This is a genomic window from Shewanella sp. 10N.7 (assembly GCF_020806285.1).
Classification (GTDB): Bacteria; Pseudomonadota; Gammaproteobacteria; order Enterobacterales; family Shewanellaceae; genus Shewanella; species Shewanella electrodiphila.
In genome coordinates, this window is the sequence record NZ_JAJGZS010000037.1 from 1 (window position 1) to 41,846 (window position 41,846).

The following is a 41,846-nucleotide window of genomic DNA, read 5'->3' on the forward strand; positions in this document are numbered from 1 at the left end:
CCCACGACAACCGGAATCACAATCCGGGGCTCTACCAACTGAGCTACAATCACCACTGATTTCAATCTTGCTAACGAACGTTACCGAATGGTGCGCCCAGAAGGATTCGAACCTTCGGCCTTACCCTCCGGAGGGGTACGCTCTATCCAGCTGAGCTATGGGCGCTCGCCTTGGTTAGCGACGCACATAATAGGGATAAATCACCTTCACGTCCACCTTTGTTTATAACTTTTTTGTTCGTTTGCTCAAGTTTTGAGTAAATTGTGATGTTTTTAAGCATTTTTCATTTTAAACTCTTGATAGTTCCCTTTATCGAGGAACTTTCATATACTCAAAGATGGTTATATTTCTCAAAAGGATTGAGGGAGCATCATGGAAAAGGGAAGACTCCCTTCTAATAGTTGTAAAAATATCGAGCACCTTCAAAAAAGGGTATCGAGGCTTAGGCGCTTAGCAACAAAGTATAAACGCGCTGAAATCATTCAAAATGCCTTATTAGAGATTTCTAACATTGCGACCCATGTGGTTTCACTTGATGCTTTTTATCAAGGTGTCCACAATCATCTGCAAAGTTTAATTCCTGCTGATAATTTTTTTATTGCTTCAATAGATCGTGAAACAGGTAACATCACTTTACCTTTTTTTGCCGATGAAAAAGACTCCCACCCTTCTGAACTGTATCCTGACGAAGAATTATCTTCTTTATTAGAGCGTGGGATCACCGGTTATGTCTTAAAAACAGGTGAGCCACTCTTTTGTGATGCCCAGCGATTTGATCAGCTGGTGTCACAAGGTTTCATTGATGACCTCGGCTCTGCTTGTTTGCAGTGGCTTGGGGTACCAATCAAACATAATAATATTGTCTCAGGTGTACTCGTAGTTCAAAGTTACAGTAACGATATTAGTTACGGCGAACTTGAGCTCGAATTGATGGGATTTATTTGTCACCATATTTCTGGGGTTATGGAACGCTTGCGCCATAACGAAGAGCTTGAAATCGCCATTGTTCAGCGCACCAAAGAACTGAGCAAAGCGTACGATAAAGTGAAGCTTGAAGTTCAAGAAAGAATGAAAGCAGAAAAGTTACAAAAGTCGTTATTCCAAATAGCCGATCTTTCAGCATCAGATGTCAGTGAAGCTGACTTTTACCCCAAAATCCATCAAGTCATTAGCCAATTACTTCCAGCAGAGAACTGCTTTATCTCACTCGTGCATAAAGCCTCACAAACCTTGTCTTTTCCTTTTTATGTCTCGCAAATGAGTAGTGAGCCGCCAAAGCCTAGGGCGATGCAAGATGGTTTAACCGAATTTATTTTAAAACACAAACAACCCAAACTTCTTAGCCAGCAAGATATTCAAGACATGGTCCATGCGGGTGAGATCTATGGCACCAACCCAGCGCTAAACCATACTCAAACCATGAAACAATGGATTGGTATTCCATTATTTATCCATGGCGAGGTTGCTGGCGGCTTAACTATTTATAGCCTGACAGATCAGAACTCTTATGCTGCAAGAGATTTAGAACTGCTGACATTTGTCTCTCAACATATTGCCAATGCCATTGAACGTAAATTCGCTGTTGAACAATTAAAACGTAGCCATGAATTATTAGAAGATAAAGTAGAAAAACGCACCAAGGCCATCGCTGAAATGAATGACAATTTACAACGTCAAATCATGCAGCGAAAAAAAATGGAAGCGCAACTGGTATATGATGCTAAACACGATAACTTAACTGGTTTACCTAATCGTAGCTTCTTTATGGAACGATTAACTCAAGCCATCAAACATATTCGCCGCCACCCAAAAGAACAGTTTGCCTTACTCTTTATTGATTTAGATGGGTTTAAGCAAATCAATGACACTCTAGGCCATTTAGAAGGTGACAGGTTCTTAATCGAAACCTCTACGCGCCTTAAGTTATGTATTCGCGAAAACGATACCTTAGCGCGCCTCGGTGGCGATGAATTTGTCATTCTATTAGATTCAATCCACCAGCATAAAGATGCTGAAGATGTCTGCGAGCGAATATTAGAGACCATTTCAGAACCATACACTTTAGCGCAGCAGCAAGTGATTTCAGGTGCCAGTATTGGGGTTGCATTCAGTTGTGTGGCTTCATCAGATACTAGCGAATCTATCTTAAGAAATGCAGATACGGCAATGTATCAAGCAAAATCAAAAGGCAAAGGTTGTTACGTGATATTTGATAGACAAACTGAATATCATTTCAATCAACGCATTGAATTAGAACAAGATTTTTTAAATGCCATAGAACAAAATGACATTGTGGTTGAATTAACCCCTGTGGTGTCTTTTGATGACAAAGAAATCATAGCTTATGAGCCTATTAGTTATTGGCAGCATCCTTCTCAAGGCTTAATCGATAACGAGCAACTCACTTCACTTGCTAACCAAACTCAGACCATGACGATGTTAGATGATTATATTTTTAAGTATATCGATGAACATTATCAGGCTCTCGCCAATGGTCTAGGTGAGAAAATACAAATACATATGCCGCTTTCAAGTCAGCATATTAAGCATAAATATGGACTGCGCAGCTTACGGAATACCATCAAGCGCAGCAAAATTTGTGCATCTAAATTGTGGGTGTTTTTTAACGAGAAAGCCTTTGTTCAAGACAGCACCAACCATATTAGCGCCTTCGAATCACTATCAGAACTTGGTATCAATATTGGCATTAATGGCTACGGCACCGGATATAGCTCATTAAGTAGTTTGAGCTTCTTACCAATTAAAGCCCTAAAACTCGATGCCGATATCAGCCAACACTTAGTCAACGATAAGCAATTGCAGCTAGCAAAAGCCTACCAGCTGATTGCAACAACATTGGGCTTTAAGATTTTTGCAGAAGGTGTAGACACTCAAAAGCAAAAGCAGATATTAGAAGAGTTAGGTTACATTCAAGGTCAAGGGCAGGTATTTTCACTGGTAAACTTAGTGTTAACTCAACATAGCGAAGAGGTCGATATCGCTGAGTTAACCCAAGCTTAATGCATTGCGTTGCTTGCTAAGCTGATTGAGCCAAGACTCATTTTTTAACCGATAGCACAACTCATAAGCCATAAGCCATAAGGCGAATATTGAAGAGATATTGCTATTTTTTAAACATATCTCGAATATTAGCAATATTGGTTTTAGCCGATTGCGCTTTTTCTTGCTCAGTTTGTTTTGGCTTACGGTTTTCCCAAATCAAATCATCTTGCGGTAATTCCAGCAAAAATCTGCTGGGTTCGCAGCGCATGGTTTCACCAAACTGGCGACGTTCGCGGCACATAGTAAACCATAACTCTTTTTGTGCACGTGTAATGCCCACATAAGCTAAACGGCGCTCTTCATCAACATTATCCTCATCGATGCTCGATTGATGCGGTAAAATACGCTCTTCAGTACCCACCATAAACACATATGGGTACTCCAAGCCTTTTGAAGCATGCAGTGTCATCAATTGAACTTGATCGCCACCTTCATCTTCTTGGTTGCGTTCCATCATGTCACGTAAAGTAAGGCGCGTTACCACTTCTGGTAATGTCATCGGCTCATCTAATTCATCACCTTCCAGCATTTCAGTCACCCAACGGTATAACTCTGAAATATTTTTCATTCGCATTTCAGCCGCTTTGGCACTGGTACTGGTTTCATATAGGTAATCTTCGTAATTTATCTTACGAATAAGCTGTTTAATTGCATCTACAGGTTCACCGCGAGTGGCAATTTCACCGGTATCAACAATAAACTTACCGAACTGATACAGGGAGGCCATTGCCGCAGGCGCTAAATGATGATTAAGCTCTGCCTGAAAAATCGCTTCAAACATCGAGATATGTTTTTGATTGGCGTAATTACCAAGACGCTCAAGCGTTGCAGGGCCAATACCACGCTTAGGCAAGTTCACCACACGTAAAAATGCATTGTCATCATCAGGGTTCACTACTAAACGTAAGTAAGCCATGATGTCTTTAATTTCTGCGCGGGCGAAAAACGACGTACCACCAGATAACTTGTAAGGGATCCGGTTGGTCATTAAGGCGCGCTCTAACAGCCTTGATTGATGGTTACCTCGATACAAGATCGCATAATCACCAAATTTAGTTTTGCCCATAAACTTATGACGAACTATCTCAGCGATAACACGTTCGGCCTCTTGCTCTTCATTGGCGGCAAACAACACTCTGAGCGGCTCACCGTAAGCGAGTTCACTGAACAGTTTTTTATCGTAAACATGGGGGTTGTTAGCAATCAGGATATTCGCTGCACGCAAAATTCTTTGGCTAGAGCGGTAATTTTGCTCTAGCTTGATTAAGCGTAATTGCGGGAAGTCTTTGCCCAATAACACCAAGTTTTGTGGTTTCGCACCACGCCACGAATAAATGGATTGGTCATCATCACCTACCACGGTAAAACGAGCTCGTTCACCCACTAATAGCTTCACCAATTCATATTGGCTGGTATTGGTATCTTGGTATTCATCCACCAGCAAGTACTGAAAACGAGTTTGCCAGCGAGTACGCACTTCTTCATTGTTACGTAATAATAATGTCGGCAGCAAAATAAGATCATCAAAATCTAGCGCATTGTAGGCTTTCATGTGCTGCGCATAGCGTTGATATAATTTAGCAAATAATTGCGTTTGTTCATCACCGCCACGTTTAAGCGCTTGATCAGGAATGACTAAGTCGCCTTTCCAATTAGAAATGGCACTGGCGAGGGCTTTAATAAGATCTTTATCTTCTTCAAGCTCATCTTCTGTAAGCTCTTTAAGCAGTGCAAAGGTATCTTGATCATCAAACAGCGAAAAGCCTGCTTTTAAACCGACCACTTTATGCTCACGCTTGATGATCTCTAACCCCAGCGTATGGAATGTAGAGATCCATAATCCACGAGCTTCTTTGCGTCCCATCGATTGTGAAACACGCTCTTTCATTTCACGCGCAGCTTTATTGGTAAAAGTCACAGCGGCAATATTGCGCGCCTTGTAGCCACACTTTTCGACTAAGTATTCAATTTTGTTAATAATTACCCGAGTTTTACCACTGCCTGCCCCTGCTAAGACTAAACAAGGTCCAGAAACATAGTGAACGGCATCATTTTGCCCAGGATTTAACTTCATGCTGTCGACTTTACCAATAACGAAAATAAACGGAGTGCGATCATACCAGAAAGCAGCGATCGACAATGATTAAATTCAACGATATCACTATTCGGTTAACCCTTAAGGCGATTCGATCGAAAGCGGCATAGCAAGCGTATTGATTATCAAGCTCTCCCCTGCAATGTTAGAACCATCACACAAGCTGAGCGATAACTTTGGACATGCAGACGGGCTCAGGTACAATTAACTCATAAACAAGAAACCTAATTGAAGATGGTATTGACGATGATTAATCCAAAAAAACTTGAAGAAGTTGCTAAGCAGCTGAGTGATAACCTTCCTAGTGGTGTAAAGCAATTTGCAGGCGAATTCGAAGAGCGTTCAAAGCAAGTTTTACAAAGCCAACTAATGAAATTAGATGTCGTTTCTCGTGAAGAGTTTGAAGTTCAGCAGCACGTGTTACTAAAAACCCGTGAAAAACTCGAAGCATTACAAGCTCAAGTTGAAGAATTAGAAAAAAAGCTTTCAGCTGACGCATAACTCCAGCTGGTAGTAGATTCAATTAACGATAAAACAAAAATGGCATCCTAGGACGCCATTTTTTTATGCTCACTTAACGAAGTTAGTCTCTAATTAAGTGCTAATTAAGTGCTAATTAAGCACTTCATCTAATGCGCGCAAACATAAAGCGACGTTTTCGCGGCGGGCAGCATACCCCATCAAACCGATACGCCAAGCTTTACCAGCCAGAGCACCCAATCCTGCACCGATTTCAAGATTATAATTTTCCAGTAATTGCTTTCTCACTAACGCATCATCTGCGCCCTGTGGAATGTATACTGCGTTCAGCTGTGGTAAACGACACGACTCATCAACAACAAAGTTCAATCCTAATTGTTCAAGGCCACTGCGTAATAATTGGTGCATATCAGCATGACGCTGCCAGGCATTTTCTAAGCCTTCAGTGGCGAGTAGTCGTAATGACTCATGTAACGCATATAAGGCATTCACTGGCGCAGTATGGTGGTAGCTTCGTTTAGCACCGCTGTCTTTATTACCCCAATAGCCCATCACTAAAGTTTGATCTAAAAACCAACTTTGCACAGGCGTAGTTCGACTTTTGATTTTCGCGACGGCTTTATCAGAAAATGACACAGGTGAAATACCTGGTACACATGAAAGACACTTCTGACTACCAGAATATATGGCGTCAATGCCCCATTCATCAACACGTAGCTCAACACCACCAAGCGAGGTCACAGCATCAACGATTGAAATACAATCATGTTGCTGCGCTAAAGCACATAAGCTTTTAGCGTCAGATAATGCGCCGGTTGAGGTTTCAGCATGCACAAATGCGAGAAACTTAGCATCAGGGTTCGCTTTCAGCGCTGCTTCTACGGCCTCGACAGAAACGGGTTCGCCCCACTCGTTATCGACGACAACAGCAGTGGCACCCACACGTTCAACGTTTTGGCGCATACGCTCGCCAAAGACACCATTGCGACAAACAATGACTTTTTCGCCAGCTTCAACCAAGTTAACAAAACACGTTTCCATTCCCGCACTGCCAGGTGCAGACACGGCTAAGGTCATTTCGTTTTCAGTTTGAAAGGCGTATTGAATAAGGGACTTTAACTCATCCATCATTGCGACAAATAATGGGTCTAAATGACCGATGGTTGGCTTAGCTTGTGCAGCAAGTACTTCTGGATACACATCTGAAGGGCCAGGCCCCATTAGCGTGCGACGTGGTGGATTAAAAGCATTAATACTTGGTGCTGAAATTGTTGGTACAGATAACATCAAAGTCTCCTTGGCTCGAGGTCAATTTGTAATAGCTCAATGAAACCTACATTTTTAATTTTATTTAACGCCACCGAATATTATCTCGTTTGCGGCTATTGCCTCTTTGGGCTGAAATGACAATAACACACAGATAGACCAAAAGGCGCTATCCACATGAAATTTATTAGCTAAAAAGCCTTTTTAGTACTTATCTAACCCCAAATAAAATAGCTTCCCGAAGAAGCTATTTTGATGAGTCAAGATGATAAAAAAGGTGAGGCTAATGCTGACCTGAACTTAAAAAGAGCTGATAAGCAGGGCTTTGAGTTTCTTCTTGATAAACAAAACCTAAATCAGTCAAAAACTGGGCGAATGCCGCCTCATCAGAAGCGGGTACTTCAAACCCCGCCAATACACGACCAAATGCTGCCCCATGATTACGGTAATGGAATAAGCTGATATTCCATTGGCTTTGAAGCGTGGTTAAAAACTTAAGTAACGCCCCTGGGTGCTCTGGAAACTCAAAGCTAAACAAGCGCTCATCTAACGGCTCTGGTGGGCGACCACCGACCATATAGCGCACATGAAGCTTGGCGGTTTCATCTTCAGATAAATCCTGAACCTGAAAACCTTCAGCTTCTAAGTTGGTAATAATCTCATCTAACTCAGCTTGACCTTGGCTAATGCGAATACCTGCAAACACCACTGCGCTGTCACGACTATTAAAACGATAGTTAAACTCTGTCATTGCCCGTTTATTGAGAATCTGGCAAAAACGTAAAAAGCTGCCCGGTTTTTCAGGCACTTTTACTGCTAACACGGCTTCTTTTTGTTCACCCAACTCACAGCGCTCAGACACATAACGTAAACTATGAAAATTGACATTGGCGCCACTTAATATCGCCGCAACCTTCTCACCTTTGCCCGCTTCTTTTGGATGCTGCTGTATGTATTTTTTAAGTCCAGCAACAGACAATGCACCTGCGGGTTCTGATATAGCGCGGGTATCTTCAAAAATATCTTTAACCGCTGCGCAGATTTCATCTGATGTTACCGTTATGACCTCATCGACATAATCTTTCGCGACTCTGAAAGGTTCCTCACCAATGCGTTTTACTGCTACGCCATCAGCAAATAAGCCAACTTGCGATAATGTCACTGGCTCGCCAGCTTCCATGGCCGCTTTTAAACAAGCGGCATCTTCAGGTTCAACACCGACAATTTTAACTTGAGGCATCACCGCTTTGTAATAAGCTGCAATACCTGCAATTAATCCACCACCACCTACTGGTACAAATACGGTATCAAGGTCGCGTTGTTGCTGTAGCATTTCTTGGGCAATTGTGCCTTGACCTGCTATTACAGCTTCGTCATCAAACGGGGCTATATATGTGCGATTTTCCGTTTCGGCTAATTGCTTAGCATGCTCGTTTGCTTGATCAAACGCTTCACCAAATAACACCACATTGCCACCGAGTCTTTTTACAGCATCGATTTTAATTTCTGGGGTCGTGCCAGGCATAACAATGACTGCATCAATGCCTCTACTGGCTGCTGACATTGCCACACCTTGAGCATGGTTGCCCGCAGAAGCGCACACCACACCGTCTTTACATTGCTGCGGCGTTAGCTGTGACATACGGTTATATGCACCACGCAATTTAAACGAATGCACTGGTTGCATATCTTCACGCTTAAGATAAACCTGACTACCTAAGCGAGCCGATAATTTATTTAAACTCGACAGCGGCGTAACTTTCGCTACGTCGTAAACTGATGACAGCAGCGTTTTTTGCAAATACTCTTGTGCTAAAGACATAGGCTTAATTCCATCAGTGTTGGTTATATTTCAAATGCACACATTCTTAATATCTTTACCTAAGAACATAGGGTTTAGGATAGTAAGAATGTGCTGATAATAAGCTTAATCTATTCGCTTAGCCTTCTAACTTACTGCGGTCGCGAATCGCGCCTTTATCGGCACTGGTTGCCAATAAAGCATACGCTTTAAGTGCTAATGACACATAACGCTCACGGCTAACAGGTTTCCACGCTAATGGACCTTTGGCATCCATTGCCGCTTTACGCTTAGCCAGCTCAGCATCCGAAACGGCTAATTTGATACTACGAGATGGAATATCAATCTCAATTTGATCGCCATTCTCAACTAACGCAATGGTGCCACCAGCCGCTGCTTCTGGTGAGATATGGCCAATTGATAATCCAGAAGTCCCACCTGAAAAACGACCATCGGTGATAAGTGCGCATGCTTTACCTAAACCACGGGATTTAAGATAAGTGGTTGGATACAACATTTCTTGCATTCCAGGGCCACCTTTAGGGCCTTCATAACGGATAACAACCACATCACCGGCAACCACTTCACCACCTAAAATGCCATCAACAGCATCATCTTGGCTTTCGTATATTCTTGCACTACCCGTAAAGGTGAGGTTTTCTTCATCTACACCCGCAGTTTTAACGATACAGCCATTTTCAGCCACGTTACCCGATAACACCGCTAAGCCACCTTCTTGGCTAAAAGCGTTTTCACGAGTACGAATACAGCCTTCTTGACGATCATCATCTACGCTATCCCAGTAACAGTCTTGACTGAATGCCGTTTGGGTAGGGATACCTGCAGGACCTGCACTGTAAAAGCGTCTGACATCCGCATCTTGAGTTTGAGCAATATCATATTTGGCTAACACTGACTTTAAGTTTCCACCGTTATCAGCAGCAACATGCGGTACGTCGGTATGTAATAAACCGGCTCTGTCTAATTCACCTAAAATGCCCATCACACCACCAGCACGATGCACATCTTCCATGTGGTATTTCGGTGTTGAAGGGGCGACTTTACATAAATGCGGCACCAAGCGAGACATTCTATCAATGTCATCCATGGTGAAATCGACTTCACCTTCTTGCGCTGCAGCAATCAAATGTAAAACGGTATTAGATGAACCACCCATAGCGATATCCAATGCCATCGCGTTTTCGAATGACTTAAATGAAGCGATATTACGTGGCAAAACACTGTCATCGTCATCACGATAATAACGGGTCGCAAGATCCATAACGCGGCGACCGGCTTCTAAAAATAGGTTACGACGAGCTGCGTGTGTGGCAAGAAGAGAACCATTACCAGGCAAAGACAGACCTAATGCTTCAGTTAAACAGTTCATTGAGTTCGCAGTGAACATACCTGAACAAGAACCACATGTTGGACAAGCGCTTCGTTCAATTTGCTTGCTGTCTTCATCACTGACATTAGTATCTGCACCTGCCACCATTGCATCGACTAAATCGAGTTTAATGATTTGATCTGAAAGCTTAGTTTTACCCGCTTCCATTGGGCCACCTGACACAAAAACGACGGGAATATTCAGTCTTAACGCCGCCATCAACATGCCAGGAGTAATTTTGTCACAGTTAGAAATACACACTAATGCATCAGCACAATGCGCATTCACCATGTATTCAACACTGTCGGCAATCAGCTCGCGAGAAGGTAGGCTGTAAAGCATGCCGCCGTGACCCATAGCAATACCATCATCGACTGCAATGGTATTGAACTCTTTAGCAATACCACCCGCTTCTTCAATTGCGCCTGCAACCAATTGGCCCATATCTTTTAAATGCACATGCCCCGGAACAAATTGAGTAAACGAGTTTGAAATGGCAATAATTGGTTTACCAAAATCCTTTTCTTTTACACCAGTTGCACGCCATAACGCGCGTGCTCCTGCCATGTTGCGACCTTCAGTACTGGTTGCTGAGCGTAGTTTAGGCATTGTTTTTTCCTTCCTTTGTCATTCCATTATTTTCGATGGAATTGGTCAAATATGGTCATGTTTTGGTAGTTAATAGACTACTCACAGGATTTTTCATTATTATTTGTAGCCAGTTTTATACTGACTTTTTAAGCGGTTCTAGCCAGCCCCATTTATCTTCGGTTTCACCATTAAAGAGGCCAAAAAAACTGCTCTGAACTTGTTTGGTCACTGGGCCGCGTTTGCCCGCGCCCACTTCGATGCGATCAACACTTCTAACAGGGACAATTTCAGCTGCTGTGCCTGTCATAAAAATCTCGTCTGCAACGTACAAAAACTCACGTGCCATTGCTTCTTCAATCACTTCATAGCCTAAGTCTTTAGCTAACACCATGATGGTATCTCGGGTGATCCCTTTCAAAATTGCCGCTGTTGCTGGCGGGGTATAAATCTTATTGTTTTTAACCACAAATAAGTTAGCCCCTGCGCCTTCACTGACTAAACCGTTGGTATCAAGTGCAATACCTTCATCAAAGCCATTACGTTTTGCTTCGGTCGAAATTTGCAGTGAAGATAAATAATTCCCCCCCGCTTTAGCGCCTGTAGGAATCGTATTTGGCGCCAACCGTTGCCATGAAGTGACCGCAACATCAACACCTGCATCCATGCTGTCTTCACCTAGGTATGCTCCCCATGCAAAAGCCGCTACGACCATATCACATTGGGCATCAATTGGCGGGGTGATCCCCATGCCTACATCCCCTAAAAATATTAACGGACGAATATACGCGCTCGGTAAGTTATTACTCATGACTGAGTCATTACAGGCTTGCATCACTTGATCAAAACTATAAGGCACATTCATCCGGTAAATTTTGGCTGAATCAAACAGACGCTGCACATGATCTGTTAACCGAAAACCCGCTGGGCCAAGGTGAGTATCATAAATACGAATGCCTTCAAATACTGAGGTGCCGTAATGCATTGCGTGAGTCATCACGTGTACTTTGGCGTTCTGCCAAGGCATGATTTCACCATTAAACCAAATGAGTTCTGATTGTGTCGCAGCCATAATGTTTTCCTTGTTGAATATTGATGAATGGTTAAGCGCTTACTGAAGCTGGTGTTTCAGCTCCAACTGGCACTGTTGAGCTTGTGAGCACTTGGCAATCAAGCACATCAAATAACTTAGTCAGTTGATGTGTTAACAATCCAATCACTCGCTCACTTTCGACATCAAAATTCACTTTTAATGTACTGTCTTCATTTACGGTCATGGTTAATTCTGTCACGGTAAAGCCGCGATGACGTGTCACACGTAAAACACGCTCTAGCACCTCAGGCTGCGGCTTTAATCTTAATTCAACTGCATGCATCATGTTTGCTTCTCCATTTGGTCCATCATGTCACTGTTACATGCCCCTGGTGGGACTAACGGCCATACATTAAACGCATCATCAATAGCGACATGCAGCATAAAAGGCCCTGGGGTTGCGAGCATTTCATCAAGCGCGGCTTCTACTTCTTCAGCGCGATGAATGGTGCGGCCTGGAATATCAAACGCTGATGCCATTAATACAAAATCAGGATTATCGGATAAATCAGTTTCGCTATAACGTTGCTCAAAAAACAATTGCTGCCATTGCTTTACCATGCCTAATTTTTGGTTATCAATAAGCAGTATTTTTACGGGTAATTTACGACGTTTGATGGTGGTAAGTTCTTGTACATTCATCATGAATGAGCCATCACCGGATACCGTTACAACGGTCGCATCAGGTCGAGCAACTTGAGCGCCAATTGCTGCTGGTAAGCCAAACCCCATAGTGCCTAAACCCGCACTAGATAAATGGTCCTCAGGACGGCGGAACCACATGTGCTGCGCCACCCACATTTGGTGCTGCCCAACATCACAACTCACGACACTGTCTTCTGGTAATTTATTAGCTAAGCGGCGTAACATTGCTGGAGCATAGATAAGATCGCCAGGGTGTTGATAATCCCATTGATGCTCACGGTATAAGTCTTCCACTTCTTGTTGCCATTGGGTCAATTCAGTTTGCATATCTAATGATGCTGCAAGGGCGGGTAACACTTGACGGAAATCTGCTGAAATCGCTACATCAGCCTGACGTAGCTTGTTAATTTCGGCAATATCGATATCAAGGTGCAATACTTTGGCGTTTCCAGCAAAAGTGGCTAAACGCCCAGTCACCCGATCATCAAAACGTGCACCGACAACAATCAATAGATCGCATGACTGCACCGCTAAATTTGCCGCTTTGCCACCATGCATGCCTAACATACCAAGGTAACCTTTAGTGCCATGAGCAATGGCGCCTAAGCCTTTCAATGTGGCAACAGATGGAATACCTGTTTTATCAATAAACTGACGCAAATGATCGACCGCGCCAGCCATGCCTACGCCACCACCAACATATAAAATGGGTTTCTTTGCTTGCTGTAATAATTCACGTGCAGCATCTATGGCTGTGACTTCAGGTACAGGCTCTTCAGTGACAGTCAGTAATGGTGTTTTATACTCAAGCTCAGCTATTTGGATGTCTTTAGGTATATCAACTAATACTGGACCTGGGCGGCCTGAAGCCGCGATTTCAAACGCTTTATATAAGGTTGGAATTAATTCATTAATATCGGTGACCATAAAGCTGTGTTTGGTGCATGATAATGACATCCCCAATACATCGATTTCTTGAAAGGCATCGGTACCAATTACGGCGGTAGAGACTTGGCCAGTTATCGCAACAACAGGCACTGAGTCCAATAGCGCATCAGACAAAGAGGTAATAAGGTTAGTGGCACCGGGTCCTGATGTCGCGAAACACACCCCTGTTTTACCACTTGCTCTAGCATAACCGACTGCGGCAAATGCAGCGCCTTGTTCATGGCGACTCAAAAGGTGTTCTACTGGGTGACCATAGAGTGCATCGTAAATCGGCATAATTGCGCCACCAGGATAACCAAATACCGTGGTCACACCGTGTGCGGCTAAAACTTTGATGACTGCGTCTGCACCACGCATTTTCTGCCCTGATTCCATATTGATACTCTCGTCATTGATCTGCGTTTAAAATTAAATATTTTTGATAAAGCGACATAGTCACAGTGATTGTTAAAGCCCATAAAACAAAAAACCCCCGGTCCTTTCGGAGCGGGGGTTTTTGCAAATTCTGACTATTAACTCAGTCTCGTTGCCAAACGCCACCCCCGCGGTGACTTAATAATCACGACGGTAATAATCACAATAATGAGCTGGGCAGCTTGGTTAAACATAAATAACTGAGTCCTAAAAAATATTTGTTAACTTTTCTGTTAAGTCAGGCTCAGTGCCAGACTTGTTTATAATTCATCCTCTATAGGAGTACCATAAAGTGATTTATAAACACAACAAAAAATCCTGTGTTGTAAAAAAAATTCAGCTTCCCTGCCGAGACAATGCAAACAACAACAAAAATCTAAAGCTATGAAGGTAAGTTTAAATTCATCGGTGAACTTAAATTACCCCCCTAATTTTCAATAGATTGTTTCTACTTATCATTCATTGAAAGTAGATTTGATGCCTGCTCGACAGCCTAGCTGAACAGGTACTTCACAACACAATCAACAAATATTAGCTAGCTTCAACAATACCTTTCATATCAGTCATGTAACCGCGTAACTCTGCACCAATAAACTCAACATCGGTATGACGAATCGCTTCATTCACTTCAATTAAACGCTTATTATCAACACTGTTTGAACCTTCTTTAAGGCCAGCGCCAAGTAACTCAGATGACATTGACTTAACGTAATCAGTTAATAATGGCACTGCTGCGTGGTTGAATAAGTAACAACCATATTCTGCAGTATCAGAGATCACGACGTTCATTTCGTATAAACGTTTACGTGCAATAGTGTTCGCAATAAGTGGCGTTTCATGCAAAGACTCATAATAAGCTGACTCTTCGATGATGCCGGCAGCAACCATTGTATCGAATGCTAATTCCACACCCGCTTTGATCATAGCAACTAAGAAAATGCCTTTATCAAAGTAAGTTTGTTCATCAATGTACTCGTCAGATACAGGTGAGTTTTCAAATGCCGTTTCGTTGGTTTCTGCTCTCCAACGCAATAAGTTTGCATCGTCATTAGCCCAGTCAGCCATCATGGTGCGAGAAAACTCACCGCTGATGATGTCATCCATGTGCTTTTCAAATAGTGGCTTAAGAATCACTTTTAATTCTTCAGCAACTTCAAATGCTTTCACTTTGCCTGGGTTTGATAAACGGTCCATCATGTTAGTGATGCCGCCATGTTTCAGCGCTTCAGTAACCGTTTCCCAACCTTGTTGGATTAACTTTCCTGCGTAGCCTGGCTCAACACCGTCTGCAACCATTTTCTCGTAACCAAGAATGGCACCAGTTTGTAACATGCCACAAAGAATCGTTTGCTCGCCCATCAAGTCAGACTTAACTTCAGCGACAAATGAAGACAGTAAAACACCTGCACGATCGCCACCTGTAGCACTTGCATAGGCTTTAGCAATGGCAAGACCATCACCTTTAGGGTCGTTTTCAGGGTGAACAGCGATTAGCGTTGGTACACCAAAACCACGCTTATATTCTTCACGTACTTCAGTACCAGGACACTTAGGTGCAACCATCACAACAGTGATGTCAGGGCGAACCTGCATGCCTTCTTCAACGATATTAAAACCGTGTGAATAAGATAATGTTGAACCTTGCTTCATTAATGGCATAACCGCATTGACAACGTTTGAATGTTGCTTATCTGGGGTTAAGTTCAACACTAAATCTGCATCAGGAATTAATTCTTCGAACGTACCTACTTTGAAACCGTTGTCGGTTGCTTGCTTCCAAGAAGCGCGCTTTTCAGCAATGGCTTGTGGACGTAGCGCAAAAGAAATATTTAAACCTGAGTCACGCATGTTCAGACCTTGGTTTAGGCCTTGTGCCCCACAACCTAAGATCACAATGTTCCAATCTTTGATAAAATTACAACCGTCACTAAACTCGGTACGGTCCATAAAGCGGCATTGTGCCAATTGAGCTAATTGTTGACGTAAATTCAGAGAGTTAAAATAGTTAGCCATCTGAGATACCACCTTTAATTCAGAAATTTGAGACGCAACATTCTGGCAGTCAAAGTGCTCAGAAGTTGTGATTGAAGTCACTATAGCGCATGCTTGTTATTGCTTAAAATGATATATTCGGAACATAACGTTTCATTTTATGCAATACTGGTAAAACCTTATATCGTTCAATAAATAACCAAGACTTATACAAGGCCATCTCATGGATATTCGTGCGTTAAAACTCTACTTACACCTATGTGATAGTCTGCATTTTGGCAAAACAGCAGAACAAACCCATGTCAGCCCTTCGACCTTAAGTCGTGCCTTGCAACGCTTAGAAGAAGAAGTTGGTTGCAAATTATTTGAACGGGATAATCGCAGTGTCAGCATCACCCACGCAGGTAATGAATTTAAGCGCTTCGCCGAGCAGACATTATCAGAATGGCTTAATCTAAAAGGTCGCATCGACCCCGACCAGCCCCTGCTTCACGGACGTATTAATCTGTATTGTTCTGTTACTGCAGCTTATAGCCATTTGCCTGCATTGTTAGATCGCTTCAGACGTGAGCATCCTTTAGTTGAAATCACTCTCATTACTGGTGATGCAGCCAATGCCGTGGATGAGATCCAGCACAATCGAGCCGACTTTGCGATTATTGCCTTGCCTGATTCGCTTCCAAACAGCCTACATTTTGAAGAAATTGATCAAGTACCTTTGCACGTCTACGCCCCAACAATACATTGCCAAGCCCAACAGATGATCAATCAAACGCCAATCAACTGGGCACAACTACCCTTTATCGTGCCTGATCATGGACCAGGTCGTCGTAGAGCCGATAATTGGTTTAAAGCGATGGGGTTTAAGCCCAATATTTATGCACAAGTGTCAGGCCAAGAAGCCATTACATCGATGGTGGCACTGGGATGTGGTGTGAGCATCAGCCCTGAAGTAGTTGTCGAAAATAGCCCTGTAAGGGAGCGCTTAGTGAAGCTTGAGTCACCGCAGCTTATTCCCCCTTTTAAACTCGGGTGTTGTTGTAAAGAAAAACGTATTCAAGAGCCCATTTTAAAAGCATTTTTAGATGTGATTTAGTTAGGGCTTGATTGGCAAACCTCAAACACCTCTTGTTGATACAGAGCCTGCCATTGTTACCCAAAAATGATCAGAAATTGCTGACTATCAATTGACAAGTGACGATGAAAATTTAGTTCAAGGCACGACTAAAAACGAGCCGCCGCCCACTGAGTTGACTTCACCTTTTTTAATAACGCATAAGAATATACAGACAGATTGATGGTTGAAACTTTAACGTCTTCATCTGGGTTTCTATCGGTTTCTTTTTATGCTTTAACTACCCCAGCAGGCATTTGTTCGAGTACTACATCTAAATGAAATGACTCCGACACAATTCTTTTTCAGCGTCAGGATTTGGAAATATGGCATTAAAACATTCACTCTTGCCAGTATTTACATTAGCTACTTATGCATCAAATGTTATTAACTGATTAAGTACATTGATTTATTTGTCATTTAACGCTCTAATATGCAGCTTAATTCCAACGGAAGGAAATATAAATGAGCAATCTAGACTCAGCACAAGGCACAAGTGCCACTTCAGTTAATGCAATAACCCCCTCAACTAAAACATCTTTTAAATTTCATGGCATTGGCGGTGAATTCTTTGGCATATGGATAGTGAATGTTTTGCTTACCATGGTCACATTTGGGATCTATTCAGCGTGGGCAAAAGTACGCACAAATAATTACTTCTATGGCAATACGGATTTGGGCGGTGACAGGTTTGAATATCTCGCTAAACCAATGCAGATTTTAATTGGCCGTATTATCGCAGTTGTACTACTAATCACTTGGTCAATTCTCAGTAACAGTATGCCGCTAATAGCCATTTCCATGGCAATTCTATTTATGCTTGCAGTCCCTTTTCTTGCAGTCAGAAATGCACGTTTTGATGCCCGAATGACACGATTTCGTAATGTAAGATTTGATTTTACAGGTACCTATAGCGGTGCGTATCTCAACCTTTTATTAAAGCCACTAGCGGCTTATGTCGCTGTCTTTGCTGGTGGCTTCGGTATCGGCATTGTCACTAAACTGTTCACCGACAATCCTATTGTCGTTGGTATTGCCATTACGACTGGTATCGTGTTCTTTTTTGCCGCTGCAATTTATTGTTACGCTTGGGTTAGCGCTGGTGTCGCGCAGTACTTAATTAATGGATATCGATATGGCGATAAAGCTTTTGCTGCAAAACTTGAAGTGCGCCAATACGTAAAAATTGCCCTAACAGCACTCGGGTTATTCTTCGCGGCTGGTTTTTTATTTACGCTGCTAAGTATGGTGTTCGGCTTGATGGGCACGATTATGGAACTGATTCAAAATGGCGCATCTGAAGCTGCATTAAAACAAAACACTGCGTTGATTGGCATGATGTTCGCTGGCTATTTCTTTATGTTCATTGTATCTATGCTGATCGCTGCGTACGTACAAGTTTGTGTGCGTAATTATGTCTTCAGTCAAACCCGTCTTGATGATGACTTGCAAATGGTCTCCTCAATGAAAACATCAAGTTTCCTTTATTTGGTCATCACCAACCTTTTATTGTTAATCGTCACAATGGGAATGGGTAAAGCTTGGGCAGATGTACGCATTGCAAAATACTTTGCAGAGACGACTGCGGTTGAAGGTGATTTAACAAGGTTAGCTGTGCATGACCACGATCAACAAAGCAGCACAGCAATCGCAGATGAAGTTGCAGATGCTTTCGATATTAATATCGGTATTGTGTAAAAGCAGATAGAGGCCTAAAAATGTTCGCTGATTTATATAAGTGATAGTAGCCGTGATAGAAAAAGTCGCAGGGCATATTCTTGCCCCTAAACAAGCCACAAAATACCCAGCCACATTAGTGCTGGGTCAAAATGGAATGCTGACGTTGTCCTCAGAGGTTCATGCAGGCCAATTTCAGCTTGATCAAACTTCTGTCACCGATGCCATTGGAAGTATGGCCCGCCATATAACTTTTGCCAGCGGACATGTTTTTATCTCATCAGATCCTGTCGTCTTAAACCAATGGCTTAAAAAGCACAGTCATAAAAGCCTTATTGACCAATTTGAAAAAAGCCTTGGACTCATTGTTATTGCCACGCTTGTATCATTAACAGCTCTATACTTTAGTGTTGCCCACGGCATACCTGCTGCGTCTAAAGCGATTGCTCAAGTCATTCCTGATACCGTGATTGAAGAAGTAGGCGAGCAAACTTTTAGTTTAATTGAAACAATGGGGTTTAGTGACAGTAAACTCACTCAACAAAGGCAGAATGAGCTACAACAATTGTTCAGCCTAACTCTGGAAAAACTGCAGCAACAGCAGATAACATTTACCATTACCCCCAGATTATTAATCTATCAAAGTGAAGATGGTGCTAATGCATTTGCACTTGCTGATGGCCATATCATCTTAACTGATGACATGATAAAGCTCGCCAACAATGATCAACAACTCGAAGCCGTCATTTTGCATGAACTGGGTCATGTGCATCACCGACATGTCCTCACCACCTTGATTCAATCATCCATTTTGTCTGTAGCAGCCGCCATGATTGTTGGAGATGCTAGCGGCATCTCTGACATGCTTGTGAGCGTGACAGTATTAGGCACCAGTTTAACTTACTCACGTGATCATGAACGAGAAGCGGATCAATTCGCCGCTAGCCTGCTTACAACTTGGTATCACCATACTGATTCAATCATCGACTTATATCGATTGTTACAAGCAGAGCACAACCTCGATATGCCCGATTGGGCTAGTACTCACCCAAATATTGAAGAGCGCATCGAAACCCTAAAACAATTACCAGTAATTCCAGCTCAATAATCACCGCCCCTTTTTACTATTGTTTTAGTTATTCCTCTTAATAGCAGCTATTTAATTAGCTGCTACACTTATTGCAACCAACTTAATACAGCAGATTAGCTGCAACAAACCAATTCACCTTTCTGTGGGTTAAGAGAGCTATAGATTAATTAACTGGCTCAGCACTGTATTTTAAAATGAAAAACAAAAGGATTTGTTTATGGCGATTGCCTGTGTCATCACCCGTGCCTGCTGCGGGGTTGAAGCCCCTAAAGTCACTGTAGAAGTGCATTTAAGTAATGGATTACCCGCATTTAACTTAGTTGGATTACCTGAAACCTCAGTTAAAGAAGCTCGCGAGCGTGTTCGTAGTGCATTGATTAATGCAGGCTTTGAATTTCCAATGCAGCGCATTACGGTTAACCTTGCCCCTGCAGATCTCCCCAAGCAAGGCGGTCGTTATGATCTCCCAATTGCAATAGGGATTTTAGCGGCTTCAGGTCAAGTGCCATCAGATAAGTTAGCCCATAGTGAATTCATTGGTGAGTTAGCCCTGTCAGGTGAAGTGCGTCCTTGTATTGGGATTTTGCCTGCCATTATTGCCGCTAAAAATCAGCAGCATCAGCTCTTTATCCCCATAGAAAACCGCAGAGAGGCTGAATTAGTCGGTTATCAACAAACTCACTTTGTCGCTCATTTACAACACCTTGCATCTTTTATGCATGGCCAAGCTAAACTGCCTTTAGTGGATCAGCAGCCGCAATGGTTTGAAGAGGTAAGCACTGGACCAGAATTGTGTTTAAGTGAAGTCATCGGCCAGTATCAAGCTAAACAAGGATTAGAAATCGCCGCTGCAGGTGGACACAACACCTTATTTTTAGGGCCGCCAGGAACTGGCAAGAGTATGCTTGCCAATCGTATTATTCCGTTACTACCTAAGCTCAGCTACGAAGAAGCGATTGATGTGGCAGCTATTCATTCCGTTGCAGGCCTGAATATCAAACCAAATGCATTTCTTGAACGCCCTTTTCGCGCACCGCATCATACCTGTTCATCGATTTCTCTCGTCGGTGGTGGCAGTATTCCTAAACCAGGTGAAATTTCACTAGCCCACAGAGGCGTATTATTTTTAGACGAAATAGCCGAGTTTCCACGTAAAGTACTCGATTGTCTGCGAGAACCTATGGAGTCTGGCGAAGTCGTTATTTCACGCGCGGCAGCCAAGGTTAAATTTTCGAGTCGATTTCAACTGATTGCAGCCATGAACCCAAGTCCTTGTGGTGATATTGAAAATGCACGTTCAACTCCCGATCAAATTCAACGTTATTTATCCCGTTTGTCAGGCCCGTTTTTAGATCGATTTGATTTAACCATTGAAGTTCCTAAACTCCCTGCAGGCACACTGACTCAACCGCAAAAAACAGCTGAGAGCAGTGAAAGCATTGCCAAGCGCGTTAATCTTGCTAGGCAACGACAGTTTGCCCGTGCAGGCATGCTTAACAGTGAGCTATCACCAACCTTGTTGAAGCAACATTTATCCATGAGTCAGGCTGATTTAGAGTTTCTCGACCAAAGTGTTCAACAACTGGGTTTATCTGTGCGGAGTTTTCATCGTATACAAAGAGTCGCTCGTACCATTGCCGATCTGCAACAATCAAACACCACAGAACGACGTCATATTGCTCAAGCACTGGGGTATCGCGCAATGGATCGACTGATGAATCGTTTAAGCCAGCAATAAAAAGCCCGTGCCGAGATAAAAATTATTAAAAAGCGGATAATTCAGCCCGATACCGATTATCTGACAGGTAATTTTTTAGTAAAAAATGCGATATTATTGTTCTGCTGATTGAGGATATGCTTATCACGGAGTAACATAAGCCTCCATTTACAGGAGAGCTAGATGCCGCTGTTCGCAAAAATTAAAGGATCTGTAGCATTTATTTGCTATGTCATAAACACTATCTTCTGGGTAACACCTATACTTATTTTCAGTATATTCAAGGTCTTGCCAATTATATTCATCCGTAAGGTTTGCAGCTATATTTTGGATAATTGCGCCAGCGCTTGGATCAGTGTGAATGGGATTATAGAAGCCATTTTTCATCCAACGAAGATTAAGTTGACTGGTGATAACCAATTCTCAGAAAAAGAATGGTACATGGTGATTGCCAATCACCAATCTTGGGTAGATATCTTAATTTTACAGCGAGTGTTTAATAGAAAAATTCCATTTTTAAAGTTTTTCTTAAAACAACAGCTTATTTATGTGCCTATATTGGGTTTAGCTTGGTGGGCATTAGACTTCCCATTTATGCGTCGCTATTCAACAGCGCAGTTAAAGAGAAACCCTAAACTGAAAGGCAAAGATACCGAAATCACCCGTAAGTCTTGTGAAAAATTTAAGCACAAGCCTGTGAGTGTGATGAATTTTGTTGAAGGGACGCGGTTCCATCCTGGTAAACATAAAAAGCAAAGCTCGCCGTTTGAGCATCTACTCAAACCGAAAGCGGGTGGAATGGCTTTTGCGCTTGATGCCATGGGCAGCCAAATTAATAAATTAGTTAATGTCACCATTTACTATCCAGGTAAAATACCTTCTTATTGGGAGTATATTTGCAACGACCTAGATGAAGTGCATGTTGATATTCAAGTGACAGATATCCCCGATGCTATGCGCGGTGATTACAGTAAAGACCGAGAGTTTAAAATTGAGTTTCAAAATCAATTGAATCAACTCTGGTTAGAAAAAGACAATAAAATCAGCTCAATGGCTGAAAACAATAAATAGAGGTATTTAGCTCCATGCTAAATTTTTTACCCGGTCCAATTATTTTTTTCATTAGTACCTGCTTATTGATTATTAATACTGTTCTATGGGCAGGCTTAATCAGTATTGGCGGCATCATTAAATTGTTCATCCCTTTTCAAGGACCTAGTAAAGCACTATTGAGCTTGATGAATCGTTTTATGTGGGCTTGGGCTACATGTAATGGCGGCATTTTGGCATTAATCGCTAAAGTCGAGTGGGACATTCAAGGTTTAGATGGGTTAGACCAAAATGGTTGGTATTTGCTTATCAGTAACCATGTCAGTGGTTTTGATATTGCTGCGCAAACTTATATCTTGCGAAACAATATTCCAATGCTGAAGTTTTTCTTAAAAAGAGAGCTTATTTTCGTGCCCTTTTTAGGCTTAGGTTGTTGGGCTCTTGGCATGCCATTTATGAACCGTACTAGTCCTGCGAAGCTTAAAAAGAATCCCAAATTAAAAGGCAAAGATTTAGAAACAACGCGTAAAGCCTGCGAAAAGTTTAAAAACACACCTACATCTATCATTAATTATGTAGAAGGCAGCCGTTTTACGCTTGATAAGCATCGTCGTCAACAATCACCTTATCGTCACCTTTTGCGCCCTAAAGCTGGTGGGATTGCTTTTACCTTATCGGCTATGGGCGAGCAATTTACTGGTCTACTCAATATGACATTGGCCTATCCAGATGCGGACGCCAAAGCAAAGGAAGGCGTGCTTTATCAAGTCATGTCTGGTCGAGTAAAAAGAATTGTAGTGCGAGTTGAGCAACTACCTGTCCCGGTAGTAGATTCAGAAGTGTATTTCTCGCAGGCTGAAACACGGGTTGAGTTTCAGCGCTGGCTCAATAATGTTTGGCTAGAAAAAGATCAGCAACTAGACGAGATATTCAAACAGTACATAGCTGATACAACAGACAAAAAGTAGTCATTAAGCTCATTTTAAAACACGCTAATTAGCGTGTTTTTTCGTTTTTACAGGCTCACTTCTTCTCATTGTTAATCACTACGCCATTTTACAACATTCACTAGAATCAAAAACTGAAATCTAATTTGAAATAAAACACATAGCTACGTAATATGGAGGTTATTGGCTGTAAATACCGTTAACGTGGTACTTACATTTGACTTGATAATGATCCATTTTGCGACTGCCTTACTATCATTGTTAAAAGAGTTTGCCAAAACTAACAAAATGCAGCCCAGCATGATGCTTTATCAATGCTCATACCCATAACAATAGGTGCAGATTGAATTTACCTTTATCCAAAACGTTGAGAGCATACTTGTTCATTTGGGTTTTATTTACCTCAATGTCGGCTTCCGTTTTTGCCTTCACTCCCCAGAACGATAACCACATACTGTCTTTTGAACAGTTTGAAGCCTCTAATGAGTTGAACCAAAATTCAGTCACAAAATTATTCATGGATAAAGCTGGCATGCTGTGGGTGGGTACCCAAGATGGTCTCCACAGTTACAACGGCATTCAATTTGATGTTTTTCTAAATGACAGCAACAACCCGAATAGTATCGTAGGAAATTACATCACAGATATACTGCAGTCCGCTGATGATAATTTATGGGTTGCTACCTACTCCCAAGGGCTAAGCCGTTTAGACCTTACAACAGGCCAATTTACCAATTATGGTGTCGAACAAGGCTTAGCGGATTTACGGGTGTCAAAAATCACCCTTATTGGTGACTATTTATGGATCGGTACTAAAACGGGTTTATACACTTTATCGCTCAAATCCAACAAAATAACCAGAATCAGCCTCAGTAATAATGTGGAACCGCACATTACCAGTGTCGCAAATGTTGATGATAAATACATTTTCGTTGGCACAGAAAAAAGCGGCACTTTTGCTATTGATAGCAACACCATTATTCGACTCGATATCCCGTCTGAATTAAGAGTAAACAGTATTCAGAATAACAAACTTGATGGCTCAGTTTGGTTAGCCATTGAGAACAAACTTATCCGATACGATTTAGAGACCCATGCTAAAACAACAATCTGGGTTAATGAACAGCCGACAATATTTAATGAAATAAAAGATTTCGTCATTAGTAGCAGTAGCCAAGTTTGGGCAATTGGGGCTAATTCTGGCTTAACTCAACTGGATTACATCGATAATCAATGGCGCAGTAGAGTCCATAAATATGACCCTAACAGCCGTAAATCCATTAGTGAGAATAACTTGCAGAGCATCATGCTCGCCCATGATGGTACTCTGTGGCTCGGCACGCGTTATTCAGGCATTAACAAGCTCAATCTGAATCAAATCTATTTCAATCATATATACGAAATGCATCCGTCAAAGCCGAAAATGGCCAATATGATCCGTGCTATTTTTCGTGATAAACAACAACGCTTATGGATAGGAACTGAAAGTGCTGGCCTTAAGAGCTTTGATGAACAACAAGGCCAATTTTATTACTACAATGATTTGTTTGCTAAAGCGCTCAACCTTAATGAAAATGAGCTAAGCCTAACTGTTCATGCTATCACCCAAACTCAAGATGGTAATTTATGGTTTGGCACTAGCCATGGCTTAGCAAGATTAAGCACTGACCAGCAATTAACCTTTCTCCCAGCATTTGACCATTTAATACCAAATACTCTACATATCCGTAGTTTAGCCTTAGATGACCAGCAACGCCTGTGGATAGGTAGTAACAACGGCTTGTATTTCGTTTTACCGGGTGAAGGTGTATTACATCAGTATCAGTTTGATTTCCAACCTGACTACTCTCCGAATAAACAAACGATTCTGTCACTGAAATATCATAATGACAGCTTATGGATAGGCACCATGGCGGGCTTAGTGCGCTTAAAGCCAGACCAACAGCAATTGACCTTAAAAATGCGTCAACCCGCAGATGACACCACCTTAAGTGATAACAGAATTAGAGATTTTATTGTCACCAGTGATGATCAATTTCTGATGGCGACTCATAGCGGTGTCGATAAAATTATTGAAACAGCAGATGGCTCTATCCATTTCCAAGCCCTAAATAAACAAATAAAACAGCATACGATTTATGCCATTCTTGAAGATGACAATCACGACTTATGGCTTAGTACAAATTCAGGACTGATCCGCCTAGCAGGCCATGACTTAACCACTTTTAATGAATTTGATGGCGTACAGGCCAATGAGTTTAACGGTGGTGTTAAATTTAAAGATCCTGATGGAGAATTATGGTTTGGCGGCATTAACGGCCTAAACCAGTTCATGCCAGAAAATGTGCCAGCCATTAGGCCAGATACCAAGTTAGCACTCACCAGTTATAGCTTTGGTGAAGAACGTCATCAATTATATGATCTCATGTCTCCCCCAGAGCTATTAATGCCGTATGAGGACAAAATCATTCGATTTGATGTCAGTGCATTAGAATTTAATTACCCTGGATTCCACCAGTTTAGCTATAAACTGCTTGGTCAAAATGATGACTGGGTCGATTTGCATCAAACCAATGAGATTGCCTTTTCCAATCTTTCACCTAAAGATTATGAGCTATTAGTTCGTTTTACGTTAACAGACAACAACTATCAACAAACCCCATTAAGTATTAAGTTTACTGTTGTTCCACCTTTATATCTCAGTAAAGGCGCCTACGTCATCTATGGTATTGCCATCATGTTGATATTGACCTTTATCGTTTACTTAAAACAACTCAAACGTGAAAAGCAACGTGAGTTTGAAATGAGTATTCGCGCCTCTGAAGAGCGACTTAAACTCGCACTTTGGGCTTCAGGCGATGGCATGTGGGATTGGAACATTCGCGAAAATAAAGTCTATCGCACCGATATGGTTCCGCCATTAATGCTAGGCGACGAAACCCAGGCATTAATTAATAACATCCATCCAGAAGATAAAGTCAGAGTCGCCAAAATTCTCAATCAGCATTTAGACGGCGAAATTGAGTTTTTTGAAGCAGAATACCGAGTCGAAAAACAACCTGGAAAATGGGTTTGGTTGATTGATCGCGGAAAAGTCGTTGAGTGGGACCAACAAGAACGTCCAGTCAGAATGGCCGGTACCCATAAAGATATCACGGTCAGAAAAGAAACCGAGAACGAGCTTAAACTGTCTACTCAAGTACTGCACAGTATGAATGAGGCGGTAGTCGTCGGTGAACTAGATTATCGAGTTCGTACAGTCAATCCTGCGTTTAGCCGTATCACAGGCTTTGATCATGACGCCATTGCAGGTAAACACTTTTTGTATTTGGCTCATGGCAAACGTTCTAGAGAATTTTACCATAATGTTGAATTACAACTGCTGCGCAAAAAGCACTGGGCCGGTGAAATTAACATCCGCACCAAAGATAAAAAAGGCATTCTCGCTTGGCTTGAAATCAACCAAGTCATCGATAATAAAGGGGAAACCAGTCACTTTGTAGCTGTGTTCACCGATATAACATCGCGTAAAAAAGCCGAAGAAGATCTACGGATTTTAGCTAACTTTGATCCGTTAACGGGTTTACCAAACCGAACCCTATTCCAGGACAGATTAAATCAAGCAATCACCAAAGCACATCGTTCTAAGTCGATTGTGGCGCTGCTATTCCTTGATTTAGACCGCTTTAAACATATCAATGACTCTATGGGTCATCACGTGGGTGATTTACTATTAAAAGCCGTGGCATCAAGACTACAGAACGCCATTCGCGATGGCGATACTGTAGCCCGTTTAGGTGGTGATGAATTTACCATTATTCTTGAAGGTGTCGCCAAACTCAAAGCTGCCACCATCATTGCAGAAAAAGTGCTAAATGCCTTTAAAGCACCCTTTTTATTGGATGGTAAAAACATGACGGTGTCTCCATCGATTGGGATTAGCCTGTTCCCCAATGATGCTGATGACAGCACCTCGTTAATTAAGTATGCCGATACAGCCATGTATCACGCTAAATCTTTGGGGCGTAATAACTTCCAATTCTACACCGAAGAGTTAAACCAATACGCAACGCGCCACGTTGAACTCGAAGCAGGACTTAAAGAAGCGATTCAAAATAACGAACTTTATTTAGTCTATCAACCTAAATACGATATCAAGACCAAGCGCATTTTAGGTGTCGAAGCTCTACTGCGCTGGAATAGTCCGACTCTAGGCTTTATCTCACCTGTTGAGTTTATTCCGCTTGCAGAAGAAACAGGGATGATTAATGCCATTGGTCACTGGGCAATTGATGAAGCATGTAACCAGCTAGCTAGTTGGCATCAACTTGGTTTTGACGATATTTCGGTTGCGGTGAACTTATCAGCAAGGCAGCTTAAAGCCGATATTATTTCAACCATTGAAGTGGCATTAGCGGTATCTGGCCTACCAGCAAGTGCCCTAGAGCTTGAGCTAACAGAGTCGATGATTATGGGTAATCCACAAGATTCTGTGAAAGTATTATCACAGTTAAAAGCCTTGGGGCTTACTATTGCCATTGATGATTTTGGTACTGGCTATTCGAGCTTAAGTTATTTAAAACGTTTCCCTATCGATACCCTTAAAGTCGATAGAGAATTCGTTCGTGATATTATTGAAGATCCCGATGATGCCGCAATTACCAGCGCAATCATTACCCTCGCCCACAGTTTAGAGCTTAATGTTGTCGCTGAAGGTGTTGAAACTCAAGAGCAGCTCGACTTCTTAAAATATGAAGGCTGCGATCAAGTGCAGGGTTTCCTATTAAGTAAGCCGCTTACAGCTGATGATTGCTTAGAGAAATTAAAGCAAGATAAGCTTGAAAAAAGTACGGATATTGTCAGCGAGCAATAAAAAACGACCTCCTAAATAACGTTATAAATATAACGTAAGGAGGTCGCATTTTTGTTATGCCAAGAGCTAGCTATTCGCGACTCAAGCTCTGCTAATAATGACCTTGTAACTAATTATGGTGCAACACGCTCAACGCGTTTAACCCAACCTTCAGGGCCTTCAAGTTGGCCATTTTGTAACTCAGTGAAAATTTGGTAAATACGTTTAATACTCGGGCCCACTTCGCCGTCACCAACAGTAACAACACGGCCATCTTCAAAGATATATGATCCTACAGGCGATACTACCGCTGCGGTGCCAAAGCCGCCAGCTTCAACAATTTCACCCGCTTCAATATCGGCGATGAACTTATCAAGCATGATCGTTTCTTGGCGAACTTCACAACCTAAGATATGCCCAAGCTCAAGCATTGATTGAGACGTAATAGACTTAAGGATGGTGTCGGTGAAGGTTGGAATAACAACCGTACCGTCTTTTAACACATGGAAATGGTTCATCGCGCCCACTTCTTCAATCTGCTGGTTGTTAGCGTCAAGGTATAACACCTGCGCTGCACCGTACTCGGCTGCCGCTTGGCCTGCACGTAGAGACGCTGCGTAGTTACCTGCGGCTTTAGATGCGCCAGTACCACCAGAAACCGCGCGATGGAATTTTTTACTGATAAGCAAACGAATCGCTTTGCTCACGCCATCGGCATAATAAGCACCACTTGGGCTTAAAATGACACAGAAGGTGAAATTCAAGCTAGGGCTAACCGATAATCTATCTTCTGTTGCAAAAATAAATGGACGAATATATAAACATGCACCGTCTTGCATCGGGAACCATAAACGGTCCACATCGATTAATGCATTAATTGCTTCAAGTTGTTTATCTTCATCAAGGTTAGGAATACATAAGATGTCTGCAGAGGTGTTTAAGCGTTCGGCATTTTTGTTTAATCTAAAAGTATAGATTTCACCATCATCATGCATAAAGGCTTTGGCGCCTTCAAAAATTGATTGTCCGTAATGCAGTGAAATTGCACCAGGGGCAATTTCAAAAGGAGCATACGGTTCGATGCGAGGGTCGCACCATTGGCCATCTCGATAGTCCATTAAAAACATATGATCAGTTCTGAGATTACCAAAGCCAACATTACCTTCAGGTTGAAATTGCTCAGTACGGCGTGACGATTTTAAATTATATTTGATGTCCATTTGATACCACCTTGAAAACAGAGATTGCAGACTATGAATCATCAGTTGCAATGTCAAGCAAATGGACAATGTGGAGTAAATTTAACCGTCAATTGAAGTGCACAATAATCAATATCGTATTAAAGACAGGGAATAAATTGAATAACGCTAAAAAGGTTTCCCTGAACAATCCTCCAACAAAAGTAAATTGTTGCAGTCTGAATACAAAAAACAGGGCAAATAAACCAGTGGATGATAAAAGCTTAGAAAATAGTAGTAAAAGTGGTACTTTTTTTAACCACTTAACAGATTTGTCTATTCCTTAAACCCCAGTCACTGCTAGAATCAGCATTCCATCCAGAAACTATTAGGACTCCCGATATGAGCCTTGAATTATTGTCCCAACTGGAAGCCAAAATCCAGGCTACTCTTGAAAATGCTGAGCTACTAAAAATGGAGCTTGAAGAAGAGAAGCAAAAGAATGTTCAGTTGACTGAGTCTAATCAACAACTGCAACAAGACCTAAACTCATGGAACGACAAAGTAAACGGTCTTGTTGGTTTGCTTAACAGCGAAAGCTAAACGGCACTTGCTTCATGGTGCTGAGCTGCAAGTAGTTCATTAAGTTCTGAAACAGCCTGCTTCACTTTTGGCAGGCTTTTTTTCGGCATCACAAAACGGCCACGATTAAATTCAATACAACCTAAATCTTTAACCCAAATCACTCCTGTCACAAAAATTCTAGCGTGTTTTACAATGAGCTTTGGTGCATAAACCGGGAAACGTCTCATGAGAACTCCTAAGCTTGGTTGTTATCTTTATTGGCTTATATTGGACAGTATAAAGCCCTTCAGAGTTTCATTAAATTAAACATTTTTTATCTAAATTTCTATGAAATAACCCACACTATTTCCATTAAATCATCGATATTTAAAAACAACACAAAAATGACGCTTGCCATTTTTTTGACGCTTTGATAGAGTAACCACGTTACTCAGGGTAAATAAAGAGCCAATTGGCTCATCACCGTATCGTTTTAAAATCCTATTTTTAAAACCTACGGTTTTTTTTTGCTTTTTTTCAGCACATTACACACTCTTCATGAATAATGCCTCAATAAAAAAGGAGCCGTTATAGGCTCCTTTCGTTAGCTGGTTATCGACGATTAACGCGCCAATAAAATACCGACTACTTATCTTTAGATGTTAAGTAGTAAGCAATCTCTAATAACTCATCGTAAGACTTGATTGAACCCGTCTCAACACGGTATTTACCGTTAACGACTAACGCTGGTACACCTGATAATTTAGCATTCTCAGTGTCACGCTTCATTTTAGACATTTGCGCATTCACCATAAATGAATTTGCAGCCGCATCGAAATCTTTACCATCAACACCGTTGGCGATAAATAGCATACGGATGTCTTTTAGGCTGGTGAAACGTTGTTTGGTGTCATGAATCGCAACGAAAATGGCATGTTCAATTTTCTTTTCAACGTTTAACTGATGAGCAATAGCAAATGCACGTGACATTTCAGTACCCATTTCACGGCCAATAAACTCAACGTGCGCTTGGTTGAATGTCACACCTTCTGGCAAAGTAGATTCAATTTTTGGTACCACTGTTTTTGAAAAGTTATAACAGTGACCACAGAAGAATGAGAAAAACTCGGTGATTTCAGGCTTAGATGTTGCTGGGCCTTCGTTAATCACGGTGTAATGCACACCTTCTTTATAATCTGCAGCAGTTGCAGCCATTGGGGCTAAAAGTAGTGCTGCTGCCATTAATAGTGCTTTTTTCATTTTGCTTCCTTTAGTGTGCAATCTTTAAAATATATTGTTTACAATAAAATATTTAAAACTTGCCATCTGTTTTATGCCATTAGCGATATAGCCAATATGCATAGCTAAATTTATAATTTCTTAAACCGTATCATAATGTAGGTTATCTTCGTATCTCAAGACCTTATCAAGATCATTTGTAACAATCTACAATTGAATCTTAGAAGCCTAATATCCCATCAAACTTAAAGGGGCTTCATCTAACGCAGCTAACTGCTCTTTAAATGCCAACGTTTGTTGTTCCCAGTATTTGATATCACCAAACCACGGAAAGTTCATTGGAAATGCAGGATCTTGCCATCTTTTAGTTAGCCAAGCGTTGTAATGCAGCATTCTTAAGGCGCGCAAAGGCTCAACGAGCTTAAGCTCACGTTGGTCAAAATCATAAAATTCCTGATAGCCTTCAAGTAACACATCTAACTGTAATAAGCGTTGCTGTCGGTCACCTGTCAGCATCATCCAAATATCTTGCACAGCAGGACCTTGGCGCGCATCATCTAAATCAACAAAACCTGGGCCATCTGGGGTCCACAAAATATTACTGGCATGAAGATCCCCATGCAGACGAATCGTAGGAAACGAATGGGCTGAAATAATGCCCTTGGCTTTATCCAGTACTTGTTCAGCAACAGTAAAAAATTGTTGGCTAATCCCTTCTGAAACTTGTCCAGAATCTTGTAAAAAGGCCAGCGCATCATCGCCCAGTATTTTGCTTGAAAGTGGCTCTCGATATTGAAAAGGCTGCTTACTCGCATATTGATGAATGCGGCCAATAAAACGTCCGACAGATTCAAGTTGATCTAAATTATCGACTTCAAATGCACGGCCACCAATAGAAGGAAACAAAGTAAATTTATAACCTTGATAATGGTGCAATGTTTTGCCATTGATGATTGATGGCACAGCGATAGGGATATCTTCTGCTGCCAGCGCTAATGCATAATCATGTTCTTCTTGAATTTGCGCCTCACTCCAACGATGTGGACGATAGAACTTCACCACATAACGATTACCGCGATCACATCGAAACTGGTAAACACGGTTTTCGTAACTATTGAGCGCTAACAAACCGGTTTCAGGGAATACGCCAAGGCTTTCAATCGCATCGAGGATTAAATCAGGGGTAAGCGCCTGGTAATGAAACGATGCATCCTGCTGGTTTGGCGTGAGTGTGACCTGCGGGACTGACTCTTCTATGCGATTACTCATAAATCGTCCTTTGCCTTATTTGATGCATCTTGTGCTGTACATATTGATGAATTCGGAGACGTTATCAGCGGCGCGAGCAAAGTCATTAGATACTCTAGCACTTCCAAATCAGCTTGGGTCTCTGTGGATATCCAACAAATATCACCGTAAAACTCATAGTTTAGCCATAGCTGACTACCTTCAAAATTTAGTAGCCATTGGTGGCGGTCTGCGCCCCATTGGCGCTCACGCACCTCACAATCTAACGCCAAAGCTAAAGGGTCAGCAAACGCCTCGAACCGTTCAAAATCAATATTGGCAGAGATCAAGATACTCAATGCTTCGTCATCTAATTGGGCATTTTTAATTGCCACTGAATTTGGCGCTTTTTTCTCAAATGAACCTGAGTTCATAATCTTCCTTAAGTGTGCTGGTAAACTGATTTATTGGGCTGATTTACATGCGCCCATTGGCCGACTAATGACTATCAATGACCGTAACCATTATACAAATAACGATAACTAACTATTATACAAGTAATGATAATTAACTACTGCAAGACATGATTAAACCTTGTCCCCATTGCGGAGGACGCTCAGCATAATGTTGTTTATCTGTATGCTCTGCATAAGGGGTTGTCAGTAATTGATGCAGCTCAACGAGCTTACTATTATCACCTTCTTCGACCGCTACAATGGCCTCTTGGGCTAAATAATTTCGCAAAATGTACTTTGGATTAACGCTATTTCGGTCTGTTTGCCATGCGGCTATCTCGACCATCTTGCCATTATTACCTGCAACAACGCGTTGTTGGTAATCTTTAAACCAAGTATCAAATTGAGGTCGGTCAATAATGTCATCAGCAATATTAGGATTATTACACCCAATATCTAGCTGACCAAGTGCACGAAAAGTATGAGTGTAGTCCAACATATTATGTTGCATAACCGCGCAAAATCGGCCAATAAAGTCTAAATCAGCTTTATCTTGTGCTGCCTGTAACTCTGCTAATTTCGATGTACTTTTATCCACTGTGTTTGCAGCTAAATCACCGAGTCCAAGACCCATTTTAGCCCGCATCAGTAATAAATATTGCTGCACTAATTCCGCTTGATAAGTATTAAGCGCTGCAACGAGGTCATCGGATTCTATCACCGGGGTTAATGCTTGCGCCAAACGCTGCAGATTCCAAAGGCCAATACCAGGCTGCTGGCCAAAGGCGTAACGCCCTTCCGGATCAGAGTGGTTGCAAATAAAGTCTTCTTTAAAGGTGTCTAAAAAAGCAAACGGACCAAAGTCAAAACTGTCACCAAGAATCGACATATTGTCGGTATTCAGCACCCCATGAGCAAAACCAACGGCTTGCCAATGTCCAATTAACACCGCTGTATCTTTAACAACTTGAGTAAACCAGGCTTTGTAACCTTGATAGTCCTGAGATAAATGCGGGTAATGCTGAGCAATGGTAAAGTTAAGCAGCTTGATTAATTTATCCTTACCACCTTCATTGCTATGGCAAAAATACTCAAAATGACCAAATCGAATATGAGTTTTAGCTAATCTAACTGTAATCGCTGCGGTTTCTTGCGACTCTCGCCATACGGGTAAATCTGAACCGATAACGGCGAGTGCCCGAGTTGTCGGTACCGACAGCGCCGCCAATGCTTCTGAGGCTAAAAACTCTCGCACCGCCGAACGCATTACTGCTCTACCATCACCATGACGGGAGTATGGTGTCGGCCCTGCACCTTTTAGTGCCACATCCCAAGCAAGGCTATGTTCACCTGTTGGCTTGGTTGTGAATGCTTCTCCAAGAATAATTGAACGACCATCACCTAAACGAGGAGAATAGCCACCAAACTGATGACCACTATAAACCTGGGCATAATAACTGGCACCGGGCACGGCATGATTCGCTGATAACTGCATTAGCAGCTCATCATTAGGCTCTGATAACCCGATGAGTTTTGCTGCATCATCACTCCATGCTAACCAGTGTGGATTACTGATCGGCAAAGGGTAAACTTGCGAATAAAACCCTTCTAGTTGCTCAAAAAAATCTTGTTTAAACTGCATTAAGCCTTTCCCTAGGGCAGCCTATTTACAGATAACGACATTATCGTCATTAACTTCACATAGCTGCTCACATTGATATCCTTTCTCGATGGCGACTGGAATCGCAATCGCATTTTCAAGGGCGCTATTGTCCATTGCAACATAGCTTTTACCGCTTAGACGTAACATGCCGTCCCCTTTTAACTGACATTGTTCAAGGGTGTCATAATAACCAGCTATATAATCTGTGTTTATTGGGTTTTGAGGCTTTTGGGCTTCGTCTGCATAATAAAATAGTGTCCATTCAGGTGTGCGTAAACACCCTGCCAGACTGACTAAACCCAAACAAAAAACTATCTTAATTAGTATCTTGGAATTCATAAAACCCTCTTTAGTCTTTCTTTAAATAAATATGCCATCCCGATTCAAATAACCGCCATGATGTCATCATTACTCATGGGGGATTCAAATGCGCCCTATAATGGCAACATAGTCCGGTTTGTCTATACAAATCAGTATTTTTTGCCAATAAAAAAGCGAACCTGAGTCCGCTTTATAATCATCAACATGAATTTAATGAGTCATGTGTTAGTTAAGCATTGAATTAGTCACCTGCTTTAGATTTTGCTTTTTCAATACGGTTAATTCGACCTTCAAAGCCAGTGACAGTTCCGTCGCTTAATTGATAAGTCATTGCTTGCTGGCACACTGCAATGGCTTTATCAAACTGTTTGGTGTCATTAAGCATAGTTGAAAGCTGCATAAAGCCTGGGCCTTTATCATCAGCTGCAATCTTATTATCTTGCTGGTATTGCTCAAAAGTAGATAAATAAATATCTGTCAATTGCGCTCCGTACTGACAATACTCAGCTTGTTTACGCAATTTATAACTGTGGCCAATAATGTTCAATAAGCTCTGATGTTGGACTGCTGTATTAGCATTCACATCATGCTTCGCCACTAAACCAGTGAACACTTCACCAGCCCAAGCGCCTGTCGTAGGCAGAGCCAGATCATTTGTGGCTGGCTCTGGCTGCGTTTCGAGTGTAGTTTCTGCTTCTGCTGTGACAGCTTCAGGCTCAGATGTAGTTTCAGCTTCAACCTCAGCAGCTGGCTCCGCTTGAATAACGGGCACGGCTTGAGTAACGGCCTCTTCGACTTTTGGCTCTGGCTCTGGCTCTGGCTCTGGCTCTGGCTCTGGCTCTGGCTCTGGCTCTGGCACAGCATCCACTTTTTCAGCTTCTGCAACCACAGTATCAGCTTCGCCTTCAATGACACTGGTTGGCTCCTGTTCGGTTTCTGTCGACTCTGGCTGCTCAAGCTCTTGTTTAGCCACATTTTGAGTTCGACGATACAAATAGACGCCTAACAACACTAATAAAACAATTACGATAATTTTCATTGATAACACCATGCCTGTGTCATGAATTATGAATTTAAAATAGCTTTTATAAAAAGGTCAAAGCGTATTCAAGCGAGTATATTTCTACGCTGCATTTTTAAACAGCTATATAGGTATTAATAAGCTATTGTGTGGTCATAAATCAAGTATTTATCCCGCTTTTGTGCCTTTAAACATGATAACTGGGGATAAATTCAAATTTTTACTTTTTTGTGCTTTAGCTCAAGCTTATTATCACCTAAATTGAACTCCTAATATGATGCTCGTTACACTAACCATACCCGAGTAAATTACTAAGGTATTTATCTATGTCAGCCACTCCACTTCTCTCTGGTCAATTGTTGTTTGAACTGAATACGATGACTGCTATGGCAAAAATATATTGTCGCGCTCATCATCAGCAAGCACACAAGCAAACCTTATGCGCTGAATGCACAGAGCTACTGCAATATGCAGAAACCAGGCTCGACCGTTGTCCTTATGGTCAAGATAAACCGACCTGTAATAAATGCCCTGTGCATTGTTATAAACCGCACATGAAACAAAAAGTCAGAGAAATCATGATTTACTCAGGCCCGCGTATGTTAATTCCCCATCCCATCATGTCGATTAAACATTTATTGGCAGAAAGAAAGCCTGCGCCAGGAAAACCACCTGAGGGTGTGTCTAATCGACATATAAGAAAGCAAAAATTAACTTAGGGTACTGGTTGAAATAGTCGCTTACAGGTATTATCACTCTACTTTGAAAAGGGGTAATTCATCGAACTCGGATCTTTTTTTGCGCAAGCTTACATATGGTTATCATTACTCAGTGGCATTCATTGCTTAGGAGTGGGCTTATATGTACGTTATATCTATGCCAATAACGATCCTGCAACCACTCAAAGTAATCGTCTTCTTGGTGCATTATTCATCTTAATTGCGCTCTTTTTTGCTACTGGTGCTATCCCACGAGACAGTGTCCAATATCAGATGCACTTTGTGCTTACCCTCATGGTGCCATTTTATTTTCTATTGATGCCACTACTGTACTCGTACTGTAAATCGAGCCTGCAAATAAAGGTTTCAGAGCTCAATAGTAGTAAACATCTACTGCCCACCTTTATTTCCATGCTGGTGATTGTGTTAGCTGTGTCTTTTAATATCGGTATCGATCCAAACGCATCTCGCCAATCAGTCGCAACGGTCAGTGAACTCAGTCATATCAATATGATTGCCCTGATCATGCCTGGATTCATCATTTTACAGAGTGCTGTTTACTTTACGCTTATCTTTAAAACCCTCAGAAAACACAGAAAGCGGTTTAAGCTAGCAAACCAACAAACCTTAAAAGACATTCGATTTCGTTGGCTGCTAATTCTAACCTGTGGAATATTACTTAACTGGGTATTACGCCTTATCATGTTATTAGTACCGTTTTATTTTGGCGATACCGTTTCAGTACTGGCGCATACCATTGCTAGATTATCTCTATTATTGACTGTCTATGTATTTGCACTTTACGGGTTACACCAAATTACCCGCGCGGCTTATCTTCGCGGAACCACAAATTTGAGTAATGAAGCCAGTAAAAAACCACAAAAAGCCAGCGAGCAGCTACTTAATTCAGAAGAGTTGAACTACTTACAGACAATAATGAACGACGAAAACACGACAGAAAAGCGAGTCCATTAATATAATAAAAAAGGAAAGGATCTCCATGACACTATCCAGCACAACCTTACGCCGTATAGGCATGTTCACGCTAATGGGCTTATCAACTCAAGTCTATGCTAATCAAGCTAATAAAATTACTATCGACGACTTTTTTGATATCGGCATAATGAAACAAGTCCGTTTCAGTCCCAATGCTAAACACGCTATTTGGATCGAAAGCCGTTGGGATAAAGAGCTCGATAAAGCGCAAGCTGACTTATGGAAAGTTGACACCAAAACACGTCAAGCTCAACGTCTCACTTTTAGTAACGAAAATGAATCAAGCCCGGTATGGAGTGCAGATGGGCAATATATTTATTTCCTCAGCAAACGCACTGATACCAGTGAAAAAGCGCCATTCAATGGTAACAATCAAGTCTTTAGAATGACCGCAAACGGTAATGACATTCAGCCTCTCACCAAAGAGGTTAAAGGTGTTAACGCGTTTCAAATAAGCCAAGATGGCAAAAACCTGTACTTTATCGGTAATAAAACCGTTGAAGAAACAGACCAATGGAGCGCCATGCGAAACAGCCATAGTGCACCAGAGTATGGTCACGGCTCGCACGATTCCAATCCATTACATGTTCTGGACTTAGAACACTATAAGCAAAAAACACTGATTGATGACGGTAAAGTCGTGTGGCAATTTAGCGTCAATCAAGACCAATCAAAAATTGCCCGAATTACCACAGAAGATAATGAATTAGTCAAACTTGAAGGCTGGTCAGATATCGACATCTTTGATATCAGCAATCAGAAGCATCAAGTATTGCAAGACACTCAATGGCGCCAACAAGCTCCATCACCATATGGCTGGTTGCTCGGGTTATCATGGCATGAAGACAATCATAACCTGGCATTTAGAATCGATTTTGACGGTCACCCAGGTAAATTGTTCATCGCAGATATTAACGCTAACAACACGAAAATAACTGAGTTAACTCGCCCAGATAAAGTCACCTTAAATGGCGACGATCTTAAATGGCGCCCCGACAGTGATGAGATTTGTTATCGCGGTGCAATCGAAGCCAAAGTTAAAATTTACTGCACTGAGTTTGACAATGGTCAACAGCAAGAAACTCGCAGTGTCATCGGTGCTGATACTGTCGTTGGCAGTTATGACTTTAGCCAGTCTGGTAAGAAGGTTGCGCTAAGCCATAATGGCTTAACCCATTTCAGTGATTTATTCATTGCAGATGCCAACAATCGCCGCGCTAAAATTAAGCGTATTACCGATATCAACTCTCAAGTCAGCCAATGGCAATTACCTCAAATTTCGATAGTAAAATGGACCGCACCAGATGGCAGTGATGTTGAAGGTATTCTAGAACTTCCCCATGGCTACACCAAAACACAAGGTCGTTTACCCTTAGTCGTGCAAATTCATGGTGGACCGACTGCTGCCACACCTTATGCACTGCAACACCGTTCCTATGGGCGCAGCACTTTTTCTGCTGATGGCTGGGCTATTTTGTCGCCAAACTATCGTGGTTCCACTGGCTATGGCGATAAGTTCTTAACCGAATTAGTCGGTCGTGAACACGATATTGAAGTCAACGATATTCTTGCTGGCGTCGATTACCTAATCGCAGAAGGCATTGTTGATGAAGATAAAATGGCTGTGATGGGCTGGAGTAATGGCGGCTATTTAACGAATGCTTTAATTAGCACAACTGATCGCTTTAAAGCCGCGAGCTCTGGTGCTGGGGTGTTCGATCAACGTTTACAGTGGATGCTAGAAGATACACCCGGTCATGTGGTTAACTTTATGGAAGGACTACCTTGGGAAAAGCCAGAAGCATACTCCCATGGCTCATCATTGACCAAGGCTCATAACATCTCCACGCCTACTCTTATTCACATTGGCGAAAACGATCAACGCGTGCCAGTTGGCCATGCACAAGGGCTATATCGTGCCTTAAGGCACTATTTAAATGTACCTGTAGAATTAGTGGTCTACCCAGGAGAAGGCCACGGCCTGAGCCATTATCAGCACCGTAAAGCAAAAATGGAGTGGGACAAAAAGTGGTTTGATTATTATGTCTTAGGTATAGAAGACTAAGCAAAACTCAAACTAATCAATTGTCATCATTTCGACCTAAAGATTAACAACGCCTAGTGAGTCAGCCTGAACAATAGCTGTCATTAGGCGTTTTAGTTTTGTGCTTCCGGCTCTGGCTTTGTTATGCTGCTAGTCTGAATTGATTATCGACTTTTTAGTCATTGAGCATCAACTGTGTTATCGCTCAAGGATTCAAGTTGCTGTTAGCATGTGCTAGCTAATGGTTCAGCCTAAGTTGAGCCCTGCTTTCCCTTACTTGTAGGAGTAAATATGAAAAACATATTATCACTGTTGTCCGTCACCTTCGTCTTAATAGGACTGACTTTTTCAAATTTTGCACATGCTGATAAATATGCCAAAACAGTGGAAGACTTTAGAAAAGCCCCTGAAGTACAGAATTTTTTCCAAAATGCTTATGGTTATGCCATTTATCCAACCGTGGGTAAAGGCGGCATTGGTATTGGCGCAGCGTATGGCGCGGGTCGAGTGTACAAAGGCGGGATCCATACTGGCGACTCCACTCTATCGCAACTGTCTATCGGCTTTCAGTTAGGTGGCCAAGCTTACAGTGAAATTATATTTTTTAAGAATAAAGCCGCCTACGATGATTTTACTAGCGGTACCTTTGAATTCAGTGCACAAGCATCAGCTGTTGCCATTACCGTTGGCGCGAACGCGCAAGTGGGCTCAACGGGCAATTCAGCCGCGGCAGGTAATGCGGGTAACCGCACCGCAGCCAAAGCTAATTACATGAACGGCATGGCCATTTTTACTGCCGCAAAAGGTGGACTAATGTATGAAGCTGCCATTGCAGGACAAGCCTTTAGCTTTGATGCTAAATAGTTCTTTATAAAAGAAAACCAACCCAATAAAAGGCTGCAGTTGCAGCCTTTTTTACGCTCATTTTAAAACATAATCTGATAAACAGTTACTTTCACTACAATCATAAGCAGACAAATCAAACTATCATTGATAAATCTACTCTAAGGCATATTGTTGTATTACAGGTGTTGGAGTCACAATCACTAACAAACTTTTGGACAAAACCTTCTTAGAGTAGATCCCCCATAATCCTGCTTTCAGATAACTCCTCTTATGCCAAAACGTCAAAGATCACCGTTGTCAGCAGTAGTCGATTTGCACGGAACTGGACAGTTCCTTCCATCATGATTGTTTTGTGTCAAGTTTACTTTATGTAGAATTCACGACAAAGTATGCGTTATCTTGCCAGTCTACGAATCACTTTTGCATCATTTTAAGATACCTACACCTAATAGTAGCACTATCTGACCAGAGAAAACTCTGTGAATATCAGGCTCATTATTCACTTTTAAATGCGATTTACGATAATAACTTTGCAAGTTCAGTATACTTTGACCTCGACTTTGTTTTGCATCTAGCGTGACTTAACATGTAATTCAAAAAGCCAATATCTTGAAAGTGACAGGATTGATAGATGCTCATTAAAATAGCATAGTCTGCTAAATGATTATATCTGAAGCTTTTTATGTTTTTATTTCTATGTTTTGAAAGTAGTTTAATGGCATGTTCTGCATACGTATTATGCCAAAGAACATTATCATGATTAATAAACTCAAAAAAACATGACTGATATCGAATAAACCTATTTCTGTATTTTTCTGCGGCTTCAGACTTAATTTTCATATTCTTGATTTCATTGATGGTTATTTCTACCTCTTTTTTCCCAGTTGAAAGATGGTCTTTATTATAGCCGTAACATTCTGCTATATTAATGATACCTTTTAATGTGCTAGAAATAACATTACATATTTTAATTAGTTCATCATCAAATGGGTTCTTTAGTAAATCATTGTTAATGTCTCTCATAAAATGAATAAGACACTTTTGTTTTTTACAGTTTATACTGTCATACCCTGAGAAAAAATCAGTTACTAAAACCCCTCTAAATCCTTTTAATAACTCTAATAAAAATTCACTCTTCCGATCTTTTCTCATGATAGATACAGATCGAAACCCATCTGTAAATATCCAGCAATAGTATGTACCAGACGCTAACTTAAAAGGTGTCTCATCAACATAAAGTACCTTTCCTCTAGTCAGTTCTTTTAGGTCTTTTAATACTAATTCACGAAGTATATCTTGTAGTGGTCAACTAATATTGGCCACGATCTTAGAGTTTAACCAGAACAATCGT

Annotated in this window: 31 protein-coding genes and 1 tRNA gene; 14 read left to right on the forward strand and 18 right to left on the reverse strand. The window is 41.6% G+C overall.

What is annotated here, in order from left to right; all coding sequences use genetic code 11:
- Positions 1-88: 88 nt before the first annotated feature.
- Positions 89-165: transfer RNA gene (locus LMH66_RS18600), tRNA-Arg, on the reverse strand.
- Positions 166-372: 207 nt separating this feature from the next.
- On the opposite strand from LMH66_RS18600, the gene LMH66_RS18605 reads away from it, so the two are divergent.
- The gene (locus LMH66_RS18605) at positions 373-3,021 is read left to right on the forward strand and encodes a diguanylate cyclase domain-containing protein (RefSeq protein ID WP_229372199.1); all 2,649 of its coding nucleotides are present in this window, start codon (positions 373-375) and stop codon (positions 3,019-3,021) included.
- 103 nt (positions 3,022-3,124) lie between these two features.
- Here LMH66_RS18605 and rep read toward each other — a convergent pair whose 3' ends face one another.
- Complete coding sequence (rep, locus tag LMH66_RS18610) at positions 3,125-5,137, reverse strand: DNA helicase Rep (protein ID WP_229372201.1); 2,013 nt, start codon at positions 5,135-5,137, stop codon at positions 3,125-3,127.
- A 267-nt stretch (positions 5,138-5,404) separates the two neighbouring features.
- Between rep and ubiK the strand changes: the two genes are divergently transcribed.
- The gene (ubiK, locus tag LMH66_RS18615) at positions 5,405-5,659 is read left to right on the forward strand and encodes a ubiquinone biosynthesis accessory factor UbiK (RefSeq protein ID WP_102529550.1); all 255 of its coding nucleotides are present in this window, start codon (positions 5,405-5,407) and stop codon (positions 5,657-5,659) included.
- 111 nt (positions 5,660-5,770) lie between these two features.
- On the opposite strand, the gene LMH66_RS18620 is transcribed toward ubiK, so the two are convergent.
- The 7 genes from LMH66_RS18620 to ilvC all read right to left on the reverse strand — a co-directional run bounded on the left by LMH66_RS18620 (position 5,771) and on the right by ilvC (position 15,796).
- Positions 5,771-6,925 carry a pyridoxal-phosphate-dependent aminotransferase family protein gene (locus LMH66_RS18620; RefSeq protein WP_102529551.1) on the reverse strand — a complete coding sequence of 385 codons (1,155 nt, stop codon included), beginning with the start codon at positions 6,923-6,925 and terminating at the stop codon, positions 5,771-5,773.
- Positions 6,926-7,187: 262 nt separating this feature from the next.
- Complete coding sequence (gene ilvA / locus LMH66_RS18625; RefSeq protein ID WP_229372203.1) at positions 7,188-8,726, reverse strand: threonine ammonia-lyase, biosynthetic; 1,539 nt, start codon at positions 8,724-8,726, stop codon at positions 7,188-7,190.
- Between the two features lie 118 nt (positions 8,727-8,844).
- The gene (ilvD, locus tag LMH66_RS18630) at positions 8,845-10,704 is read right to left on the reverse strand and encodes a dihydroxy-acid dehydratase (RefSeq protein WP_229372205.1); all 1,860 of its coding nucleotides are present in this window, start codon (positions 10,702-10,704) and stop codon (positions 8,845-8,847) included.
- A 115-nt stretch (positions 10,705-10,819) separates the two neighbouring features.
- Complete coding sequence (locus tag LMH66_RS18635; RefSeq protein ID WP_102529554.1) at positions 10,820-11,755, reverse strand: branched-chain amino acid transaminase; 936 nt, start codon at positions 11,753-11,755, stop codon at positions 10,820-10,822.
- 31 nt (positions 11,756-11,786) lie between these two features.
- Entirely contained in the window at positions 11,787-12,062 is a 276-nt protein-coding gene (gene ilvM, locus LMH66_RS18640) for an acetolactate synthase 2 small subunit (protein WP_229372208.1), read from the reverse strand.
- Positions 12,059-13,744: an acetolactate synthase 2 catalytic subunit gene (ilvG, locus tag LMH66_RS18645; RefSeq protein WP_229372210.1), complete on the reverse strand. Its 1,686-nt coding sequence runs from the start codon at positions 13,742-13,744 to the stop codon at positions 12,059-12,061. Before ilvG ends, ilvM begins: the two co-directional genes overlap by 4 nt.
- 570 nt (positions 13,745-14,314) lie before the next feature.
- A complete protein-coding gene (gene ilvC, locus LMH66_RS18650) occupies positions 14,315-15,796 on the reverse strand; it encodes a ketol-acid reductoisomerase (RefSeq protein ID WP_229372212.1) in 1,482 nt (493 codons plus the stop codon).
- A 202-nt stretch (positions 15,797-15,998) separates the two neighbouring features.
- Between ilvC and ilvY the strand changes: the two genes are divergently transcribed.
- The 7 genes from ilvY to LMH66_RS18685 all read left to right on the forward strand — a co-directional run bounded on the left by ilvY (position 15,999) and on the right by LMH66_RS18685 (position 28,243).
- The gene (gene ilvY / locus LMH66_RS18655; protein WP_102529559.1) at positions 15,999-16,871 is read left to right on the forward strand and encodes an HTH-type transcriptional activator IlvY; all 873 of its coding nucleotides are present in this window, start codon (positions 15,999-16,001) and stop codon (positions 16,869-16,871) included.
- Positions 16,872-17,354: 483 nt separating this feature from the next.
- Positions 17,355-18,587 carry a YjgN family protein gene (locus LMH66_RS18660; RefSeq protein ID WP_102529561.1) on the forward strand — a complete coding sequence of 411 codons (1,233 nt, stop codon included), beginning with the start codon at positions 17,355-17,357 and terminating at the stop codon, positions 18,585-18,587.
- A gap of 52 nt (positions 18,588-18,639) precedes the next feature.
- A complete protein-coding gene (locus LMH66_RS20505) occupies positions 18,640-19,674 on the forward strand; it encodes a M48 family metallopeptidase (RefSeq protein WP_229372214.1) in 1,035 nt (344 codons plus the stop codon).
- A 199-nt stretch (positions 19,675-19,873) separates the two neighbouring features.
- Complete coding sequence (locus LMH66_RS18670; protein ID WP_229372217.1) at positions 19,874-21,394, forward strand: YifB family Mg chelatase-like AAA ATPase; 1,521 nt, start codon at positions 19,874-19,876, stop codon at positions 21,392-21,394.
- 162 nt (positions 21,395-21,556) lie between these two features.
- Positions 21,557-22,444 carry an acyltransferase gene (locus LMH66_RS18675; protein WP_229372219.1) on the forward strand — a complete coding sequence of 296 codons (888 nt, stop codon included), beginning with the start codon at positions 21,557-21,559 and terminating at the stop codon, positions 22,442-22,444.
- Between the two features lie 14 nt (positions 22,445-22,458).
- Positions 22,459-23,391 (forward strand): acyltransferase, encoded by a 933-nt coding sequence (locus LMH66_RS18680; protein ID WP_102529565.1) that lies wholly within the window; start codon positions 22,459-22,461, stop codon positions 23,389-23,391.
- Positions 23,392-23,776: 385 nt separating this feature from the next.
- Positions 23,777-28,243 (forward strand): EAL domain-containing protein, encoded by a 4,467-nt coding sequence (locus LMH66_RS18685; RefSeq protein ID WP_229372222.1) that lies wholly within the window; start codon positions 23,777-23,779, stop codon positions 28,241-28,243.
- A gap of 113 nt (positions 28,244-28,356) precedes the next feature.
- Here the strand turns inward: LMH66_RS18685 and LMH66_RS18690 are convergent, their stop codons facing one another.
- Positions 28,357-29,442, reverse strand: coding sequence for a branched-chain amino acid aminotransferase (locus LMH66_RS18690; protein WP_229372224.1), 1,086 nt, complete (start codon positions 29,440-29,442; stop codon positions 28,357-28,359).
- 360 nt (positions 29,443-29,802) lie between these two features.
- Between LMH66_RS18690 and zapB the strand changes: the two genes are divergently transcribed.
- Entirely contained in the window at positions 29,803-30,003 is a 201-nt protein-coding gene (gene zapB, locus LMH66_RS18695; RefSeq protein ID WP_102529567.1) for a cell division protein ZapB, read from the forward strand.
- Here the strand turns inward: zapB and LMH66_RS18700 are convergent.
- From LMH66_RS18700 to LMH66_RS18730, 7 genes are all read right to left on the reverse strand, one after another.
- A complete protein-coding gene (locus tag LMH66_RS18700; RefSeq protein WP_102529568.1) occupies positions 30,000-30,212 on the reverse strand; it encodes a DUF1107 family protein in 213 nt (70 codons plus the stop codon). The genes zapB and LMH66_RS18700 overlap by 4 nt on opposite strands.
- Positions 30,213-30,609: 397 nt before the next feature.
- The gene (locus tag LMH66_RS18705; RefSeq protein WP_102529569.1) at positions 30,610-31,224 is read right to left on the reverse strand and encodes a thiol:disulfide interchange protein DsbA/DsbL; all 615 of its coding nucleotides are present in this window, start codon (positions 31,222-31,224) and stop codon (positions 30,610-30,612) included.
- A 207-nt stretch (positions 31,225-31,431) separates the two neighbouring features.
- Positions 31,432-32,472, reverse strand: a complete 1,041-nt coding sequence (locus LMH66_RS18710; RefSeq protein ID WP_229372226.1) for a serine/threonine protein kinase — start codon at positions 32,470-32,472, stop codon at positions 31,432-31,434.
- A complete protein-coding gene (locus tag LMH66_RS18715) occupies positions 32,469-32,864 on the reverse strand; it encodes a DUF3630 family protein (RefSeq protein ID WP_229372228.1) in 396 nt (131 codons plus the stop codon). The genes LMH66_RS18710 and LMH66_RS18715 overlap by 4 nt, the downstream gene beginning before the upstream one ends.
- Before the next feature lie 133 nt (positions 32,865-32,997).
- Positions 32,998-34,527 (reverse strand): protein adenylyltransferase SelO, encoded by a 1,530-nt coding sequence (locus LMH66_RS18720; protein ID WP_229372231.1) that lies wholly within the window; start codon positions 34,525-34,527, stop codon positions 32,998-33,000.
- 21 nt (positions 34,528-34,548) lie between these two features.
- On the reverse strand, positions 34,549-34,887 hold the full coding sequence (locus LMH66_RS18725) for a hypothetical protein (RefSeq protein ID WP_229372233.1): 339 nt from the start codon (positions 34,885-34,887) through the stop codon (positions 34,549-34,551).
- Positions 34,888-35,110: 223 nt separating this feature from the next.
- Positions 35,111-35,908 (reverse strand): hypothetical protein, encoded by a 798-nt coding sequence (locus LMH66_RS18730; protein ID WP_229372236.1) that lies wholly within the window; start codon positions 35,906-35,908, stop codon positions 35,111-35,113.
- Between the two features lie 308 nt (positions 35,909-36,216).
- On the opposite strand from LMH66_RS18730, the gene LMH66_RS18735 reads away from it, so the two are divergent.
- From LMH66_RS18735 to LMH66_RS18750, 4 genes are all read left to right on the forward strand, one after another.
- Entirely contained in the window at positions 36,217-36,609 is a 393-nt protein-coding gene (locus LMH66_RS18735; protein WP_229372238.1) for a nitrous oxide-stimulated promoter family protein, read from the forward strand.
- A 132-nt stretch (positions 36,610-36,741) separates the two neighbouring features.
- Entirely contained in the window at positions 36,742-37,584 is an 843-nt protein-coding gene (locus LMH66_RS18740) for a hypothetical protein (protein WP_229372241.1), read from the forward strand.
- 61 nt (positions 37,585-37,645) lie between these two features.
- Positions 37,646-39,670, forward strand: a complete 2,025-nt coding sequence (locus tag LMH66_RS18745) for an alpha/beta hydrolase family protein (RefSeq protein ID WP_229372245.1) — start codon at positions 37,646-37,648, stop codon at positions 39,668-39,670.
- Positions 39,671-39,940: 270 nt separating this feature from the next.
- The gene (locus LMH66_RS18750) at positions 39,941-40,513 is read left to right on the forward strand and encodes a lipid-binding SYLF domain-containing protein (protein ID WP_229372243.1); all 573 of its coding nucleotides are present in this window, start codon (positions 39,941-39,943) and stop codon (positions 40,511-40,513) included.
- A gap of 498 nt (positions 40,514-41,011) precedes the next feature.
- Here LMH66_RS18750 and LMH66_RS18755 read toward each other — a convergent pair whose 3' ends face one another.
- Positions 41,012-41,788, reverse strand: a complete 777-nt coding sequence (locus LMH66_RS18755; RefSeq protein WP_324295200.1) for an IS66 family transposase — start codon at positions 41,786-41,788, stop codon at positions 41,012-41,014.
- Between the last annotated feature and the right edge of the window lie 58 nt (positions 41,789-41,846).

Bases quoted from the DNA above. Each gene is read 5' to 3' on its own strand.
- LMH66_RS18660 (WP_102529561.1), top strand. From the start codon at position 17,355: ATGAGCAATCTAGACTCAGCACAAGGCACAAGTGCCACTTCAGTTAAT.
- ilvY (WP_102529559.1), top strand. From the start codon at position 15,999: ATGGATATTCGTGCGTTAAAACTCTACTTACACCTATGTGATAGTCTG.
- ilvM (WP_229372208.1), bottom strand. From the start codon at position 12,062: ATGATGCATGCAGTTGAATTAAGATTAAAGCCGCAGCCTGAGGTGCTA.
- LMH66_RS18700 (WP_102529568.1), bottom strand. From the start codon at position 30,212: ATGAGACGTTTCCCGGTTTATGCACCAAAGCTCATTGTAAAACACGCT.
- LMH66_RS18705 (WP_102529569.1), bottom strand. From the start codon at position 31,224: ATGAAAAAAGCACTATTAATGGCAGCAGCACTACTTTTAGCCCCAATG.
- LMH66_RS18690 (WP_229372224.1), bottom strand. From the start codon at position 29,442: ATGGACATCAAATATAATTTAAAATCGTCACGCCGTACTGAGCAATTT.
- LMH66_RS18670 (WP_229372217.1), top strand. From the start codon at position 19,874: ATGGCGATTGCCTGTGTCATCACCCGTGCCTGCTGCGGGGTTGAAGCC.
- rep (WP_229372201.1), bottom strand. From the start codon at position 5,137: ATGAAGTTAAATCCTGGGCAAAATGATGCCGTTCACTATGTTTCTGGA.
- LMH66_RS18720 (WP_229372231.1), bottom strand. From the start codon at position 34,527: ATGCAGTTTAAACAAGATTTTTTTGAGCAACTAGAAGGGTTTTATTCG.
- LMH66_RS18680 (WP_102529565.1), top strand. From the start codon at position 22,459: ATGCTAAATTTTTTACCCGGTCCAATTATTTTTTTCATTAGTACCTGC.
- ilvD (WP_229372205.1), bottom strand. From the start codon at position 10,704: ATGCCTAAACTACGCTCAGCAACCAGTACTGAAGGTCGCAACATGGCA.
- ubiK (WP_102529550.1), top strand. From the start codon at position 5,405: ATGATTAATCCAAAAAAACTTGAAGAAGTTGCTAAGCAGCTGAGTGAT.
- LMH66_RS18685 (WP_229372222.1), top strand. From the start codon at position 23,777: ATGTCGGCTTCCGTTTTTGCCTTCACTCCCCAGAACGATAACCACATA.
- LMH66_RS18715 (WP_229372228.1), bottom strand. From the start codon at position 32,864: ATGAACTCAGGTTCATTTGAGAAAAAAGCGCCAAATTCAGTGGCAATT.
- LMH66_RS18730 (WP_229372236.1), bottom strand. From the start codon at position 35,908: ATGAAAATTATCGTAATTGTTTTATTAGTGTTGTTAGGCGTCTATTTG.
- LMH66_RS18605 (WP_229372199.1), top strand. From the start codon at position 373: ATGGAAAAGGGAAGACTCCCTTCTAATAGTTGTAAAAATATCGAGCAC.
- LMH66_RS18725 (WP_229372233.1), bottom strand. From the start codon at position 34,887: ATGAATTCCAAGATACTAATTAAGATAGTTTTTTGTTTGGGTTTAGTC.
- ilvA (WP_229372203.1), bottom strand. From the start codon at position 8,726: ATGTCTTTAGCACAAGAGTATTTGCAAAAAACGCTGCTGTCATCAGTT.
- LMH66_RS18635 (WP_102529554.1), bottom strand. From the start codon at position 11,755: ATGGCTGCGACACAATCAGAACTCATTTGGTTTAATGGTGAAATCATG.
- LMH66_RS18745 (WP_229372245.1), top strand. From the start codon at position 37,646: ATGTTCACGCTAATGGGCTTATCAACTCAAGTCTATGCTAATCAAGCT.
- LMH66_RS18675 (WP_229372219.1), top strand. From the start codon at position 21,557: ATGCCGCTGTTCGCAAAAATTAAAGGATCTGTAGCATTTATTTGCTAT.
- ilvC (WP_229372212.1), bottom strand. From the start codon at position 15,796: ATGGCTAACTATTTTAACTCTCTGAATTTACGTCAACAATTAGCTCAA.
- LMH66_RS18750 (WP_229372243.1), top strand. From the start codon at position 39,941: ATGAAAAACATATTATCACTGTTGTCCGTCACCTTCGTCTTAATAGGA.
- LMH66_RS18735 (WP_229372238.1), top strand. From the start codon at position 36,217: ATGTCAGCCACTCCACTTCTCTCTGGTCAATTGTTGTTTGAACTGAAT.
- LMH66_RS18710 (WP_229372226.1), bottom strand. From the start codon at position 32,472: ATGAGTAATCGCATAGAAGAGTCAGTCCCGCAGGTCACACTCACGCCA.
- zapB (WP_102529567.1), top strand. From the start codon at position 29,803: ATGAGCCTTGAATTATTGTCCCAACTGGAAGCCAAAATCCAGGCTACT.
- ilvG (WP_229372210.1), bottom strand. From the start codon at position 13,744: ATGGAATCAGGGCAGAAAATGCGTGGTGCAGACGCAGTCATCAAAGTT.
- LMH66_RS18620 (WP_102529551.1), bottom strand. From the start codon at position 6,925: ATGTTATCTGTACCAACAATTTCAGCACCAAGTATTAATGCTTTTAAT.